The organism is Kordia sp. (assembly GCF_022447245.1).
Taxonomy (GTDB): Bacteria; Bacteroidota; Bacteroidia; order Flavobacteriales; family Flavobacteriaceae; genus Kordia.
Window position 1 is genome coordinate 1 of record NZ_JAKVBC010000027.1, and the last position, 57,671, is coordinate 57,671.

Sequence of the window (57,671 nt, forward strand, 5' to 3'; positions counted from 1 at the left end):
TACAGTTATACATTAAAACAAAATATTTTATCATGAAAAAAAGACAATTGGAAACGCTACGTTTGCGCAAAGAAGTAATTTCTAACTTAAGAGAAATTCAAATTAACGGAGGGAAGTTAGACCTTAAAACAGATGAAACACAAGGAGATTATTGTACAAGATCTTGTACAGGCGTAGGTTCTTGTAATCAGTAATGTAAACTTTTATAAGGGTAAAATAATGTGGAGCTTCTGGGCATTTACATAACTTTTGCCTTCATATAAAAAATGAAAAGCAGAAAATACCGAATGGTACTTTCTGCTTTTTTATATTTTTTAGAAAAGATGTGTGTTACTTGTATTACTCTTCGCGTTTTACACATGAAATTCTCCAAGAAGGAAAGTTTACTGTTTCTTTTGGATCTACCCATTCGCTAATCCATTTATAACCTTTGTCGCTAATGTCATAAAAGGTTAAACGAGAAAAACCATCCATGCCATTGGGCGCTTTTTGAGGTTTGTATAACACTATTTTTTTATCTTCTGTTTTCTTTCCTTTACAAGAACCTAAATTTGGAGATGGCGATGCGGAAGCGTAGTATTGCAGATACGAACTTAGACTGTCTTTGTTAAACTGTCGGATGCTTCCTGAGTGCTTTCCATCTGCTTTCAAAGTCTGATCCTGAATTGCCATTCCGTTCATAATATAGTTGAACTTCCACGTCATTTTTACTGCTTTTGCCCAACTTCCATCTGGGTTTCTACGTTCCGAATCGCAATCGCAAATACCGATCATAGGTTTGAAATCATCCAATTGTTTGGGTGCTTTTGGATTTTTATTACCGTACGGATCAAGAGCAGTAGGTTCATATTCACTTTGTGCAATGGTGAACGAGGTTACGCAAATAAATAGAAGCGTAGTTATTAATTTCATCAATAAAAGGTTTTAATATTTTGGAAGATAATGAATTCTTATTAGACAATTAAGATTTGAGTCTTTGGTTTTATGAGTTACCGATAAGAAGTATGATTTTGTCTGTAAAATGATGTAGAGAAGTCAAAAGAAAAGCGAACCAAAGTTCGCTTTTTAAAGTATTAACATATTCTAGGATGTGATGCACATATGACTCTACATTGTGTAAATTTAGTTTTTCGTTCAATAGGTTGTGCAGGTGGTTTCCCTGGAATTCCTCCAAGAATGTTTTGATGATCAATTTTTGAAATCACTTGTTTCTTTAATCGTAAGTTTTTTAAATTCTTTTTCTTCATGATGATATATTTTTAATGTATATATCTATATGAGTGAAAAAAGAAAAATCATTACCCAATACGGGAAGATTTTATTTAGAAGCTTATGTGATTCAAAGTACTTCTCGATACAAATTGGTTGCATATTGACTGCGCTCAATGTAACAGAAATTCACTTGAAGTAACGTTAGTGTTTCTAAGTAAGTTTAACAGCGAAGTTACTTCCTATGAATGCTACTCAAAATATCCATCACTTCCACTTTTTTACGAACAGAAACAGGAACCGTGCTTTTATCTTTTAATAATAAATAACCACCATCTGTTTTGATAAATGCTTTGATAAATTGCAGATTGACTAAGTGGCTTTGATGTACACGCAAAAACTGATAATTACTCAACATGTCGGAGAAGTATTTCAATGTTTTGGTTACAAAAATCTTCTGTCCGTCCTGTAAATAGAAAATGGTGTTGTTACTATCCGACTCGCAACGAATAATTTCATCCATACTTACAATAATAATCTTGTCTAACGTATGTAATGATATTTTAGTAGGTTTTTCGTTAGGCGCGGCTAAGGTGTCTTTTAAAATATCCAAACGCTCTTTATTTGGGTGAATCTGTCCTTTTGCCTTTTTAATAGCATTAGAAAGTTCTTCTTCAGAATAAGGTTTCAATACATAATCAATAGCAGCAAATTTAAATGCGCGAATGGCAAACTCATCACTGGCGGTCACAAAGATGATTTTGGAAGTTAAATTCGGAAAGATTTCCAATACATCAAACCCTGATCCGTCACCTAACATAATGTCTAAAAATAAGATGTCTGGCTGCTCTTTACGTAATAGTTTTGCAGTTTCTACCACACTAGAAGCAGTTCCAATAATTTTCAATTCAGGATGCAAACGTTCAATGTCACCTTTGAGCATGTTTAACGCAGCAGGAATATCATCAACGATAACGGTTGTTAAGTTTTGGGTATTAGGCATTTAATGTTATATTTTATGTTTTCTCAAAGTCTACTATTCTTTTTTTGACATTTTGAAACGTCGTCATTGCAAGAATTTTAAAGAAATTCGTGGCAATCTCGTTCTTAAGATGCAGATTACTTCGTCATGCTTTCTCGTAATGACGATTCTAGAGATATTCAACATTTAATAATCTGTTTCTAAAGGAATCTTAAATGAAATCTTCGTTCCTGCTAAGGTAGCATCTTTTTCAGAAACATCTTCAATTTTTAAAGTATTACGTCCTGCAAGCGATTCAATTCGTTCTTTCGTGACTTGTAATGCCATTGATTGATGATCCGTTTTCGGTTTGTTCTTTTTTGACTGCTGAATCCCAATTCCGTTATCAGTTACCGTTGCATATAGGAAGTCATTGTCTGTTTTGAATATTATTTTTAAATCACCAGCACGTTGCAAAGGCATGATTCCATGACGAATGGCATTTTCTACAAATGGTTGAATCAACATTGGCGGGATAAGTACTTCTTCTGGATCTAAATCAGAGTTTAGTTCAATATCGTACGTAAAATCTCTGCTCGCCATCAAACGTTCAACTTCGATATAATTTTTTAAGGTTTTAATTTCTTGATCGAGAGAAATGGTGTCCTTTCTAGAATTTGTCAAGGTTTCACGAAGTAATACTGCAAAGGTATTGATGGTTTTGTCCATCTTATTGATGTCGTTTCTACTCATTCCTTTGATACCATTCAATACATTGAATATAAAGTGCGGATTCATCTGTAAACGCAACGCTTTTTGTTCTAATGAAAGCAAATGATTTTCCAATTGCAAACGTTCACGAATCGCTTGGTTTTTTGCTTTGACACGTTTGATGTAATTGAAAATATAATAGGCAATGATTACACCGAGAATGGTCCAAAGTAAGTTTTTAAACCATGTTTTTTTGAGTAATGGTTGAATGACATGAAATTTAAAGCTGATCGGATCACTTTCCAGCCAATCTTTATTGCGCGATTGAGCAAAGAAGGTATGATCGCCATAATCCAAATCGCCAAACGTAATTTTGCTCTCTTGATTCCACGGACTCCATTTGTTATCATCAAATTTGTAACGATATACAATGGCTTCAGGATTGTCCAAATCTACCGAACGGAACTGAAAAGCTAAATCATTTTCGTCTTCTGTAAGTTGTAATTGCTTGTCTGAATTTGTCCATTCAAGTAAGTCAATAGAGTCGAGACTTTGATAGGAAACTTCAATGTCTTCAAAGTGCAATAGTGGTTTTGAGGCTTGCTGCTCTGAAACAGAAGGTTTGTATTTTGTAAGTCCATAAATAGTTCCGAACCAAAGGTTTCCTTCTGTATCCTTAGTAGTTGCATTGTGGCAGGTTTCAATACCTAAGAAACCATCATTGCGACCGTAGTGAATGACATTTTGAATTTCATTTTTTTTATCGAGTGTAATTTGATCTACACCGCGCTCACTTCCTGCCCAAAGAACACCGTTATCGTCAAAAATTAGTTGGTAGATATTATCGGAATAGAGGTCTTTCTTGCCTTTTAATTGTTCAAATTTTAAATCTTTTGATAAGGTAGAAACCCAAATTCCTTTGCCAAATGTACCCAAATACATATCGTAATTGTGAAAGCGAATGGTTCCTATAGTAACTTCACTTCCAGTAACTTGTTTGTGTGTTAAGTGCGTGACTTCATCATTTTTGATATAGCCCAAATGTCCTTTACTTGTAGCATACCAAACACGTCCTGTTTCATCACGCGCTAAGTCGCGAATACCTAAATCTTTGATCCCTTCATCGCTGCCAAAAGACTTGAGATTGTATATTTTTTTCTTTTCATGATCGTATTGAAAACGCGCAATTCCATCAGCATACGTAGCAATCCAAACTTGTGAACCGTAAATTTTAATATTACTAATCCAATCGGAAGGCAAACCAATGTCTGAGGTAATCATTGCTTCGTATACATCTTCAACCTGTTCTGTTTTATAAACTTGCCCATCCACGGCTAAGCTATCATATACAATAGTATCACGTAACTTTTTTTGATAAATGTAGATTCCTTTTCCTTCGGTTCCTGCCCAAATTCTACCTTCGTTATCGTTGGTCAAAGTTTTTACTTTTTCATTCAGATAGACGCTGGTTTCTTTTTCTTGATGAATTCCCGTAGAATCAATTTTGGACAAGCCAGATTCTGCCGTAGAAATCCATAATGCTTTGTCTATATAATGCAGTGCATAAATTCTGTTAGCAACCAAACCGTTGTTTTTGGTAAAATGTCTGAAGTTATTTTTTTCATACTTAAACAATCCACCACCTGAAGAACCAATCCACACATTATTTTGGCGATCTTTAAAGGCAGTACGAATATTATACACAGACAATCCGTTACGTTTAGTAATGGACTTTTCTGCAATATTATCAGTTAGATTGATGCGTTTGATGCCTGCATTTGTCGTATTGATCCACAATTCGTCTGTATTGATCAAATCGATACTATTGATTTGACGAATTTCAGAAACTTCTTTAAAACCTTGCTCTCTATTGTTGAACGAATAAATGCCATCTACAAAACTAGCTGCAATAATTTGGTCTTTAAAACGCACGATGGATTTAAAGTCGCTGTCAAATACTTTTTGAAATTTTCCGTCTTTACTTAAACGATCCGTTTTCCATAAACCACGACGTGAGGCAATCCAGTAATGTGTTCCGTCAAATTGAATATCATTAATTTGTGTTGCATTTAGTGTAGCGTTGCATTCCAGCTTTTGAACGCCATCAATAACATTGTATTTATAAATTCCTTTTCGCGTTGATAAATATGCATCTTTACCAACAATTTCAATATCATAAACACGTGGCGCTTTAAACTTGTCAAAGCTATTTTTTACACGTACCGAAAGTCCTTGACGTGTTCCAACCAACAATACATTTTTGTGAAAAGCAAGTGCGTGAATATAGTTGGAACCCAATCCATTTTTTTCATTCCAAACGGTAAAAGTTTTTCCATCAAAACGAGCAATTCCACCACCTTGCGTTCCTATCCATAAATAGCCCATAGCATCTTGTGAAATAGCATTTACTTGTGATTGTGGCAAGTCATCTTTGAGAGTATATGCACGTAATTGGTCGTTTTGTGCTGTAGAAAACCAAGTTCCTACAATAAATAGTAAAAGGTATGGTATGCTGGAAGCAATTTTCATTAATTTGATTTTTCGGGTCTGTAAAACTTATTAGAGAATTCAGGTACTAATTTCGTGCCATCCCATGCAAACTCTCTAGTCATTCTCTTTGATTCTTGCCAATGCGTGTTATGGTCAATAATTTCTGTATCTTCTTGAGTGAAGATAATAATGGTGTGTCCGTTATCTTCATTAACCCCAAAAGTAAAGGTTTCTGATTCAGAAAAGCCGCCATCACCTATAGAACTTAAATCTGCAATATGAGCCACTTCATAATTGTCCTTCACAAAAAAATAGGTGATTCCGTTTTCAGCTCCGCAAGATTCTCCATGATACTGAATTTTTAGGATATATTGTACTTTTATTAGGTCATGATTACTTTCCGTGTCTATGCTAATTAAGGAACCTCTCAAATCTGAAAATGTTTCTTGATAGTTACTGTAGTCATTTCCGGCGAGAACTCGAATTGCCAGTCGATTTCCATATTTTTGAGAGATGTCTTTAGAAAAGAAAAGACTGTGTGTACTTGCGTGAATTGCTTTATGAGCGATAAATTTCCCTGGAATAAAACCTACATAATTTTTATATCGAACTTTATACCAATAGGTTTTAGCGTTGCCACTTCCAAAAGTATAATCGGTTTTAGCAAGTACTGTTACTTCAAAACCAATACGTAAACGTGTGAGTTCTTTAGAAGTTGTATTTGGCTTTTCTCTTAAGTTTACATTGTCGCCAAATAGAGCATAATTTTTTTTGATTTCTAAATTGTCATACAAAGAAACATAATCGTATTCCTGTGCGTTGAGTTGCGTTACACTTAAAAAAAGGATGAAAAACAAGGTTTGTATTGTGTGCGTTTTCATAAAACAAATATAAGTTAAAAATTAGTGGATTTTTTTAGATATTCAAAACATCAGATCGAGTGTTTTGAACTCGTTTTAAAATGTATGAGAGCTACTATGAAGTTTACGTTTTACAGGTACTTCTCAATACAATTTTTCATCAATTTATTATAAAAAATCACTCGAAGTGATGATTAGAACTTTGAAATACAGTCACATGCTTACTCCGTATTATAAACATGTAGACTGTATTTTATATGACATTTTGATGAATTGAAGTATGTTATGCGAGCGTGATATGATTCATCAAACTGTCTCTTAAAGTTGTGTGTAATATCGTTGATTGTCAAACTCCGTACGAACGTATGATAATGGATTGTTACGTTGCATCATTGGTTTTAATATACAAACCGCAGTTGTTTTTCCTTTGATGATTACTTTCTGTCCTGATTTATATGCTCTCCATCTAAAATATTGTTTTTTGATGCCCATATCTTTTAGGATATTACTGTACTCTTCGTTGTCATCAATCCAATCCATGATTTCGTATGCATCTGTTAAAGAAGGAACATCTTCATCATCTGAGAATTCAATTTCCCAAAGTACTGGAATGTTAAATTTGTATGAGAATGCTTCTCCTGGTTCTCCTTCTTCTTTAGTTCTGATAGCGTTTAACCAATGGATATCTTCTAATGGATACTTTCTAATAAACTGCTTAGATAAATCAATGTTTCCTGGCGATTGTGCTGTTGGATAATATCCGTAAAATACGTTTGCTAAGAAATGCTTTTGAAACTGTCCGTTAAAAAGTGTTGCGTGTGGCGTTGCAAATACTTTTGGCTGATGATTTGCCGTAAACGTTTGCTTTAATATTTGTAATAACTGCTTATTTTTTCCTAATTCAGATGTGTGAAATACCAATTTGCTATCTGCTGCTAATACGCTTTCAAGTTTTGGAAGTTTACTTTCTTTTAAACAGTTTAGTAATGATGTTTCAGATAATAATTCTCCGTGAATTGTGGTTTCTAGTGACAATCCTTTTTTAGAGTTTCCTTTGTTAACGATGTGAATTTCGCTGTAGTCTTGATCGTTGTGATTTTTATTTAACCAAGAAATGATTTCTTGTAATGAAAATGCGTCATCTACAATTTGATAGTGCATACCTTCAAAGTGTTTTTTGGCATCTTTATAATAGGTGCTTTCACCTTTGTCGTATCCTGCAATAAAAACTACTGCTTGTTTCTCCGCTACTGCTTCGCTTTCGTTTAATGCAGTTAAGTCGTCTGTGTTTACTTTTGGGGAACATGCAAAAACTAATGTTAAAACAAGTCCCATGAATGCTGTCATTTTAAATGTTCTTGTCTTCATAGTGTTGTTGTATTTATTATTATTTAATCGTTTTGTCTTTATATTTTTTAGTTAGCTTTTTTAAAAATCAGCTTGGATGATTACAATCTGCTTTCGGATTGAAACTACTATCTATATAGCCATTGAAAACCCACTCTTCAATACAATCAATGGATAGTACTTTTTGACAGCCATCAAAAAGATCCAAGCTGATTTTACCCAACTAACCAACCTAAATTATCTTTTTAGTGTGATGGATGCTTCTTGTCTTATTGGCAATGCGATGTGTTGTAAGCGCATTTGTTTTGCCAAGGTTGGACTCGAAATCCATCTGCCTTCTTGAAACAGTGCAACTGTGTTTACTTTTCCTTCGGTATCAAATTTCATATTGATTTGCGAATACATATTCAAGTATTTTTGAATCATTTTTGTTGTTGTTACATCGTACCACATTTGCTGTTTCTTTTAAAGTTTGTATCTTTTTTACTGGTGATTAAGACAACTTTGTTTCTTAATTACATTTCAAATGTAGCCCCAACTTGACGGTTTTTTGGAGTGCTTTTAGAATTCGTTAGCGTTAAACTAGAATTCGTAATGAATGAAGGAAATCTGTAGTTTATTTTATGGTAAGTGAATAGAAATAGCAAGTATTCGTCTAGACTAAAAAGAAGGTTTTTATTTTAAATTGAATCGGATTCTTTAAAGCAATCTATCAGAATCTAAATCAATTTTTGTGCGCCCGGGAAGTAGTAAATCGTTTCGAAAGAGAATCAAGTCTCCTTTTTTAGCTGAGTTTCAAATATGTTTTTTTCAAACATACGATTACCTGTACTTAGGTATTTTTTCTTAGTATTTTAAGAAGATCGAAATTAGTCTTTTTTTTGATTTACCTTATATGAGTTTCCCTAGTTCAATTATTGTATGAGTTTTGTTTTTTTAAGAGTAAAATCTAGGCAAGATTTTAGTTTCCATTTAGCTTTGTGATGAGTTCTTGTAAAATATGTTTTTATTTTTTTAGGAGAAAACAAACTCACAAGGACAAATTTTTAGTTATCCTCTCTATGAACCAAATCCATAGAAAAAGCTGGCAGACAAATCGCAATATATTCGCAATCCTCGTCAAATGGATTGGAATACTGAATGCGGGTGTTTTTTTCTATTTTGATCGATTGTCCAGCTTCCAATACAATGGTTTCTCCTTCAATAATAAATTGTTTTTTTCCTTTGATGATATAGGTGTATTCATCAAATTCTGGAGTTTGAAAAGGTTCGCTCCATTTTGGCGGTGCAATCATATGTGCAATACTAATTCCTGAGTTTCCATCAGTAGCATTGCCAAAATGTTCTTCTATCAGTTTGCCATCTGTTGTTGGAACGACAAAAGGACTTTTTTGAATATGATATTTTTTACTGCTCATCTTTTTCGTCGGTATCTGCGATTTCTTCGTGTTTCCAATTGATCATGAATTGTTTAATCTTTGCAGCTTCAGGAATTTGAAGTGCTTCTATATTTAAACTCATATCGTAGCGTAAATCTTCTGGTAACTCCTTTTTGTCAATAGTAAAATATTCATCCCCATTTACAGTAATGACAAGGGTTTTCATTGTATTGTAAATGTTTTTGATTTTGTAAGCATCGCGAATGTCTTTAAACGTACTTTTTAGCGAAATGCCTTTTTCTGTTTTGTAACGTGAATCGTGAACTTGGATCGTTTTTATCTTTTCATTTTCATCGTGCTGTTGTCTTGGCGTTAAGGTGAAAATATGTTTTCCTCTTTTTTCAAAAACTAGATATGTGTCATTTCCAGCTTGCATATAATCGCCTTCACCAATACGTTTTACTAGAGAATCTTTTGCAAAAATAGAATCCAATTGCTTTACAGTAATGTCTTTAGAGAGTTGTCCAATACGATCTTTTTGAATTAAAAAAGGATCTTCTTTTTTTGCACAGCTTGTCAAGCAAGCAATAATAAGTCCAAGGAATAAGGATTTTTTCACGGGGTTGTAATTTATGTATTTTATTATTTGATAACTTTTTTTAGAATTCCAAAGATGCTTCTGATAAAGGTTGCGCTTGTCAGTACTTTGATAATCGGATTTTGTCTCGTACTTCTTCTACTAGAACTGCGAGAAGATTTCTTTTCTTCTGTAGCTCTTTGCTCTCTTTCTTTTTCTTCAAGTGCTTCTGCTTTTTTGATTTTTTTATTTAGCATTTCATAAGCACTTTCTCTATCAATTTCTTCGTTGTACTTTCCAATGAGTCTAGAGTTGTCGATCACTTGTTTCAATTCTTTAGGTGTCAACACATCCATTCGACTCATAGGAGCACGAAGCATAGTGGCAGCGAGTGGAGTAGGACGTCCTTTTTCATCAAGAGCAGAAACTAAGGCTTCTCCAATTCCTAAAGAAGTTAATACTTCGGTTGTATCATAATATTCAGAATCAGGATAGTTTTCAGCGGTCAATTTGATTGCTTTTCTGTCTTTTGCTGTAAATGCACGTAGCGCATGCTGTATTTTTAGTCCTAATTGCCCTAAGACAGCTTCTGGAATATCGGTTGGATTTTGGGTTACAAAATACAATCCAATTCCTTTTGAACGAATTAATTTTACAATACTTTCTATCTGATCTAATAAAGCACTTGAAGCTTGCTTAAATATTAAATGTGCTTCGTCAATAAACAATACCAATTCTGGTTGCCCGCTATCACCTTGCTCAGGAAAAGTTTCATAGATTTCAGCTAACAAGCTCAACATGAAAGTTGAGAATAGCTTTGGTCTGTCTTGAATATCGGTCAAACGGATAATATTAATATATCCACGTCCGTTTTCATCAATGCGTGTTAAATCGTCTACTTCAAAAGAAGTTTCTCCAAAAAACAAATCAGCACCTTGTTGTTCTAACTCAATAATTTTACGCAAAATGGCACCTGTAGAAGCGGTAGAAATTCGTCCATATGCTTCTTGAAATTCTTTTTTTCCTTCGTTAGTGGCGTATTGTAATACTTTTTTAAAGTCTTTTAAGTCGAGCAATGGCATTTTGTTGTCATCACAATATTTAAAGATAACAGCAACAATTCCTGACTGAGTTTCACTTAAATCTAAAATTCGAGATAATAGAACAGGACCGAATTCAGAAACAGTAGCACGCAAGCGTACACCATCCTGATCGGACAGTGACAACACCTCAATAGGGAAACTTTTGGCTTCAAACGGAAATCCAATTTTGGCATGACGCTCGTCAATTTTTGGATGTCCAGGACTTGGTTGCGCCAATCCACTTAAGTCACCTTTTAAGTCCATTAATAAAACAGGAATTCCTTTATCAGAAAGATTTTCAGCAAGTACTTGCAAGGTTTTAGTTTTTCCTGTTCCTGTAGCTCCAGCAATTAAACCATGCCTGTTTAATGTTTTTAAGGGAATTTTCACATAAGCATCTGTAACTGTTTCTCCTTCATACATGGCAGCACCTATGGTAATGTATTCTCCTTTGGTTACGTATCCTTTTTCAATGTGTTCAAAAAAATTGTGCTTGCTACTCATTTGTTCGAAAATTTGGGATAAAAGTAAGTGATTTTAATGAAGTCTAAAAAAAATGCTTTCAGATTTGTGCGAAAGTTATTCACGAAGAAAGGTATAAAAGTAAAACATCCGCTTTTCAATTGAAAAACGGATGCTGTTGTAAATAAGGTAAGTTCAATTTCTAGTATCTAACAATCTTTTTTGTTGTACTAGTATTAGTTTCTAAATCTGTAATTCTTAGGAAATAAATTCCAGCAGCTTCACTGCGCATAGAGAGCGTATTGTTTCCTTGACTAAAAGAACCTGCTTGGATACGTTGTCCTGTTACACTACTAATTTCATATGTTAAGCTAGCATATTGCTTCACATTTACGGTGAAATCTGAAGCAGAAGGATTAGGATAAATACGTAAGTTACTTGCTAATGCATTTTCTCCAACGCTTAATGGTTCTGTAACTTTAAACAAGTTAGAAATGCTTGAACCAAATGATCCTGTTCCATTCACTATAATATTTCCTGCACCATCTTCTAAACGATAGGTCCCTGCACCATATGAGCAGCAGATTCCATCTCCATAAGAATCAAGTAATGTAAATGTGTAACACTCATTAAGTGTTGTAATGTTTACATCTTGGATCTCATCTGGTTGAGTTCCATTAACACCTGTTGTAGTGTATGGTCCACCGTTACCAATAACAATTCCATTCGAATCTGCTAATGTCCAAGTAGTTTCTCCTCCATAACGGTCTGGAGTAATGATAACTCTAACTGTAGTGATTTCAAAACCAGGAGGAATTGTAAAGTTTTTAGTATTTGAATCATTTGAAGGTGATTCATCCATTGTTCCATTAGGGTTTGACACTGATACAGTAAATGAATGTGCCCCTTCACCAGTAACACCAATAGCTGATAATGGAATATCGTCAAACTCACCATTTGCTAAACTTCCTGTCCAGTTCATTGAGCTTACTGCACCACTGTCTAATTGATACATGATAGTAGCACTTGTTAACTGAAGGTTTCCTGCATTTGTGATGCGTATTGTTGGTGTAATAGTATCTTCACATAAGTTTGTAGGAATATTTAACACAGAAATAGCTGCGTCATTGTCAAATGTTTGTAAAGGAGGGAATTGTCCAAGTGTTATAGGGTTTGTTCCTGCTGGATCTAACCAGAACTCTAATTGAGCATTGCTAGCAGCACTAAAATCCCAAGAAACTCCAAATCGTCCGTAAATATCAAAACCTCCATTGTCGTTTGTCCCTGCGCATGCTGCAGAACCTCCAGAAAGTTTTCCGATAATTAATCCGTCTTGATCAAATAAAGGAGAACCTGAAGAACCTGGTTCAGTAACTCCTAAATCCCAATCAGCAATTCGCCACATTTCTGCGTTTGGTTCACCATTAAAACCAGTGGTTGTTCTTGTTGCTCCTTGTAGGTCTACACATACTTTTTGAATATCTCCACTTGGATGGTGTACACCAACGTTTAAAGATGGTACAGCTGTTGTAGAACGATTCCATCCTGCCCATACTAAGTCAGCACTATTATTTGTAAAGAAAGTAGCATCAGTAATTTCTATTAATGCCATATCTGATTTTGCATTGGCAGCTCTTAAAATACCACCACTAGCCGTTTGTATAAAACCATTGTTTATACTTGGTGCGTTTGTAGCACAATCAGCTACAGATTCGTCACTTGCCCAATTGAAACGGAAAGCCCATCCAGCAACAGAACCGCCTAAACAGTGATTTGCTGTTAAGAAATATGGAGTTCCATCATTGTTAGTATTATTAACTAGGGCACCTGTACAGTTTCCACTACCACCAACAACGATCATTCCAACTGATCTTTTTACATCGTTTTTTATGTCGTGAGCTGTTGAGTTGAATGCACTGATATCACAGTTTACATCTACATTACATGGACCAGAGTCATTCAATGCTTTTGCATCAGTAGTTCCGTCAGGATACTTTAAAGATCTATATCCGTGAACAACATTACCAATATTTAAACGCCCTTGACCTCTTACTTTCTTTGGCTCAAAATATTCAATCCATAAATGTTCACCATCTACCATCCAAGTTCCTAGAATTTCTTCTGGACTATTGTGTAAATGTGTAAATTCATTTAAAATTTGTGAACGATCACCATTATATACATATACTTTTCCTCCTACAGGAATATGGTATGTATCAAAAATCAGATTCATCGTTAATGCTCCTGGAGAAATAAAGTTAATTCTCCAAATTCGATCTCCATTTGGTAATTCATGCCATTTACCAGCATTGGTTAAACCATAATCTACAAAATGGTCATATCCAAAACGCCAAGGAATTGATTTATCTAGATCATTTACAGCATCTTCAGCTTTTAAAGGTGCCAAATCTGGTTTTTGGAATTTAATTGGAGCCACTTTTTCTATCGATGGAACACTCCAACTTTCAGGTTGTGGTTTTTGTGGATTCTGCGCTGATACCTTTAGAATAAAGGCAAACAACAGAACAAGAGTAAAGTTTTTCATTGTAAATAGGATGTATTAATTTTACGATTGTGTTATTTTGTCGGGAAATTAACAAAAAAATAACATTTATTGCTCTTTTTTTTAAATTTGTGACAATTTATTTTGTTTGATTTTGAATAATTTAACACTAATACCACAAAAATACATTTTATATTTCTTTTTCGGAATACTATTTGAAAAACAATATCCTTGTAAACCTATCTGATATACTTTATTTAGTATGAAAAAATTACTGATTATTACTTTATTGTTTATCTGTGGTCAAACTTCTAAAGCTCAAACTGATCCTTACATAGATACAGTGAAACATTATTTGACCATTAATGGAACTTTAGAACAATATGAAGGTGCTATTGATGCGATGTTTGATATTTTGAAGAAACGTTTCAAAGAGTATAATATTCCTGAAGCTATTTGGAATGAGTTAGAAGGAAACAAGAAAAAACATGTAGATGATGTAAAATCTATCCTTGTTTCTGCGTTTAAAGCTTATTTTTCGCTCAATGATATTAAGAACATGATTGTGTTTTATGAATCTGGAGCTTTGAAGCAAATGCAGACAGACAAAACAAAACTCACAGATACACAACGTCAACAAATTTTGAACTTCTATGATTCAGAAACAGGTTTGAAAATGATTGCAAGTCGTGATGGTTTGGCAAAACTTGAAGGAGAAATTTCTCAGCAATGGAGTGGCGATTTGTATAAAAGCGTTCTTAGTAAACTTGCAGAAAAAGGCTATTGCTTGAATTGATCATTAGATAGGCTTTGCTTTAGACTAGCTTGACTCTTAGGCTGCCACGCTTTTAGATGTTAGAACGCTCCAATGTTAGAGCTTAATTTGTTAGGTTTTTTATTAGTGGCTTATTTTGTCAATCTAGCTAAATAGTCATAATGCTCACCTTCCAAAATTAATTCGCATTGCAAGCCGCAAGCATGTGCCGCATTTTGGAGAGTGTTGTAATCAATATACAGCCAATTAAAAGGTGCTTCATGTTCGCCTTTGTAGCTTACGTAGTATAACAATTCTCCGTAATAATCGGTTTCAGAAGGAATCCATTTGCCGCCATCTTTGTCTTCATCAAACATATAAATGATATCGGAAGAGTCGACTAAAATTTGTCCATCATTTGTCAATAATGATTTTAAATGCTGTAAAAAAAAAGCAATTTGATTCAGTTTTCCACACATGCCAGCACCATTCATTAATAATAAAATGGTATCAAACTGTCCAGAAAACTTCATCACATCTGCAATTTCAGCATGCGTAATACCTCTAAGTTTGCAGGCTTCAATTGCTGCTTCAGAAACATCGATCGCTGTCACATCTAACTTACGTTCGTTTTGTAAATACAAACTATGACTTCCAGCGCCACAACCAACATCTAATACTTTGCCTTTGGAAAGCTGCAAAGCAGTTTGTTCTAGTAAAGGCATTTCTGAGTATGAACGAAATAAATAGGGGATGGGTAACATATCTTCTTCTGAAATTGAAGTGGCTGTTACAATATCTTCCGTGTAATTTCCTTGCTGATAATCTAAAATTGCTTTTCCAAATAAATCTTTCATGGCATTCAATGCTTGTGGCAAAAGTACAGTAAGAAATTAAACTTTCATGCAAACACATAAAAAAAGCAACGACAACTAACTAATGTTTTTGTCGTTGCTTATTGTTAATTATAACCTAAATAATTAACAGAATTAGTCTAGACCCTAAAATCCCTCAATTTTACGATGCTAGTTTTCATCTTTTCATACATGAAAAATGACGCCTCATTTTAGGTATTCTTTACCTAAGTGTAGGTATGAAAATTTTGTTACCCCATAAATCCAAAAAATGTTGTGTATTTTTGTTTTCTAAGACAAATTCAGATGCAGGATATTATTGATGGATTGCCAAAAAAGGCAAAAGAAGTAGAAAAAGAGAATCAAAAATTCTTCCAAAAATTAAAAAAGAAAACGCCAAAAAACCTCGATTATATTATGCAAGAACTGCATGAGGAAGAATTTGAAACAACGGATTGTCTTGCCTGTGCCAATTGTTGTAAGACAACGAGTCCTATATTTACAAATGCTGACATTGCTCGAATCTCAAAGCATTTTCGAATGAAAGAACATCAGTTTATAAGTCAGTTTTTATACTTTGATGAAGACAATCATTATGTATTGCAAAATGCACCGTGTCATTTTTTAGGGGCTGATAATGAATGTATGATTTATGATGTGCGTCCAAAAGCCTGTAGAGAATATCCACATACCGATCGGAAAAAATTCCACAAGATTTCTGAGATAACGATGAATAACATCGTCATTTGCCCAGCCACGTATAATATTGTTGAAAAATTGAAGTCTGTTATTGAAGCAAAAGGAAAACGTTAGTTTGGACTAATTTTTAGAAAAACGTATCTTTATGATCTCACAAAACCTAAATTATCTTGGACACTATCTTATCTTATTTTGAATCGATTCCTTCTTCGCATCGAAGTGCAATTTTAGTTGGTGGGATCGCTTTTTTTTGGTTGATTGAATATATAATTCCTTTATTTCGATTCAATTACAAAAAAGTTAACCACGCAGGTATCAATATCTTTTTTACCTTAACAACGATTGCAGTCAATTTCTTTTTGGCATTTTTATTACTCAAAGTTTCCGATTGGACAATAGCCAATAAATTTGGAGTGTTGCAATGGATTGATATTCAATTGCCAGAGTTATCTGCTTGGTGGTATGTGTTAATTGGTGTTGCTTTGTTAGATTTAATAGGTGCTTGGTTGGCACATTATGTAGAGCATAGAGTTCCTGTTTTATGGCGTTTTCACTTAGTGCATCATACCGATACGCATGTGGATACTACAACAGCAAACCGACATCATCCTGGTGAAAGCGTAATTCGTTTTGTTTTTACCTTATTAGGTGTATTCATCGTTGGAGCGCCCGTAGCAATCATTATGTTGTACCAATCCATATCAGTAGTTTTGTCGCAATTCAATCATGCCAATATTAGCATTCCTAAAAAGTTAGATAAGTGGATTAGTTATATCATTGTTTCACCAAACATGCACAAAGTTCACCATCATCATGTATTGCCGTATACTGATAAAAATTATGGGAATATCTTTTCTGTTTGGGATCATATCTTTAGAACTTTTGCGGTAAAAGATCCAGATACGTTGGTATACGGAGTAGATACCTATCCAGATGCTTCTGAAAATGCAGACTTAAAGAGTTTACTCAAAATTCCATTCAATAAATATCGTCCGCCAACAACTTTAAACTCGGACGAATAATCACATAAGTATGAAATTCTTTCTTCGTATTTTGGTCTTAAGTTGTACTATTTGCTTGTGGAGTTGTACAGAAGATCCATCTAAGCTATCACACAGAAAAATGGTTGATATTCAAGGACACCGAGGTTGTAGAGGCTTGTTGCCAGAAAACTCAATAATTGGATTTGAAAAAGCTATTGATCTTGAGGTGCATACCTTAGAGTTGGATGTAGTGATTTCCAAAGATCATAAAGTAGTGGTGTCTCATGAACCTTTTATGAATCATGAAATTGTATTTGACTTACAAGGAAATCCAATTCCTGAGACTGAAGAAAAACAATACAATCTCTATCAAATGAGTTATGATAGCATTCGTCAGTACGATTGTGGAACAAAAAAACATCCAAGATTTCTAACACAAAAAAAAGCCAAAGTAGCAAAGCCTTTATTAGAGGATGTCATTAAAATCGCAGAAGCAAAAACAAAAAATGATATCAAATACAATATTGAAATCAAAAGAAAACCTTCGTATGATGAGGTGTATGCGCCAAAATTAAGTGAATTTGTGCGTTTGGTGATTGAAGTTGTTCAAAAACATAAGCTAGCGAATCGTGTAAATTTGCAAGCATTTGATTTGGAAACGTTGGAAGAAATCAAAAAACAAGCTCCAAAAATGGACGTAGCTTTGTTAGTTGATGAAAATGAAGATATGAAGACAAAGCTAGAACAACTTAGCTTTAAACCGGAAATCATGAGTCCATATTACAAGTTATTAACGAAAGAAAATATCAAGGAATATCAACGTCGTTATGGAATGAAGGTAATTCCGTGGACCGTTAATAACTCCAAAGAGATGGAACAACTCATTAATTGGGATGTAGATGGTATCATTACTGATTATCCAAATATCTTAAGAAATTTATATAAAAATTAATGCAGCAGGTTTTAGTCATCGGTTACGTTTGGCCAGAGCCAAATTCTTCTGCAGCAGGAACGCGAATGTTGCAATTATTAAAACTTTTTCGATCGCAAGATTGGAAAGTGACTTTTGCATGTCCAGCAGTAAAAGGAGAATTTTGTTATGACTTACGTCAGATGGATATTGCATCAAAAACCATTCAGATTAACGATCCTAGCTTTGACGAATTCATAAAAAAAATGAAGCCAACTATTGTACTGTTTGATCGTTTTATGATGGAAGAACAGTTTGGTTGGCGTGTCACTGAACACTGTCCAAATGCATTGCGAATTCTAGATACAGAAGATTTACACAGTTTACGAAAAGCAAGACATCAAGCACTAAAAGATGGAAACGATTTTCATATAGATCAACTAAAAAGATATAACCTTGCTCAGCGAGAAATTGCCAGTATTTTACGTTGTGATATTTCATTATTGATTTCAGAAATAGAACACGATATTTTAATTAATGACTTTAAGATTGATGCTTCCTTGTTGGTATACATTCCATTTATGGTGGAAAAATTATCAGAAGAACATATAGCCACGTTGCCAAGGTTTGAAGAACGACAACATTTCGTCACTATTGGAAACTTTTTGCATGCGCCAAACCGCGATTTGGTAGAATATCTAAAAAAAGATGTATGGCCAATCTTACGGAAAAAATTGCCCAAAGCAGAAATGCATGTCTATGGTTCCTATGCCAAAGAGCATAACTTACAATTGAATCAGCCAAAAGAACGCTTTTATGTAAAAGGAAGAGCAGATAGCGCAGCCGAAGTCATTTCGAAAGCAAGAATAGTATTAGCGCCATTGCGTTTTGGTGCTGGACTCAAAGGAAAGTTTATTGATGGAATGCAAAACGGAACACCTTGTGTAACTTCTTCCATTGGCGCAGAAGGTATGCATGGAGATTTCCCTTGGAACGGAATTATTTCGGACGATATAGAAACCTTAGTGACCGAAACTGTAACATTATATACGGACAAAAATCGTTGGTTGCAAGCGCAGCAAGATGGTTTTGTAATTTTAGAAAACCGCTATCAAAAAGAGCAGTTTCAGCAACAACTTTTAGGTAAAATAAAAAATACGCAAACGCATTTAGAAACACATAGAATACAAAACTTTTTTGGAAATCTATTACAATTGCACAATACAAAAAGTACAAAATATATGTCGCTTTGGATCGAACAAAAAAATAAAAACAGCGAACAATAAGTTTAAAAGTATTTATGGAAATATTAATCATTACAGCACCACCATACTCAGGAAAAGGAACACAATGTCAAATCATAAAAGATACACTACAGTTTGAACACATTTCCACTGGAGATCGATGTCGTTTGGAAAAAGAAAAAGAAACTGAAATAGGCAAGATATTGTCTGAATATGAAAGAAAAGGAGATTTGGTGCCTGATGCAATTATGAAAGAGTTGTTTGGTAATATTTTGGATGAAAATTGAGAACGTAAAGGCATCATACTCGATGGATATCCAAGAACAGTTCCACAAGTAAATTTGTTGGAATTAGTAACTTCTAAGAGCCTAGAAATAGGTAAAGTATTAAATATTGAAGTCCCAAAAACTGAATTATTAGTAAGAGCTCAAAAACGAGCAGAAACTTCAACTAGAGAAGATGATAAGGATGTTGCAACACATAAAAAACGTATTAATGTTTTTGAGACTTCTACGAAACCTGCTATTGAACATATGAAATCGAAAATTAGTGTAGAAACTTTTGATGGTTTAGGGACAATTGAGGAAATTACACAAAGAATTCAAACGAGTATTTCAAAGTAGTTCTCAATACAATTTTCTATTGAAAATCACTCGGGCTGATATTTTTAATTTGATAATGTGAAGATATAGCAATGTTTTTATTATTCAATTACTTTTCATTTACAAATTGTCACACCAAGCCTAGTCAAGATGAACATCTAAAACCTGAAACCTATTACCTAATCAATCATACATCAAATATTTAGCTCTGGTTTTTTTATAAGTCTCTAAACCTTCTTTCCAAGTTGCTTTAATTTCAGCTTCAGACATGCCTGCTTCAATTTGTGCTTGCAGTTTGTTGGTTCCTGCAAGTTTAGAGAAGAACTTATTTTTATTAAAAAACAATGTCTTTGGCGCGTATTCTTTATGTGTTTTGTAGAATTCTAACAACCATTTTAAATTGAGTTCTGACAAACGTGCTTCTTGTGTCAAATTATATCCATGACATTCTTTGCCATCGTGTTTTGGGTATTTTGCTCCAAAGTTTGGTTTTGGTGTAAAACTAAATCGGTGTCGTTTCAATATATATTCTGGCGTTCCAACAATTTGAAATTGCTTTTCAGTTCCGCGTCCTATACTAATGGGTGTTCCTTCAAACAAACACAAACTCGGATATAAATTAATTGATTGATCATTTGGTAAGTTTGGCGATGGTTTTATAGGCAAACTATATATTGTTTCATGCGTATAATTATCCATCGGAATCACCGTTAAATCACATTGTATTTTATTCTTTAACCAGCTTTCACCGTTGATCATTTTTGCATACTCACCAATAGTCATTCCGTGTACAATCGGAATTGGATGCATTCCTATAAAACTCTTAAATTCTTTCTCTAAAATTGGACCATCCACATAATGTCCGTTCGGATTGGGTCTGTCGAGTACAATGACAGGAATATTAGCTTCTGCACAGGCTTCCATGACATAATGAAGTGTAGAAATATAGGTGTAAAAACGCACACCAACATCCTGTACATCAAAAATGACAACTTCTAAATTTTCAAGCTGTTTAGGAAAAGGTTTTTTATTCTTTCCATACAGCGAAATAATAGGTAATCCAGTTTTTAAATCTTTTCCATCTTTTACAATTTCGCCAGCATCTGCTTTTCCACGAAACCCATGTTCAGGAGAAAAAACAGTTTTTACATCAACTTGTAATGCAACTAACGAATCTACCAAATGTGTATAGGTTTTATCCGGTTTAAAAATAACACTTGTCTGATTGGCAACAATTCCAACACGCCTATTTTTAAGCTTAGTAAGTAGTTCGTTTGTTTTATTTGCACCAACGATAATTTCTTTCTGAGACAATTCTGCGGAAGCGTTATCATCTTTTACCATAGAAGAAGTACTAGCATCTGCAATATTTTGCACTTTTTGTTGTTCTTTAGCGCCACATCTTGTGAAAAATCCAATCAATAACAACAATAAAAATGTATTTTTGAAAAATCTATAAACCATTCTTTAATTTGAATTACGAGTTTTTTATTGCCAAACGTATTATTAAGGCAAAACAATATAAAAGTAGTGTATCGGCAACAATAATAAAAATCGCCATCGCAGCTATTGCTATTGGCATTGTTATGATGATGGTTGCGATTGCTACAGGAATGGGACTGCAAAAAACGATCCAAGAAAAAGTAGCCACCTTTAACGGACATATTCAAATCTCACATTTTGATAATAATAATTCGGAAGTTTCCTTGATGCCATTGGCTGTAGAAGACGACTTTTACAAAAACGTTACAGATGTTGAAGGTGTTAATCATTTGCAAGCGGTTGCGATTAAAGCAGGAATTATTAGAACAGAAAAAACGTTTGAAGGCGTATTGGCAAAAGGAGTTGGTGCAGATTATAATTGGAAGGCTTTTGAGGATTTTTTAACTGAAGGGCGATTTCCAAATGTTTCTGAAAAACGAGAAAATAGAGAAGTGCTAATTTCTGCTTACATGGCAAGACGTTTAGAACTGAAGTTAGGAGATACGTTTAAAACCTTGTTTTTAAAGGAAAATACTAGTGAAATTCCGAACGAACGAACTTTTGAAATTGTTGGAATTTACGATTCAGGATTCCAGAAATTTGATGCCAACGTACTCTTGGTTGATATTCGTCACATACAACGTATGAATAAATGGAAAAATGGCGAAGTAGGAAACTATGAAGTTTTTATAGATGATTTTGGAAGTATAGAAGAAAAAACAAACGAAGTATATCATGCTATTGCTTCTACTTTGGATACACAAAATGTTATCACGAAGTTTCCGTTTATTTTTGAGTGGATTTCACTGTTTGATGTCAATATATTTCTCATTATAGGTATCATTATTATTGTGGGAGGAATCAACATGATTACGGCACTTTTAGTATTGATTTTGGATAGAACTCCTATGATTGGAATCTTAAAATCTCTAGGGAGTAGCGATTGGGACATTCGTAAAATCTTCTTGTATAATGCAGCATATTTGATAGGAATAGGATTGCTTTGGGGAAATGTTATTGGAATTGGACTTATATGGTTGCAAGATGCTTTTGGTTTTTTGACTTTTCCAAATCCGGAGCAATATCACACAACCACTATTCCGATACATATTGAAATATGGCATATTGTAGCACTCAACATAGGAACATTGGTTTTGTGTGTATTGATGTTGTTACTTCCATCATATATCATTACAAAAATTTCTCCTGTAAAGGCAATTAAGTTTCAGTAAAATCCAGCTTTTGAAGTAGAATATGTTATGGCTAATATCCTTAGAATTTGTAAAAAAGGAATAGTAAAAGGCGTTGGAATATTAAAAGTCTATTAAATTAATAGACTTTTAAATTTTATTATGAAAATATCTACAGAGACTTTGTATCTTTGTCCACTCAACACATAAGAATGGAATACGCAAATAACATATTAGAAACTATTGGAAATACACCTTTAGTTAAAATGAATGCCTTAGTAGAAGGCGTTGATGCTTTAGTATTGGCAAAATATGAAACATTCAACCCTGGAAATTCTGTAAAGGATAGAATGGCTTTAAAAATGATTGAAGATGCTGAAGCAGATGGGCGCTTACAACCAGGCGGAACCATTATTGAAGGAACTTCAGGAAACACAGGAATGGGCTTGGCCTTAGCTGCTATTGTAAAAGGGTATAAGTTAATCTGTGTGATGGCAGACAAACAATCGAAAGAAAAAATGGACATTTTACGTGCCGTTGGAGCTGAGGTTATTGTGTGTCCAACTGCAGTTGAACCAGAAGATCCACGTTCGTATTATTCAGTATCAAAACGTTTGGGAGAAGAAACACCAAACTCATGGTATGTAAATCAGTATGACAATCCAAGTAACACCAAAGCGCATTATGAAAGTACAGGTCCTGAAATTTGGAAACAAACCGAAGGAAGGGTAACACATTTTATCGTAGGTGTTGGAACTGGTGGAACCATTTCGGGTGTTGGTAAATACTTAAAAGAACAAAATCCGAATGTAAAAGTTTGGGGAGTTGATACGTATGGTTCTGTATTTAAAAAATATCATGAAACGGGTATTTTTGATGAAAATGAAATTTACTCTTATGTTACGGAAGGAATTGGTGAAGATATTTTACCTAAAAATGTAGACTTTAGTATCATTGATGGTTTTACAAAAGTAACAGACAAAGATGCTGCTGTATATACACAACGATTGGCCAAAGAAGAAGGAATGTTTTTAGGAAATTCTGCTGGAGCTGCGATCAAAGGTGTATTACAACTCAAAGAACACTTTGGTAAAGATGATGTGGTTGTGGTTTTGTTTCACGATCATGGAAGTAGATATGTTGGAAAAATGTTTAATGACGATTGGATGCGTGAACGCGGTTTCTTAGAAGAAGAAATCTCTACGGCTGCTGATTTAATCAGAGGACATGCTGATAAGCCATTGGTCACTGTAAAAACAGGAGAATTAGTATCACATGCTATTGAGCGTATGCGTAAGTTTAAAATATCGCAAATTCCTGTAGTTGATACAGAAGGTATCGTAGGTTCTGTTGACGAAACATCACTTTTTACAAAATACATGGAAAACAAAGATATTGCAGATACATCCATTGCTGATGTAATGCAAAAATCATTTCCGGTAGTACATAAAAATACACCGATAGATGAAATTTCAAAATTGATTACCAAAGATAATCAGGCTGTATTGGTAGATTTAGGTGAAAATAAGCATCACATTATTACCAAATATGATGTAATCAAAGGAATAGCATAGTTTTTATATATAAAAGAATGCGTAAAAAAAAGTCGAATAATTATATATTCGACTTTTTCATTTTTATAATATTATACTGTGGTATCTTTGGTTTTAAAATCTGCTGCGAGTTTCTTATAGCGCTTTTCGAGGTTTCTATTATCAATCAATATAATTATTAATACTGAAAAGAAAATTAGAATAAAATAACCCAATACAGAATCTAATATTTCATCCTCGCTACTAATACCGCCGCCTATGATGCTATTATCGTCCGCGGCAATTCCAGGAGCAGTCATTATAACTTCATTTCCCGGTTCTAGCATTGTATTGAAATTAATTGCATTCGTGTAAGTGTGTTCGGTATTTGCTACCAACAAATTGAAAGTACATAAGAGAACCAATACTATGGTATATTTTAGTTTCACGATTTAAATTTATAAAAAAAAACTCACAAAATTAATTTTAATGCCTGATTTTTAATCTCTTAAAAAAAACAGATGTCTTGTCATCTTATTCTGTAAAACATATTGACGGGCATTATACTTTACTTAGTATATGCTCATACCAATGACAAGATATTCACACTTTTGTTTAAAAAAACAAAAGTCAATGTATCTAAAAGAAAACAATCAAATCCTTTAAAATTAGACTTTACGAAGTCTTTTTTAGTTTTTTGTTAAGTTCATTTACTATTTAGGACTAAAAAATCACAACGTGTTTTTAATAAAATATATTACGACAGAAACAGTGGCTTAGGGGAAAGATTTTTTCTGTGTACCACATATATTTTATTGAAATTGGAATTAAAAAATTCCGCTCTTTGTTAAAACTCCTACAAAATAACAATTTTTTTTCGAGATTATTGTAAAAAAATCTTGGATTAACTGCAAAGAAAGGAAGATTAATTGCATTTTTTAAGAAATTCTTTGTAAGAATCATGGATTTATCAATGATTGTTTGTGATAAGGCATTTTGAAAGAACAAAGTAAGTAGTACTTTTATATATGTTTAAAATTTGTTCGTATGAAAATGTACATCTTACTCAAAGCATCTGTACCTGATGGTTTTGCACCTGTGATAGCGGCACATGCTTCCTTGGCTTGCTATAAAAAATATGAAGATGATGCAGACATGCAGCAATGGATGCAAGGTATTTTTAAAAAAGTAGTCTGCAAAGTAAACGACAAAGAGTTTGAAAATGCCAAAAAAGAAGTCAAGCATGTTGTTTTGACCGAATCAGCATTGGACAACCAAGAAGTATGTATTGCTTTTTCCCCACGTACTGAATATTCTAAGCAGTTTCGATTTTTTAAAATGTGGTCGCCTTCATCAGAAGTATAACATAAACATCCCGAAAGTAAACTTCCAGGATGTTTATGTAAAGTATGAATTAGTATTTTATAATTTTCTTTACTTCGTAGTTGTCTAGCTTTAAAAAGTATACACCATTTGCTACAGTACTTAAATCTAGCTTATCTATACTTGCCAATTTTCCTTTCTTTATTTCTCTCCCATGCTGATCTGTTAAAGTAAAAGGAGTGTTTGTTTCCAATCCTGCAATTTGTATATAATCTTTGGTAGGATTTGGGTAATAGGTAAACTTTCTTGCGGAAGCTTCATCAACTCCTAATGTATTTAAGTCAAATCGTACGACTCTTCCTCCAGTTTGTTCAGTAATATATAAGTTATTACCGTCCAAAACCATTCCCCATGGTGTTTGCGGTAAGGTTAAAAAAGGAAAAGGTACAGGTGTGCTTTGCGAAGTATCTACTCTCGATACAGTATTATCTCCAGTTTGAGAAACATACATAATATCTCCGTCAAAAACGATGTGCAAAGCGCCAACGTCCATCAATACTTCTTCAATAGTTGGTATCGGGTCTGTAACATTTATTTTAGAGACAGAACCGCTGTGTGTAAAGTACAATTCATCACCTTTAAAAGCGACTGCGTCAACAAGAGATCCTGAAATTTGTGTAACCACATCTACAGGTGTTGGATTACTTTGTGTAAGATCAACTTTAACAATTTTTAATTGATTACGAGAAGTAATATACATTTCATTATTTCTAAAGGCAATACCAACAGGCTGCACAACATTGACAACAACATCTGTTAAAACAGCAGACGGATCGGTAACATCTATCTTAACTACTTTGTTGTTTGCTAGCATCGGAATGTATAAGTCATTTCCTCTCATTGCTAGATATACACCAAAACTTAAGTTGGGTAAATATTCCGTAGTAGCCGTAGTGGAAGTCTCTGAAAGGTCTTTTTTTCGGATAGACATATTCCCCACAGAACTAATAAATAAGTCGTTGTCTTTGATCGCAACTCCTACAGGATTTAGAAGTCCCGTAGTGGCAACATTTTCGACTTCTTGTGCTGATAGCATTAACGACATCAATAAGCATACTGCAATGTAGATGCATGTGTAATTTTTTTTCATGGTAATGGTTTTAATGTTTGCTACCCACAAGGTAATCGGAATATGGAGGAAAATAGAAAAGTAGTATGTTGAATTTATAAATATTGAATACTCAATGCTGATCTAATATCTTGATAATTAATTGTCTAAATTCAGGATACGGAATTCTTTAAGATATAAAAAAGCGAACTGAAGTTCGCTATTAAGGTTACATTAACTGTTAATCATAATATCCTCCACTCTCATGCCATTTTGTTTTTAAAATAATAGGATGTTTATAATCAGAGCAAAAGAATGCGTTCATGCATTCACTATAGTCATCAGCGTTAGAGCACATATAATGAAAACTTTCACAAGGATCATCACTACCACCATTTATATCTAATTGGTCTTCTTTTTTAGCTCATTAACGCCATCAATTTTTAAAACAGATTTTAACATAACAAATATTTTAAATTAATAATGATTCAAATGAATAGAAAAATACAAGTAACCACAACAAACATAGGTCGGTTTTTACAAATCCGACATCTAAAAAACTGTAATCAAAACAGTAATAACCATTTGAAAAAAGCGAACCGAAGTTCGCTTGTAATAACCGTTTTTTATTGTACAATACGTTTTTCTAATCTATCAAATGGACTGTCTTGATATATTATAGTGAAATTGTACTCAACATAGTTTCGTTTTGGATGTCGTTCGGATCCAAAGCATATTGATACACACCTTGCTCGCCAACCAAAATCAGTAAGTCATTTTGAATAATAACATCAAAGCTTTCCGTATCAATGGCATGTACTAAGTTCATGTTTTCAGGATCCGAGATATCAAATATCTTTACTTCATCATCACACACAAATAAATAATCGCCATAAAAACCCATTCCTACAGGTCCAGCCAAATTGCGTTGCGATATCAATATCGGATTCGTTATATCAGTTACATCATACACTTCTAAAACATTCAAATTTGCACCACATAAATTGCCTCCTTTTAAAGTTACAAAAGCATGTGTTGGTGTCGCAATCACAGGATCGCAAGCTGTAAAATGTTGTACAGACGACAGCAGTTGTGGCGTTTCAAAGTTATTGGCATCATAAATAAACATGCCGTTTCTTGAACCAATATACAAGTACGATTTGTAAGAAAACAACGTTTCTATATCAAACCCAACATTTACAGAGTTTACCTGTACGGGATTTTCTCTATCATTAATATCAAATACATTTAAATTTTGGTTATCAACCGTGTACAAATGGTTGTCTAAAATTGTGAATCGCGCTAACGATCCCGATTGTCCTGTTTCGCTTGCAAAATTTGCACTATCAGTACTATCGCTATTACAACTTACTAGTAATGTGATAAGGCTTCCTAAAAATATATATACAATTTTTCTCATTAGTTTCCATTTAAAGTCCAGTTTACAACAATTTCATCAGTGCCAGTAGTATGATAAAAACCATCTGGCGAAAGCATTTGAGGAAAAGTATTTTCTATGCGTTTCGTTTCTGTAACACTTGTCAAAGCATCATTAAACTTCAGCGCTACCAAATCTACGGCTTGGTTAATGTAGAAAGACTCTCCTTTAAAAATTATATCGGTAACACCGGGCGTCGTTAAAAACTTTTCCACCACTGGGTTTGCCGGATCGGCGTTATTAATAATATGAAAACCAACATGCGGTTCATTCACAAATAGGTAATTACCAATTACATAAATTTTACCAGTTTTGGTAATGGAGCGTGCTTCTTGTAGTGTAATAGAACTTTCCAATTCTGTTCGCGAAAGTATCGTAGGTGTATAAGCTGTACTGGAAATAGTATCGCCTCCATCATCTGAGTACCAACAGGAAACCAGACTCAGGCAGAGCATGAGGATAAAAAGTTTATTTTTCATAAAAGGTTGTTGTTTAGTAGTTAGATACAAAAGAATGTATATGGTTGCGTGGTGATAGTGTTAAAGAAGCAAGAAGCTGTCTGAAAAATCTAATTTATCGTTAAACCAAACTTGATTCGGTTTCTCATGATTATTTCAAATCAATACAATGAGATTATGAATCAAGTTCTAAATGACTTTTTTTAATAATTTTTCAGACAGCTTCTTTTTTATGTAGAACCGCTCTGTAAGTAAGCGTAGTTTCTCTTTAACAACCACTGCAATGACAAATAGAATCTCTTGTTCCAAGATCGCAGTAAATTCTTGTTGCATGTTGTATTGGCGTTCCGCCTGTAATGCTAAAATTAGAAATAGCAGTTTTTTAAGTGTTAATGCTTCAATCGTTTTTTTGATTTTTCATGATATATAGTTTTAAATTCGGTTACAAAACTATAAAAGCGACTGTGGCTACTTTCAGGAAAAAACCTATTTTTAGTAAATTAAATTAGCTGAGTTTAGTACAGTGCAAAAAACGTGTTTTTAAAATATAAACAAGCCCAACAATAAACTTGTTGGGCTTGTTATGATTTTCACTAAACTAACAACAAATCCTTACCTTTTTGAACCAATACAAGGACCGTTATTTGGAACACAATACGCATAAATTACTGCAACAGGTACTGAAGGGGTACAAGCAGCAGGTGACATACAATTGGTTGCATCACTTTGTACACCTCCAACAATTTCTCGTGTTTGGTTTAGGGCAGAAACTTGTTTTTTGTTAAGTCGTAATGAGTTCACATTTCATTTTTTCATGGTTTTAATGTTTTAGATTACTTTGTAGCCAAAGTACCATGAATACTAGGAAATATAAAGTAAAGCTATTCATCATTTACAAATTATACACTGCAAAATGAAGTATAATAAATTGAAACACAGAAGCGCATAGTGTCATTTGTCTAAAAACACAACAAAGTAAAAAATTGACATAAAATAAGCCCAACTAAACTAAGTAGCTGTGCTTTATTCATGGTAAAGTATATAACTGTTATTATATTATTGATGTCCTAGTTTAATAAACGCACTTTGGTTAGGGATAAAGTGAGTATAAATTGATGGTGGCGTTGGTAAACAAATGGCTGGTACCATACAATTAGTAGCTTCACTTACAGCTCCTCCTTTTACAGCTTCTACATTATTTAATGAAGAAACTAAGTTCTTGTTTAACTTTAAATTCTTTTTTTCATTGACATATATCTTAAGATGAATGTATGTTCATTCGTTAAACAGTGGTTTAGAAGTATTTCAAAAATTTGCTAGCAAAAAGAGAAGCAAGTCGTGATTTATAAATTATATATCTGTAGTAGTAGTGATATATAAAACACGAGTTTGTTTTTGTAAAAAAGTCTTCAAAAAGCGCAAAAAACCATCAAAATTTAACGCTTACAAAAAAAATTCAACGCTTATCAAATAATTTCGGGGTTCAATTAATTTTTTTTCAGAGCTTCATACTATCAAGCAGCAATGTTTCGTGCTGTTGAGAGTAAAATGCTTGTTGCAGCACTGCGAGACGCTTTTGTTTTTGTTGGAAAGTTTCATGCAGATCTGCGAGATCAATTTCAACACGTTGGAAAGCTTCATGCAGGTTTGCGAGAACGTTTCAAACGTGTCGGAAAGCTTCCTGCAAGCATGCGAGATGGGTTCAAATGCGTTGGAAAGCTTGTTGCATTGCTGCGAGATGGTTTCAAACGGCTTTTTGTTGCGAATAATGCAAAAAATCGTTGAAAAACAGTAAAATATTTATGAATCTTTTAAAATTAGCGTATTATGGAAATACCTGTTTTCTCTCGCTACAGAAATAGCGAATTTTTACAATACATGAAAGATGTATTAGAACTTGTCAACGCCAATGATGTGGACGTATTGCAAGTAACTACCCAACGCGATGCCCTTGCGGTCTTTGTTACACAAATGGACAATTTGTTTCAGCAAGAGCAGAGTAGTGGAATTACACAAGAACTAATTGAATTGGATACCCGACGCGATAAGGCGTTTATGGGAATCAAAGCCAACCTAGAAGCTTACAATCATCATTTTGATGAGCGTATGCAATCGGCAGCACGTAGTTTATTATTTAATATGAATAACTACGGTAGCAACATACCACGAATGAACTACCAAGCCGAAACCGCCGTTATTGATAGCATGCTATCCGATTGGGAAACCGAAACCGATTTGGCGAACGCCATTACGACAACGGCACTTACCGATTGGATTGCGGAACTTAAAACTGCAAACGAAGCTTTTAACGACCGATACTTAGCACGTATCTCAGAATCGGCAGCCAACCCTGCAACGAGTTTTACCTCCTTACGTGAGGACACGACCGATGCCTACAAAACCTTAACGGCACATATAGAAGCACATGCCACATTGGGCAGCAATGCCACACATCAAGAATTGGTAAATGAGTTTAGTGTATTGGCAAAGCAGTACAACCAAACCGTAGGGCTTAGATTAGGTTCGGGAAGTACGGAGTCTTCGAGTTCTTCAGACTCCTTAAATACTGGGCAAAATCAAAATACCGATACCAACGAGGGCTGAGCGGAGTTGAAATGTAATTAAATATGCCAAAAGGATATATGTACATATTAGAATGTAGTGACGGTAGTTACTATACAGGAAGCACCAAAGATTTAGCTAGGCGTTTTATGCAACATGCCACTGGAAATGGTGCCAACCATACCAAAAAGCGCTTACCTGTTAAGTTGGTATATGTAGAAAGCTATAACCGAATTGATACTGCATTTTACAGAGAAAAGCAAGTACAAGGCTGGAGTAGAAAAAAGAAAGAAGCATTGATCGCGGGGAAGTATGAAAAACTTCCCGAATTATCCATAGCGTATCGGGATAAGTAGCCTTCGAGTGCCTCAGGCTACATCGAGTGCTGAATTCGAGGGCTAAGGTTCTCGAAGCCCGAAGCATGTTGCTGAGTTTATCGAAGCACGACCCATTTAGTTTTTTAGGAAGCTGTTTGGGTGGTTTTTTATATAATTTCAAAATGTTCCTTTAATTTTGTTTCTAAATTATGATCATTATCACTTGACTCACATATTAGAATTTGAATCTTCTTTTCGCGTTTTATTATATCTAATACTTCATTGGAAACATTTTTATTTGTGGTTAAGATTAGATTATTAAAATCTTTATTTCTTCTAATAGCTGTATTTATAACCTTTTCAGAAATCGGAAAGTCTTCTGCGCAATGAATAATGTAATAGCTGCTTTCATTGAGGATAAACCTATTGCCTTGTTGTTCCCAATCTATTTTTTTGAAGTTTTTCTGAAAAACGAAATCTTTTAAAAACTTATTTGTCACTTGCATTTTTTTTAGGACATCTAAAAATCTAATAAAGTCTTTCTCATGATCAATTTAAAACCTAATAAAGATTGAAGCGAAAAAATATAAAAGAGTTAAGTGAATCACTATTGTAATTAATAATATGCTTATAAATAATGATTCATATTTTTCGAATAGGAAAAAATATTCTAAAGTAAATAATACTATTAAAGGATATATTTGTAAAATAACTTAAATCTCCTTAAGTAGTTAAACAAACAACCTATCTCTTATTTTCTTCAACTTCCAACTGCTCCCTACAAACCTTATCCAACCACAAGCCATCTACTATTACTAATAATAAAAGTATGCTTGTCAAATAATCTGGAACTCTAGTTTGTTTCATATAAGCAATATCATGATGATCAATAGCATCCTTCCAACCCACACTATAAAAAACGATCAATCCTATAACAACGAAAATTAGACCTTTTGCACCTGTATACCATTTGGGCTTTTTGTATGCTAATATGATCATGATAATCAAACATACCACAGTAATAATTGCTGTATGTGTTAAAGTTATTTTTGATAAAAATTCTCCAATCATGTATATATAAATAGTAAAATGGTATTGTGCTTATTAAGGCAAATGTGGGCTGAGGTTATACTCGTAACCCGAAGTACGGTAAACTGAATTTGAGCAATGAGCGTTTAGAAGTGCGGGTAGCAGAGCATAGTCGAAGTTACGCTTGCTTAATATCCCGAATATACAAACCTGTCAACTCTTTAATAGTTTGGTTGTCATAACCTTTCTCTTTCATTCTGCGCGCTGTTTTCATCAACTCTTCTTTTACAGCTTTCTGTTTTTCAAACTTTAACTGCATTTCTTTCATAGTTTCGCTTTCGCGTTGTTTGAGTTCGTACAAACCACTCTTTTTAAGTTCGGCAATAATACCTTTACTTTCAAAGCTCGTAAAGCCACTTTCGGTAATAATGAGAAGGTCTACAATTTCAATAATGATCAATTTTCCAACCTTTAGCATTCGCTCGGTCAACTCTTTATCATTTTGTGACGTTTTCAAATTCCCACTCGGATGGTTATGCACCAATATCATCTTTACGGCAAGTTTGTAAATCCCCATTCGGAAAACATCGGGTGGCGATACATTCACATAATTTTGTGCCCCAATAGAAATTAACTCTACAAATAGTATGGTATTATCCGTTTTGAGTCCTACAACCCAAAAATGCTCCTGCGCACGTCGTATTTTGTTTTGTCTTAGTAGTATTTGTTGCATCACGCTGTATACGTCGTGTGCGTTAAGTATTTGTATTTTTTGTGCTTGAGTCAGTCGTACGTTCATATTTCAAATATAGGAAAATTAGTATGGAGATGTTGGATTTTTTGGTGTTGGGTTTTGGGGATTAGAGATTAGACATTGGAGGTGTTTCAAAGTACGAATCAAGAAAGCACTAGTAATGAGTGGAGTTGAAATGAAGCTAACACTTCAACTTCGCTCAGTGTAAAAAAAAAGCGACCTCCAAAAAGAAGATCGCTTTGTACTATATAATTGTAACAGACTACTATCCTCTCTCTGCACAAAGAGACGCAGGACTTGTATCGTCATTCTTAAACTGTGTTTTTTTAATCGTTGGAGGACACGCCGCCATAGAATCGCACATCATAAACTTAGAACAGGTTGTGGCACTCACATTAACATCGATGGTACGAATAATTTCTGTAATAACTTCGGTACCTCCTTTAATGGTTTGTAAGTTTAAATGAGAAATGGTCGATTTTGTAAGACGTAATGTTTTTAAATTCTTTTTTTTCATAATTGGGAAGTTTTTAAAATGGTTAGTACGAGTTTTCTTTTTAAGCAAAAATTAGGAAGAAAACTTAATTCCTAAGTACGGTTTTACCGTAAATGCATTATTAGTGTTTGTAAATGAGTTTATTATATTTTTTAAAAAGTGGTAAATAAAAAAAAGATGCTCATAAATAATGAACACCTTTCCTGCGAATTATTAAATAAACCAATGTATGAATTTACTCTTGCGAGTGTAACAAGAATAAATTATTTGAGTGTAAATGCGTCCTTAAGAACAGTGTTGGAACTTCCTCCAACAAATACTTCAAAATCACCAGCTTCTACAATATACTTTCCTTGGTTGTTAAAGAAACCAAGCTCTTTATTAGTAAGTGTAAATTCGATGGTTTTGGTTTCCCCTTTCTTAAAATGAACCAATTCAAATCCTTTTAACTCTTTTACTGGACGCGTAATGCTTCCAAATAAGTCTCTTATGTATAATTGTACAACTTCCTTTCCGTCATAATTTCCTGTATTGGTGACATCAACCGTTACTTTAATAGCATCTCCAACAGTAAAATCTTTCCCGTGGATTTTGAAGTTTTTATAGTCAAATGTAGTGTAGCTCAATCCGTGACCAAAAGGATATAATGGTGTGTTTTCTACATCAATATAGTGTGACCAAAATACATTATCATTTGTGTTTTCAGGTCTTCCTGTACTTTTATGATTGTAATAAATAGGAATTTGCCCTACATTTCTTGGAAACGTCATTGGTAGCTTTCCGCTAGGGTTGTAATCTCCATAGAGTACTTGTGCAATAGCATTTCCTGATTGGGTACCTAGTTGCCAACCTTCTACAATCGCAGGAATATGTTTAGCAGCCCATTCAATGGCCAATGGTCGCCCATTATTTAATACCAGTACAATATTTTTGTTTACTGCATACACAGCTTCAAGCAATTCTTGTTGTAAGCCAGGTAAGTCCAAACTGGTTCTACTTCTACCTTCACCACTTTGAAAACCATGCTCACCCAACACCATGACAACAACATCTGCTGTTTTTGCCGTTTCCACAGCTTCGTCAATGCCATTTCGATTTGTAGTATTTATCACAACTTCTTCTATGAATGCTGTGTGCCCTAATACTAAATCTACCCCTTTTTTATGTGTTAAAGAATTGCTTGTGTATTTTTCCATTCCTTCTAAAACAGAAACTGCTGTGTTGTCATCGGAAGCAATTCTCCAGCTTCCTAATGGACTGTTTTTATCGGCAGCAAGCGGTCCGATTAATGCTATTTTTTGTCCTTCTTTCTTAAGTGGAAGTAAGTTTCCTTCATTTTTTAATAACACTATAGATTTTTTAGCAACATCTAATACCGCTTCATGATGTTTTGCATTACCGATAACTTCTTTTTCGTTAGCAGGGTCGCAATACTTATATGGATCGTCAAACAATCCGAGTTCAAATTTTACTTTTAATATTCTACGCACAGCATCATCTACAATGCTTTCTTTTACTATGCCATCTTCTACAAGTTTTACAAGTTCACGAACATATACGTATCCTTCCATATCTAAGTCAGAGCCAGCACGCGAAGCAATAATAGCTGCTTGTCGTTTGTCTTTGGCGTGTCCCCAAAATATAAGCTCATTGATAGAAGCCCAATCTGAAACCACAAAGCCTTCAAAATTCCATGCTTCTTTTAAAATGTCTCTTTGTAAAAATTCACTTCCTGTTACCGGAATACCATTTAACTCATTAAAAGAGTTCATAAAGGTTTTTACACCACTATCTGCCGCAGCTTTAAATGGAGGAAGTACTGTATTGTATAAGGTAGATGTTCCAATGTCTACGCTATTGTATTCTTTTCCAGACTCTGAAAATCCATACGCAGCAAAGTGTTTTGCACAAGCAGCAATAGAATTTTTGTCAGCTAAGTCGTCTCCTTGAAATCCTTGTACTCTGGCACTGGCAATTTTACTTCCTAAATACGGATCTTCTCCTCCGCCTTCCATCACTCTTCCCCAGCGAGGATCTCTAGAAATATCAACCATAGGCGCAAATGTCCAATTGATTCCTGCAGCTGAAGCTTCTGTTGCAGCTACGCGTGCTGAATTTTCAATAGCTTGTAAATCCCAACTAGCAGATTCTGCTAGCGGAATAGGACTTAAGGTTTTATATCCGTGAATAACGTCGAATCCTATTAATAAAGGAATTCCTAAACGTGTTTCTTCTACAGCAATACGTTGTACTTCTTTAACATTTCTGGTGCCTCGCACACTTAACATAGCGCCAACCCATCCTTTTCGTAGGTGTTCGTATTTTAATTTTGCTGAACCTGCTTCTGGGGTAGGTCCTGTTACATCCCAAAAACCATTATATAAATTCATTTGACCTACTTTTTCATCTAAGGTCATCTTTTGCATCAAAGAATCTACTCTTTGATCAATAGATAATATCTTAACCACTTCCATTTCTGAACCACTTTTTTTGTTTACTTGAAATCCAAAAAAACTAAACATAATAGCAGCAGCAATTATTATTTTATAGTGTCGTCTAATCATTGTTGTTTTTTTCGTTGGATTGTATTTGTAAAAGTATAATATTATTGTGTTCAGAATTGTACATAAATAATCAAAACCTGATATTTTTTTTTACAAAAGTGATAAATTTGACTTAAAAATGACAAAATAGTATCAGAGAACTTTTTGAATTCCGTTAAACTCTGCTCGAAATTCACTTGGTGTTGCATTCTTTATTTTTTTGAACATTCTGTTGAAATGTGCTAGATTATTAAAGCCACATTTATAAGCTATTTCTCCTACACTTAAGTCTGTTTCTAAAAGAAAACGGGTTGCATAACTAACGCGCGTACTGTTGGTAAAAGAAATAAACGTTTTACCTGTTCTGCTTTTAATAAATCTATTAAATGAAACAGGAGTCATGTTAATTAAAGCCGATATTTCATCCAGGGTAATCTTGCGATGGAAGTTGTTTTGAATATACTCGTAAATCTTTTTAATCTTATCACTATTTTCAAATTCATTGTAATTTGAAAAGGAAGTTGATAATAGTTTTTGGTTTCTTGAGTTAGATAGATCTTGTAGAATTGAGATGAACTCCAAAAAGTAGTCAATTCCTGATGTTTTAGGGAGTTCCAAAAGACGTGGCATGATTTCTTTTGTGATTTTTTCAGAAAATAAAATACCGTGAATAGATCTGTTTAACATATCTTTAATAGACTTAAACACTCTTCTAGATAAAAGTTTTTCATCAAGCAAATCATTGTGAATATGTATGGTAACTTCATGGATTTCTTTGTTTTTACAGTTGTGTAGTTCCCAGCAATGAGGTAGATTAGGTCCAACAAGAACTAATTCGTATGTGCCAATTTCTTCCATGTGATCACCAATTACTCTACGAACACCATTCCCTTTGTAAATAAAGTTTAATTCGTATTCTGGATGAAAGTGCAAGGGGAAATCAAATTCGTCTTTTACTCTATAATATACGAGGAAACTATCTGATTGTGATAGCTGTGTAATTTCTCTGTGAATATTTTTTTGCATAACTTATTGAGCTTGTTTTAACACATTTTTAAAAAAAATATACTGATATTTGATAAAATTGTATTAAATAATTGTTAAAATTGAGTATACATTTGTGCAAATAAAATGATTTTTTGGTTAAAAAAATGAAAATAACGTCAAGTGTTAGTTCTTTTTTTGACAATAATTGTCTTTAAAAATGCTTTTTTACCTAAAAAATAGCCTAATTAATTAACGAATATGAAAAACAATTTTTTAAAGAACTTTTTCCTAGTAATGTTGCTATCATCATTCAGTATATTGTATGCGCAAGACATAACAGGAACTGTTTCTGATGCCACTGGTCCAGTTCCAGGTGTAAATGTTACTGTAAAAGGAACAAGTAATGGAACCGCTACAGATTTTGATGGTAATTATACTATCAAAAATGTAAAACCAACCGATGTTTTAGTATACAGCTATGTCGGTTACAAATCTCAAGAGATTCTTGTTGGAGACAAGAAGACCATTAATGTTACGCTTGAAGAAGACCAAAATTCATTAGATGAGGTTGTCGTTGTGGGATATGGAGCTAAAAAGAAAAGTTTAGTGACTGGAGCTATATCAAGTGTAAACAGTGAAGACATTAAAAGTGTGTCTAACCAAAGAGTAGAGCAAGTTTTACAAGGACGAACTTCGGGGGTTACCGTTTCGTCGTCTTCTGGTTCACCAGGTTCTGGTGCACGTATTAGAATAAGAGGTACAGGATCAAGTGGAAATTCAGAGCCTCTGTTTATCGTTGATGGTATGAAAGTTTCTAATATTGATAACATTCCTCCGTCAGATATTGAAAATCTTGAAGTATTAAAGGATGCGGCATCTGCAGCAATCTATGGTACGGAAGGTGCTAATGGTGTAATTATCATTACTACCAAAAGAGGAAAAGGTAAAAATGTGAAAGTAAATTTTAATTCTCAACTTGGGTTTCAATTCCTAAATAGTGATATAGAATTAATGGATGCTTCTCAGTTTGTAACGTATATGAATGAAGCTGGTCTTACTTCTGTTGTCAATAATGGATATGATACAAACTGGATTGAAGAAGTGTTTGATACAGCTTTTATGCAGCGTTATGACGTAAGTTTGTCAGGTGAAGCAGCAGGAATTTCATATTATGCATCTATTGCACATACGGATCAAGATGGTATTGTGGCAAAAGAAAATTCGTCATTCAAAAGAACTGCACTACGTTTAAACCTCAAGAGTGATATCACTAAATGGTTAGAAGTTGGCGTAAGTGCAACTACTTCATTTATTAAAAGAAGAGGAGTTCAGGAAAATAATGATACAAGAGGTGTTATTCAAAATGCTTTGGTATTAGATCCATTAACACCAGTGGTGTATCCAGCAGGACAAGTGCCACAAGAAGTATTGGATAGAGCAGCAGATAATGGATTTCCTGATGTACCTGTGCTAAGAGATCGTAATGGAAGTGTATATGGATATCCAGCATACTCAACAGGAGAAACGTTAAATCCAGTTGCTTTTGCTGATGTAAACAGAACTTTAAATAGTAACAATCAATTCTTATCTACAATCTATGGAAAATTTACCATTTTAGAAGGGTTAAACTTTACCTCTAGATTTGGATATGAGTATGGAGATTTCTTGAATGAAAATACAGTAACTCCTTATTTTGTAGCTTCAGAGGCGCAAAATACAGCATACACAATGTCAGAATCGAGAGTTCGTACAAGACGTTGGTTGTGGGAAAACTTTGCTTCGTATACAAAATCGTTTGATAATCACAACTTCTCAGTGTTAGCAGGATATTCTGCGGAAGACTTTGAAGTGCCTACGGTTTCATCAAGAACTGGTTCGGCTGCAATTGGTGACTTTACAGGTTTTGATTTAGATTCACCAGGATTCATGGTTGATGATAGAACTGATAATATTGTTACTTTCAGAGATAACTTAGTATCAATGTATGGTAGATTATCGTATGATTATGCAGGAAAGTATTTATTTGAAGCTTCTTTCAGACGTGATCGTTCCGATAAATTCCCAACGGGGAACAAAGCAGGTAATTTCCCAGCATTCTCAGCTGGTTGGGTTGCTTCTAAAGAAGATTTTTGGAGTGATGATTCTTTTGTAGACTACTTTAAAATAAGAGGAAGTTGGGGACAAAATGGTAATAAAGCGAACTTAGCTGGAAACTCAGATATTATCAGTATTACAAGAAATATTAATGGATTGCCAATTGATTACTTAGGGCAAGGTGGAGCGCAAATTACTGGATTTGCAAACACGAACTTAGTTTGGGAAACATCTACGCAAACAAACTTTGGTATTGACTTAAGAGCGTTAGATAATAAACTACGTTTCTCTGTAGATTATTTTAAGAAAACGACAGAAGACTTAATTGTATCTGACGGTAGTTTAATAACGCCTGGTTCTGCTGGATTTACATCTAACGAATTTAATGCAGGTACGATTGTAAATAAAGGTCTTGAATTTGAGATCGGATATGCTAACAATGATAGAGAATTCAAATATCAAATCAACGCTAACTTATCTACTTTAGATAACGAAGTAACAGAAATCTTATTCTTGCCACAAGGAACATCAATTAGAGGAGCAGGAGCACCACAAAATGATGACGGAATTACAAGGTTTACAGAAGGATTGCCAGCATGGTATTTCTTCGGATATCAAACAAATGGTGTAGATCCAGCAACTGGAGAATTACGTAGAGTAGATACAGATGGTGATGGAAACATTACAAACGCTGATAAAACATTTATCGGTTCGCCACATCCAGATGTATTATTTGGAGGAAACATATCTTTCCAATACAAAGCGTTCGATTTTAACTTACAATACCAAGGAAGTCTTGGAAACGATATTTTTACATCGTACAACCAACCTTCTAGACCTATCACTAATAAACCAGTACATTATTTCGATGAAAGATGGTCAAACCCTGGTGATAATGCAACCTTCCCATCAGCAGCGACAATTACAGATGCGTATGATACTGACTTAATGGTAGAAGATGGTTCGTACATGAGAATTAAGCAAATTCAGCTAGGATATACATTGCCTCAACGCCTGTCTGAAAAATTGCATGTAAATAATCTAAGATTATACGTATCTTTAGATGACTACTTTACCTTTACTAAATTTAGAGGATTAGACCCTGAAATTGGAAACTTTGGATTTAATGATATCGGAGTAGATAGAGGATATTACCCAACCGCTGCAAGAATGATCTTTGGGTTGGCTTTAGACTTTTAATCAAAAAAACTTTTTGAAAATGAAAAAAAACATTTTTTTAACAGCCTTAGTAGTATTTTTAGGATTCATGGCATGTAGTGATGATTTCACAACAAACCCACCTGAAAATGTAGAAGACCTTGAAACGTTCTTCCAAGATGAAGATAACGTAGAAGCTGCAGTCATTGGAATATATGACTTATTACATTTAAACTACAGTAGAGACTGGCATAGTGCTTTTCTAGTAAAATTATTGCCAGGAGACGATGCAAATGCAGCTGGTGGTAACTCAAGCGACCAGCCACAGTTACAAGATATTGATGATTATACTAATATTTCAACGGCAAATGGATCCATTGAAAGTGTTTGGAATAATTTTTATTCAACAATTGCACTTGCAAATCTAGTCATTGAAAGTTTAAATGAAAGTACTTTAAGTAATAAAGATAGAGCTACAGCTGAAGCTAAATTTATTAGAGCATGGTGCTATTTCGAACTTACAACCATGTTTGGAGATGTTCCATTACGTTTAACGCTTCCTCAAGGAGCAGCAGATTTTGGATTAGCTAAATCGTCAAGAGCAGATATTTATGTGCAAGTAGAGGCAGACTTGACAGATGCAATTGCAAACTTACCAGAAAAAACAGCATTAGCTGACGAGTTTAGATTCTCTAAAGGAGCAGCAGAAGCATTAATGGGTAAGGTATTAGTTTTTCAAGAAAAATATTCTGAGTCAATCCCTTACTTTGAGTCTGTTATTGGAAATGCGGCGCACGACCTAGAGCCAGATGTAGCAGATGTTTGGTCAATTAATTCAGAATTTGGAGTAGAATCATTAGTAGAGCTAGGATTTGTGTCAACTTCTGGAAGAGATTGGGGTAATGTTGCCTGGGGAGGAAGAAACGAAAGTAACTTACACATTCAGTTAATGGGACCTAGAGGTGACGGAATTTTTGACGTAACTGGAACAGGTTTATTAAACGGATGGGGATTCAACTTACCAACAGCAAAACTAGTAAATGCATTTGACGCAGCCGGAGATACACAACGTAAATCAGCTACCTTACTTACAGAAGCAGAATTAATTGCTGCTGGAGGAGGAGTTGATCCAACGAGTGCTACTGGTGGTGTTATTTGGGATTACGAAGGCGCTATCAGAATGAAGTATGCTACCAGATCGGAAGATACGAGTGATGGCGGTGTACGTGAATTAAACTACAGTACAAACTTTAGAGTGTTCCGTTATGCAGAAGTATTGTTATTAGCTGCTGAAGCGTATAACAAAGTAGGACAAGATGGAAGTGCTCGTACAGAATTGAATAAAATTAGAAGCAGATCAGGATTGGCTGATGTAAGTACATCGCTTTCTGGAACAGATTTATTTGAAGCTATTGTGCAAGAAAAGTTTTTAGAATTAGCGCATGAAGGACAACGTTTCTGGGATTTAGTACGTTGGGGAAGAGCTGCTACAGAATTAGCAGGTACAGGATACGCTCCTAAGAATGATTTATTCCCAATTCCTATCACAGAAATTGACAAAAACGGAGAGTTAACAGTAGCTGATCAAAATCCTGGATACTAATTCAAGGACGAAGATAACGTTATTTTATATTCAAAATTACTATTTGAATTGCTTGTAACAAAGCAGTATGTAACCATGCTGCTTTGTTATTTTAATGAAAACTCAATTTTAAAAAGTGCATTCTTGAATTCCATTCTCGTTTCACTTTTTAAATTATACAACAAACCAACATACCTCACTAATGAAAAGACTGAGCAGCGCTTTTATCGTTATTCTTCTCATATTTGGTTGTGCAAAAAAGGACAACGACATAGTTGTTAATGAAGTACTTTTTACAAAGTTAGAAGCACAAAACACAAAGGTCTTTTTTAATAATACACTAGTAGAAACCGATTCACTCAACTATTTTAAATACACATCTATTTACATGGGCGGCGGTATTTCTGTAGGTGATATCAATAATGACGGCTTGGTAGATCTTTTCTTTACAGGAAATCAAGTTGAAAACAAATTATACCTAAACAAAGGCAATATAACCTTTGAAGATATTTCTTCACAAAGTAATACACAAGGAGACAGTCGTTGGTACACAGGAACTACTATGGTAGATGTCAATAATGATGGATATTTAGATATTTACTGTTCGGTAGCTGGTAAAAGTGGCAACAAAAAGAATCAACTATTTCTAAACAACAAAGACAACACATTCACAGAAGCAGCCGAAAAATACGGTATTGCAGATGAGGGAAACTCTATTCAAGCTACTTTTTTTGATTATGACAATGATGGCGATTTGGATATGTATTTAGCAAACTATCCAATATCACATCCTTCTACTCCCAATATGATTTATAAAAATCGCATGGACAATGTCAATGACCTTGAATCTGATAAACTATACAGAAACGATGGCGATATTTTTACCGATGTGTCGGAAGAAGCTGGCGTAAAAAACTATAGTTTCTCTATTGGTATTGCTGCTGCAGATATAAACAACGATGGTTGGCTCGATTTGTATGTTTCAAACGATTATAGTATTCCTGACTTTATGTACATCAACAATCAGGATGGAACGTTTAAAGAAGTCATCAAAGAAGCTACGAATCAAACAGCATTTTACGGAATGGGCGTTGATATAGCGGATATTAACAATGATGGTTTCTTAGACATCTTTCAAGCAGATATGGATGCTGATAGTAATCGCCGATCAAAAGCAAACATGGCAAGCATGAATCCGCGTTTGTTTTATGAAACAGTATTATACGGATTTCATTATCAATACATGCACAATTGTTTGCAACTTAACTCCGGATACATGGAGAATGGTGTGCCAAAATTCTCTAACATTTCTCGCCTAACAGGAACTTCTTCTACCGATTGGAGTTGGGCGCCATTATTTGCAGACTTCGATAACGATTCACACAAAGACTTGTTTGTAAGCAATGGAACACGAAAAGAAATCAATAACAAAGATTTCTTCAAAAAAATAGGCAAAAAGGAATACGACAAACTCTCACTGGTTGAAAAAAGTAAACAAATTCCGAGTGAAAAAATAGACAACTTCATGTTCAAAAATTTGGGCGGACTGGAATTTAAAAAAGTCAATCAAGATTGGGGAATTCAACACAAAGGGTTTTCAAATGGTGCAGTTTATGCAGATTTAGACAATGATGGCGATTTAGAAATCATTCTCAACAATATTGATGAAGAAGCAGTTATTTTTCAAAACAATACTTCCAATAATTACTTAAAAATACAGTTCAAGGGAACCATTACAAATCAGCACGGACTAGGTTCACGAGCTATTGTATATGCAGATGGAAAACAACAAATACAAGAGCTAACCTTAACACGCGGTTTTCAATCATCAGTAGCGCCAGAATTGCATTTTGGACTAGATCAAACAACTAAAATAGACAGTGTGCAGATCATCTGGAACGATGGAAAAACTAGTACACAAAAAGACATTACAGCCAATCAAACGTTAGTTGTAAAATATGATGAGGCTGCCCCTAAAACCCAACACCCAATACCTGCTACAGCAAGCGGAGTCGAGATGCAAACACTATTCACAACCAATACAACACTATCCAAAAGCATCAAACATCGCGAAAACGATTATGACGATTTTGCTACACAAGTATTATTGCCACACAAAATGTCTACACTCGGACCAGCCGCTGCTAAGGCAGATGTTAACAAAGACGGCTTAGAAGATATCTTTGTAGGTGGTTCGTTTGGATTGGTTTCTTCCTTGTATTTACAAACTGAAGATGGCTTTGAACCACAAAAAACAACCGCTTTTGATGCTGATAAAATCTCAGAAGATACAGGTGCTTTATTCTATGATTTTGATCAAGATGGCGATCAAGATTTATATGTGGTAAGTGGTGGATATGAATTTGCTGAAAATTCTATTTTTCTCAAAGATCGTTTATACATTAATGACGGAACGGGACAGTTTCAAAAAGACGAAAAAGCAATTCCTGCAAATGCTATCAGTGGTTCACGTGCATACGCTTTGGACTACAACAAAGATGGAAAGCAAGATATTTTAGTGTTAGGAAGGCAAACGCCAGGAAAATATCCATATCCAACCTCTAGTTACATTTTAGAAAATATTTCGAATTCAGAGAAGCTGAAATTTGAAGATAATACTGAAAATTTTGCACCTTCTTTACAAGGAATCGGAATGGCAACAAGCGCTATTATTAGTGATTTTAATAATGACTCTTGGGAAGATATTATTTTGGTGGGAGAATGGATGCCTGTGACAATCTTACAAAACAATCAAGGTGTTTTTGAAAATGTTACTGAAAAGATGCAACTTCAAGAAACCACAGGTTGGTGGTGGAGCATCAATCAAGGTGATTTTGATAACGATGGTGATCTAGATTATTTGATTGGAAACAATGGTTTAAACTATAAATATAAAGCTACCGAAGACGAAACTTTTGATATTTATATGGAAGATTTTGATAAAAATCAAAAAGAAGATATTGTCTTAAGTTACTATGATGATGGAGAACAATATCCTCTGCGTGGACGTCAATGTTCTTCACAGCAAGTCCCAGGAATCAAACAAAAATTTAAAAACTACGACGAATTTTCAACAGCAACGCTTATCGATGTATATGGAAAGAAAAATTTGGAAAATGCGTTGCACTATCAAATAAAATCATTTGCAAGTATCTATCTGGAAAATACAGGCAATGGATTTAAAATTCATGAGTTGCCGATGCAAACGCAGTTATCTAGCATTAATCAAATTCTGATTGACGATTATGACAAAGATGGATATTTAGATGCGCTAATTGCAGGAAACTTATACAATTCGGAAGTAGAAACACCAAGAAACGATGCGAGTTATGGAGCATTCTTAAAAGGAGATGGAAAAGGAAATTTTCAACCAATGCCAGCTACACAAAGTGGATTTTATACCACAGGAGATGTGAAAGATTTACAACAAATAACCATCGGAAATCAATCATACATTCTTTCAATAAAGAATAATGACTTTATACAATTTATCAAACATAATAACTAAAATACATATGTTGAAGTACTACTAAAAGGAGTACACAAAACACATTTTTACACCTAACATGTATATGAAAAAAATAACTTTATTTGTGCTGCTCATCGCACTCATGAGTTGCAAAACAAATGACACTACACCAACCAAAGAACTCATCGCAGAATTAGAATACAAAATACCAGCCAAACTAGGCGAAGGTGCTTTTTGGGATTATAAAAATGATGTCTTGTATTGGATAGATATTATTGGAGAATCATTGCATATATATTCTCCTAAAGACAAAACCGATAAGGAAATAAAAATGCCAGCTCCAATAGGGACTGTCGTGCCTTCTGAAGAAGAAAACAAAGTCATTGTGGCGTTGAATGATGGAGTATATGTGGTAGATATAACAACAGAAGACATTACAAAACTAACGGATGTAGAAGCAGAAAATAAAGGAACACGATTAAACGATGGAAAATGTGATCCAAATGGAAACTTGTGGATAGGTTCTATGGATTACTCTCAAACAAATCCTGGAGGAGGTTTATACAAAGTTGACGCGAGTGGAAAAACGGATAAAATGCTTGGAAATATTACCATTTCTAATGGAATTGTTTGGTCTAAAGACAATAAAACGATGTACTATATTGACACGCCAACAACAAATATCAGAGCTTATGATTTTGATGAAACAACCAACACGATTTCTAATGAAAGAGTGGTGGTTACTATTCCAAAAGAAGAAGGTTTTCCGGATGGAATGGCAATAGATGAAAACGATATGCTTTGGGTTGGTTTATGGAATGGAAACTGTATTGCTAACTACAACCCGCAAACAGGAAAACTCATCCAAAAAATAAAAGTACCAGCACACAATGTAACTTCTTGTGCGTTTGGAGGGGAAGACTTGGACATTCTCTACATCACTACAGCGAGTTTAGACATGACCGATGCCGAAAAAAAACAATATCCTATGGCAGGTTCATTATTCAAGATAAAATTAAAAACTAAAGGTGTACACAGTGCTTTTTTTAAAAAGCCAGTCATAAATACAATTCCAAAAGATGAAGAATAAACACAACACAAGCATGAAAAAAATATATGTATTCATCTGTATGCTTGTATGTGTACTAATGGCTTGTAAAAAAGAGCAACAGCCAACAAATGAGCTTGAAACGGAGGTGTCAGAACTACTTTCTAAAATGACACTAGATGAAAAAATTGGACAACTAAACTTACGTGGAACATCAAGTAGGGTAAAAGGGCAATTGCCAGATTCTTTAAAACAAGCCGTTCGCGATGGAAAAATTGGCGCTTTTTTAAATGTTACCAACACGGAACATGTAGACGAACTACAGCGTATTGCCGTAGAAGAAAGTCCAAACAAAATTCCATTAATCTTTGCTCGCGATGTAATTCATGGATACAAAACCATATTTCCAATTCCGTTAGGAATGGCAGCAAGTTGGGATGCACAAGTTGCCAAAAACTCATCTCGAGTAGCAGCCATAGAAGCTTCTTCTTTTGGAATACGTTGGACGTTTGCACCAATGTTAGACATTGCTAGAGACAGTCGTTGGGGACGAATTGCAGAATCGCCAGGAGAAGATCCATTTTTAGCTTCCAACCTAACAAAAGCCTATGTAGAAGGTTTTCAAGGAGATAGTTTAAACGATCCTACCAGTATGATTGCCTGTGCAAAGCACTTCATTGGATATGGAGCTGCTATCGGAGGACGCGATTACAATACAGCAATCATTAGTGATGCACAATTACACAATATTTACTTACCACCATTCAAATCTGCAGTAGATGCAGGTTCGCAGACATTAATGACTTCTTTTAATGAAATGAACGGAATTCCTGCTTCAGGAGATCGAAGAATGTTAACAACAGTATTGCGTGAAGAATTTGGTTTCGATGGTTTTGTAGTATCTGATTGGGAATCTGTTGAAGAAATGATTCCACACGGATTCGCAACTGACTTAAAACATGCTGCAGAACTTTCTTTAAACGCAGGATTAAACATGGAAATGACCAGTAAAGCCTTTGAAAAGTATACCAAAAATTTATTAAAAGAAGGAAAAATAACGGAAACACAAATCAATAGTCTAGTTGCCGATATTTTACGAGTGAAACTAAGAATGGGTTTGTTTGAAAAACCGTATCGTGTAGACAAAAGCGATAATTTATATGCAGATGCGCATTTACAAATGGCAAAAGAAGCTGCTATTGAAAGTTCTGTATTATTAAAAAATAAAAACAATGTATTGCCAATAACTACAAGAAAGAAAATTGCGGTTATCGGACCTTTGGCAGACAAACCAAGAGAGCAACTCGGTACATGGACGTTTGATGGTGATGGAACATATACCAAAACACCAATCAACGCATTTCAAAGCAATAATGTAAACTACAACTTTGTAGAAGGTTTATCATACAGTAGAGACAAATCTACTAAAGATTTTTCAAAAGCTGTTGCCGCTGCTAAAAACTCAGATGTGATTGTATTTATTGGAGGAGAAGAAGCCATTCTCTCTGGAGAGGCACACAGCAGAGCAAATATCAATCTGCCTGGAGCACAAGAACAACTGATCAAAGAATTGGCAAAAACTGGAAAGCCAATTGTGTTAATCATCATGGCAGGAAGACCCATTACGCTGGGAAATATTTTAAAGGATGTAGATGCTGTTTTAATGACATGGCATCCCGGAACCATGGGAGGACCAGCCATTCACGATATGATTTTTGGTATTGCAGAACCCAAAGGAAGATTGCCCGTAACATGGCCAAAAGTAGCTGGGCAATTGCCACTATTCTATAATCATAAAAACACAGGAAGACCTGTAATTCCAGAAGAATTTGTGCAAATGGACAGCATTCCAATTGGCGCATGGCAAAGTTCTTTAGGGAATACAACACACTATTTAGATGTTGGATACTTACCACAATATCCGTTTGGCTACGGTTTGGGATATACCAAATTTGTATACAGTAAAACGGCTGTATCAAGCAGTACAATTACTAAAAATAATGATATTATGGTAAAAGTAATAGTGACAAATGTAGGAGAGCGAAAAGGAACAGATATTGTGCAACTGTATGTGCAAGATGTAGTTGGACGGATTACCAGACCTGTAAGAGAATTAAAAGGATACCAAAAAGTAACACTTGAGCCAAATGAGCAAAAAGAGGTCACATTTACATTGTCATTAGACGATTTAAAATACTATGACAATCAAGAAAAACTGAATGTAGAAAAAGGAGAGTTCAAGGTGTGGATTGGTCAAAATTCAGCAGTAGGAATAAGCGCAAAATTCAGCTATGAATAAACTATTTGTCATCATGGGTGTAAGCGGTTGCGGAAAAACCACTGTTGGAAAACTACTTGCTTCCAAAGCAGGAATTCCATTTGTAGATGCAGATGCGTTTCATCCTAAAGAAAACATACAAAAGATGACAAATGGTATTGCATTAACGGATATTGATAGAAAACCTTGGCTAGAAAATTTGAATAGAGAACTTCAACAAAAATCCCAAACAACAGGAGCAGTATTGGCGTGTTCAGCATTAAAAGAAACTTACAGAACAATGTTGTCAAAAGACATCGAAAGTCTACAATGGATTTACCTAAAAGGTGATTATGAATTGATTCAAAAACGCATGCAGCAACGCGTACAACACTTTATGGATGTCAATTTATTGCAATCGCAGTTTGATACTTTAGAAGAACCAACTTACGGAATACATTTGTCAATCAATAATTCACCAATAAAAATAGTAACACAAATACTAAACAAAACAGCACAACCATCATGAAAGCTTCTTTTGGAATCGTAGGGTTAGGCGTCATGGGAAAAAGTATTGCGATCAATGCTTTGAATCATGATATTTCTGTTGCTGTCTTCAATAGAGAAACACAACATGAAGTTAATGTCGCTGGACAATTTGCGGAAGCACATGCAGATAAGAAAGTACAAGGGTTCTCAAAAATGCGTGAATTTGTCAAAGCCTTAGAAACGCCTCGCAAAATTTTATTGATTGTCAATGCAGGAAATCCAGTAGATCATGTCATTCATGCTTTACTTCCATATCTCTCAGCAGAAGATATCATTTTAGATGGCGGAAACTCTCATTATGAAGATACAAATAGAAGAATTTCTTTCTTACAGACTAAAAACATACACTTTTTAGGAGTTGGAATTTCAGGAGGAGAAGAAGGCGCTTTAAAAGGTCCGTCACTAATGCCCGGAGGCGATCGTGAAAGCTATAAAAGGGTAGCCAATGTGTTGGAAACAATTGCAGCAAAAGATGCCAATGGAAATCCGTGCTGTGGCTATATTGGAGCGCAAGGCGCAGGGCATTTTGTAAAAATGGTACACAATGGTATCGAATATGGAGATATGCAATTGTTGGCAGAATTCTATGAAATTTTATCCAGAAGCAAAACGTATGAAGAAATTACTGCGATATTCAACAAGTGGAATCAAACAGAATTGTCGAGTTACTTATTGGAAATTACAGCGCAAATTCTAAATACAAAAGATAGTGGTGAATATGTACTTGATACTATTTTGGACAAAGCAGGAAACAAAGGAACAGGTTCTTGGTCTAGCAAGACTGCGTTAGAATTAGGAATTCCAACAACAATTAAAACAGCTGCTGTATATGCACGATACATATCATCCTTTAAACAAAAAAGACAACAACTAGCCATCAGTACAACTAAAGATACAATTGATGCTGTAGATGTGGAAACACTAAAAGAAGCTTACTGTTTTGCCAGAATGCTCAACTTACATCAAGGATTTGATTTATTAAAAGCAGCTTCGGAACACTACGAATGGCAATTAGATTTTGCTGATATCTGTAGAATTTGGTCCAATGGCTGTATCATCAAATCAGCACTTTTACAGCAAAGTATAGAAGTTTTTAAGCAACACGATTCGTTATTAGATGCAATCACAATCACACAAAAACTGGCACAACAAGAAACAAAAACTAAAGAACTCTTGAAGTATGCGTTGGATCATCGTTTGAATGTTCCATGCATTTCTGAAGCCTATTCGTATTGGATTATGATGACTACCGAACGTACATCTGCCAATATGATACAGGCACAACGCGATTTCTTTGGAGCGCATACTTTTCAAAAAGTAGGCGATGCTTCAGGACAAAAGTTTCACTATAACTGGAAAACACTATGATGGAATTAGCCAAAGAAAATATAATACTTGACATTCCAGTATTGCTATCCGTTTTAGGAGGAATTGCCGTATTGTTAGTGCTTATATTACGATTCAAAATACAAGCTTTTATTGCGTTATTGATTGCTAGCATTACAGTTGGAATTCTTGCGGGAATATCACCAATGGCAATCATCACTACCATAAAAATGGGAATGGCAGATACGCTTGGTTTTGTAGCCTTAGTTATAGGTTTGGGCGCTATATTTGGTTCCGTTCTTGAATATTCTGGAGGAGCAGAAGCCTTGGCCAGATTTATGCTAAAAAAGTTTGGAGAAAAACAAGCCTCTTGGGCACTCATGATTACTGGATTTTTAGTAGCAATTCCTGTGTTTTTTGATGTAGCCTTTATCATTTTAGTGCCAATTATTTATTCGCTTCAACGCAGCACAAAAAAATCATTACTACTGTATGCAATTCCGCTTTTAGCAGGATTGGCCATTACACATTCGTTTATTCCACCAACACCAGGACCCATTGCCGTTTCAGATATTTTAGGAGCAGATTTAGGCTGGGTAATTTTGTTTGGATTTATTGTGGGAGTTCCAACAGCTGTAGTTTGTGGACCAATATTTGCCAAATACATTGCGCAAAAAATACACGTAGATGCACCAGAAACAACAACAGAAACCATAAAGAATCACGATTATCCTGCAATTGGATTAATTCTAGCAATTATTGGAATTCCAATTTTTTTGATTGTGTGCAATACTATTATCAACAGTCCTTTGGTTAGTAATGATCTTATTTCGGAAGATGTAAAAGAATGGATTGGTTTGATTGGAAATCCAATTGTAGCTCTAATCATTGCAAATTTAATTGCTTGGTATGTATTGGGAATTCGACGAAAAGTGACGAAGAAAAAACTACTTGATATTACGTCTGCTTCTATGGGACCCACAGGAATTATTATTTTACTAACTGGAGCAGGAGGTGTTTTTAAGCAAATGCTTGTGGCTACTGAAACAGGTAAAATGTTAGCCGTATATTTTGCAGAAATGGGCATTCCAATTATTATCTTCGGGTTTTTTATTGCAGTATTGGTTCGAATTTTACAAGGCTCGGCAACAGTAGCCATGATTACCGCAGCAGGAATCACAGCACCATTAGTTATGGCACAAGTTGATATTACTGCTATTGATAAGGCTTTACTTGTAATTGCAATCGCCTCTGGCGCTTCGATCATGTCACACGTAAATGATAGTGGATTTTGGTTGGTGAGTAAATATTTGGGAATTACCGAAAAACAAACCTTTCAAAGCTGGACAGTGATGACCACAATTTTAGCTTTAACAAGTTTTATACTAGTGACCATATTATCAATCATATTATAAAAAATAAAAAGACTTTATATGTCAACACAAACTAAATTAACCGTTAAAGAAAAAATAGGATACGCATTAGGTGATACGGCAGCAAATATTGCATGGCGAACTATCGGTCCTTTTTTACCAATCTTCTATACAGATGTTTTTGGTTTAGAAGCGGCTGTAGCTGCGACACTTTTATTTGTAATTCGTTTGGGAGATGGTGTAACGGACTTGATCATGGGAAACATTGCAGATCGTACCAAAAGTAAATATGGAAAGTTTCGCCCGTGGTTGTTGTGGACAGCTTTACCGTTTGGAGTTGCACTCGTATTGCAATTTACTACACCCGATTTAGGTTTGACAGGAAAGATTATTTGGGCGTATGGAACTTCTATATTTTATACACTCACATATACCGCTAATAATGTTCCATACTCAGCGTTAATGGGCGTTATGACAAGTGATGTAAAAGAACGTACTGAACTTTCTTCCTATCGTTTCTTTGGTGCATATTTTGGTGGAGTTATTGCGACGATTGGTGTTATTGCTTTGGTAGATTATTTAGGAAATGGCAATGAAGATTTAGGCTATCAATATACGATGTATGTATTGGCTTTTATTTTAGCGGGATTTTCATTAATTACATTTTATACAACACGCGAACGTATACCAGCCTTAGTAACAAACGATATAAAGGAAGATTATAAAGACTTGATAAAAAACAAAGCATGGTTCATTTTATTATTTATCGGTTTTGTATTTGTAACCTACAATGTGATTAAGCAAAGTGCGACCATGTATTATTTTTCACATTATGTAAATGATGAAGGAAATTTATTTGGAAGTCTGACTGCTTGGGGCGGAAAAAATGGCCTGGCAGGATTGTATTTGTTATCATTACTCGTTATCTCAATGATCTCTACCATATTTGCTCCCGCACTAACACAAAAATTTGGAAAAGTAAAGCTGTTTATTTTGAGTATTTTGTTTTCTGCAATTACAGCAGGCGCTATGTATTGGCTAGAACCAAATCAGGTTGGAACAATTTTTATTTTGGGAATTATCTCTGAATTTGGAGCAGGTTTGATGCCTGTATTGTTCTTTGCTATGTTAGGCGATGCTGCCGATTACTCGGAATACAAAAACGGACGTCGTGCAACAGGATTGGTATTTTCTGCAGGAACTTTTGCGATGAAATTTGGAGGTGGAATGGCAGGATTCCTCACATTAATGATTCTAAATTGGTATAATTACGATGGAGAAGCAGCAGTGAAAACTTCAGAAATGTTAGAAGGGATCAAGCTAAACATGAGTATTGTACCAGCTGTATTTGTCCTTGTAGGAGTAGTTGCTTTGTGGTTTTATCCGTTAACATCAAAAAAGATGAAAGAGATTGAAGCTATTTTAGCAGAAAGTCGTGCAGTTAAGAATGCTATAAAGTAAACTACTTTAGTTTTTAGTTTTTTGAAAGCGCCAGCAAACCTAGTATTGGTCCTAAAACTAACATTGCAAAGATTGTTGCTGAGTTTGTAGTTGTTCTTAAGGTATCAATCAGTAGAATGCTAATTATGGAAATAAAGTAACCAATACAGTTGACAATAGTCAATGCTGTGCCTTTTAGTTCTACCGGAGCGTTTTTGGCAACTAAGGTTGAAAAAAGTGGCGAATCTGCAATGACGACCATTCCCCAAAAAAGTAAAAAGAAAATAAATACACTAGGAGAATTGACCATAAATAGTATCGGAGAAATCAAACAGCAGATACAAGACAATAACAAGGCTATAAAAGCGACTCGTTTTACGCCTATTTTTTGTGCAATATAACCGCTAAATACACAGGCAAAGCCACCAATTCCTATAATTGTGAATGACAATATGGGAACATTAAACGAAGTTTCAGGATGTAATTTACCGTACATTTGAAGTATTAGTGGAACAAATGCCCAGAACGCATACAACTCCCACATGTGTCCAAAATAACCAAAAGCAGCTGTTCTAAAATTTTGTTGTTTAAAAATAGTAGGAATCGCAGCAAGATTTATCTTTTGTGAAGGCTTTCTAAACGGACCATTTGGAACAAAACAAAGCATTAAAATTCCTCCTAAAGTAGCTAAAGAAGAAGTAGCAATCAATACAAATTCCCAAGAAAGATTTCCTTTAATTTCTTTGAGTAAATGTGGAAAAGCAGTTCCAATGACCAAAGCACCAACTAAGAAACCAAGTGATTTCCCAAGACCTTTCTCATAATAATCAGCAGCTATTTTCATTCCCACTGGGTAAATTCCTGCTAAGAAAAAACCTGTAAAAAAGCGAAATACAAGAATACTTACATAGTTGTTTCCTTCCCAAATAAGTAATATGTTGAACAGCGCACCAAACAATGCACACATAAAGAAAACTTTGGAGGGCGAAAAACGATCTGCCACTGATAAAATGGCAAAAATGAGTGTTCCTGTAATAAAGCCAAATTGAAGTATGGAAGTTAGTTGTCCTAACGCACTTTCTTGCAATAAAAAATGTAGTTTCAATTCATGCATAACACCATTTCCTGCAAACCATAATGAGGTACAAAAGAACTGAGATAAGACGATAACGGGTAGTATAAATTTTGGAGGATTCATTAATAAGTCCGTTAGTTTTTCATCAAAGAAATTGCTTTCGAAACGCTTTCTGTGGGTAATTTACAAGCTCTATTTACACATACATAAATCAAAGTTTTGTCTTCATAAAAACGATTTTGAAGCAACGGCAATGTACTTTCTGTTGTACTTCCGCAAAGAATAATATTAGGTAAAAAGTTTTGATGTAATTCTTTAGCTTTCGCAATGGCGTCTTTCCCATTTATAACAACTTCGTAATAGGGTTTTGATATATTCAAGTATAATTGTAACCAGTTGGCATGTAAATATGGATACGTAATCGCATCGGGCAATACACGTTGTAACATTTTTTTACTTTTCGATAAGAAATCTTCGTTTCCAAAATAATGTCCTAGTTGAAATAAATTATGACTCATGACAGCGTTTCCAGAAGGCATGACACCATCTTCTACATCAATTTCCTTAAAGTTTAATGCTGTGTCTGAAGTTTCTGAAAAAGCAAAAAGTTCCTTTTCAGAATCGTAAAAATGAGCAAGTGTATATTCGGTTAATGACTTCGCATGGTGTAGCCATTGTTCATCAAATGTAATTTGGTATACCGCTAGATACGCATCTATTAAGTAGGCATAATCTTCTAAGTATCCTTTTAGATTTTCATTTTCTAAGCTTCGAAGCAAGTTCCAATCATTTTTGACTAACTTCTTTTTGATTGAATTTGCTGTATGAATAGCTTTTGTTTTAAGATTTTCATCTCCAAAAACCTTGTATGCATCTACATAGGCTTTTAACATCAAAGCATTCCAAGAAGTAATCACTTTGGTATCTGTTTCAGGAGCTACTCTATGTTTTCTTTCTTTTAAAAGAATCGTTTTCCATTGCGTTACTTTTTCATGTAATTCTGAAAGCGATAACTCATATTTCTTAATAAAATCAGCATCTACATGTTTCTTAATTAATACATGTTTTCCTTCTTCAGTAGTTTGAGTTTGATCAATTCCGAAATAATCAGCAAACAATGCAAAATCTTCTTTGATCAATTCTTTTAATTCTTCTTTCTCCCAAACATAATATGCACCTTCTTCCATTTCACCTTTTTCATTTCTACTATCTGCATTTAATGACGCATATAATAAATGATCTTTGCGAGTTAGTTGTTTTTCAACAAAATTGAGTGTTTGGTATACTGCATTTTTATAAGTGTCATTTTTGTGAATTTGATACGCAGATGAAAACAAAGAAATCAATTGCGCATTGTCGTACAGCATTTTTTCAAAATGCGGAATGTTCCAATCTTTATCTGTGGTATAACGTGCAAATCCGCCTTCTAAATGATCCGCTAGTCCACGATTAGCAATATTTTTAAGTGTTTTATTCACATGAAACATTAGCGCTTCACTTTTCTTAATTGTTGTATATCGAAGTAGAAAATTGTAATTGCTCGGTCTTGGGAATTTTTCGTTTTCTTTCAATCCACCAGCATCCATATCAAAATGTTTTTTCCAAGTATTGATAATACTATCTGTAGAAATTTTTGAAAGATTTACATCTGTATCAGAAGCAAAAGTTTGCAATGCGTTTATGCGTTGCACTTGTGCTTTAGCGAATTCGGCTGTTTTTTCAGGATTTTCTTTGTGAATTTTGACAATTTGTTTCAAAGAATTCATCCAGTTTTCTTTGGTAAAATACGTTCCGCCCCAAACAGGTTCGCCATTAGGAAGCGTAATGCAGTTTAATGGCCAGCCTGCATTTCCGGTCATTAATTGCACTGCTTTAATATAGGTTTTGTCAATATCAGGATGTTCTTCACGATCTACTTTTACATTGATAAAGTTTTCGTTCATGAATTTGGCGACCGTTTCATCTTTGAAGGTTTCTTTTTCCATGACATGGCACCAATGGCAAGAACCATAGCAAATAGAGAATAAGATAAGTTTATGTTCTTTTTCAGCTTTCGCTAGAATTTCCTCACTCCAAGGTTGCCAATCTACAGGATTGTGCGAATGTTGTAACAAATACGGGCTCGATTCATTGACAAGTGCATTGGTGTATTTGTGTGTTTCTTTTGTAGTTTTTGAACAAGAATTCAACACTAAAAAAATAAGGAGGAAAAATATTTGAAAAATGCGCATGAAAAGCTTTTTCTCAAATATAAATATAGTCGTGAATAGAAGCAAAAAATGTATGAGGAAAGTAATTTAGAATATAGCTAAATCATTTTTTGTAGCTTTTTTGCAAATACATTGCAGATTCAATACTAGCATTGGAATTTGCACTCAATCTACTATCATTATCTGCTTTAGGCAATGTTGAAGTAAAAAGAGCAATTCAATATATGTTGTTTCCGGAAGGAATTGAGTATGACTTTAAAAATCATCAATTTCGAACTTTTCGAATCAATTCTATATTTTTAACAATCTTAAGTATATCAAAGGATTTGATCGGAAATAAAAAAGAGAATTACCATAATTTCTATGATAATTCTCTCGAAGTGGAGTCGCCGAGAATCGAACTCGGGTCCAAACAAGCAATTCAAATGCTTTCTACACGCTTAGTTCTTGTTTTATTTTCGACTAATAGCTGACCAAAAACCGCCCACTACTAGCTTAGCTTCTTAATTGTAAAAACTGTAGCGAAGCTATACAGTTTCGATGTTGACTTTTATGGTATCTCAAAATCGGTCGCCATCAACAAGGGCTACTGGGAGATATTCAGCTTTTCCATCTTATGGAAACGTGGCTTATCTTACTATAATTCGGATTAGGCAGCTAAAGCGTAGTTATTTTCGCCATTTAAAAAGTGTGAAATATGAGATTTACGAGCTATGTCTCAGCGCTCGACGTGCTTACACTTCAATTCGACTCGCTGTCAAAACCAGTCGACCCCAAAATGTTTAAGAACTTTTACTTTTTAAATCGTAAAAGGACAGCAAAAATAACACAATTTTTAATAGTTTTGTGTTTTTTGTTCCAAATACTACTATTTTAGAACAAAAAATATACCAAACTAAATCGTGTCAGTCGTTAATATTACTGATTATTAAAAGAAAAACGCCTATGAAATTCGCTATCATCAAAGAACGTAAAAATCCACCAGACAGACGTGTTGTATTCTCACCAGAGAAACTTGCAGAAGCCAAAAGACAATTTCCAGAAGCAACATTTAAAGTAGAATCTTCTGATATTCGTGTGATTGCTGATAACGCTTACGATGAAAAAGGATTTGAAGTAACTGATGATATAGCTGATTGTGATGTGATGATTGGAGTAAAAGAAGTACCTATCGATCATTTGATACCCAATAAAAAATACTTTTACTTTTCACATACTATTAAAAAACAACCGTACAATCGCAA

At 34.5% G+C, this 57,671-nt stretch carries 47 protein-coding genes, 1 other RNA gene and 2 pseudogenes (1 of these 50 running past the window's edge); 23 read left to right on the forward strand and 27 right to left on the reverse strand.

What is annotated here, in order from left to right:
- Positions 1-194: pseudogene (locus MK119_RS16825) on the forward strand (hypothetical protein); the annotation flags it as partial.
- A gap of 145 nt (positions 195-339) precedes the next feature.
- On the opposite strand, the gene MK119_RS16830 reads toward MK119_RS16825, so the two are convergent.
- The 11 genes from MK119_RS16830 to MK119_RS16880 all read right to left on the reverse strand — a co-directional run bounded on the left by MK119_RS16830 (position 340) and on the right by MK119_RS16880 (position 13,623).
- Positions 340-912: a hypothetical protein gene (locus tag MK119_RS16830; RefSeq protein WP_290680976.1), complete on the reverse strand. Its 573-nt coding sequence runs from the start codon at positions 910-912 to the stop codon at positions 340-342.
- A gap of 161 nt (positions 913-1,073) precedes the next feature.
- A complete protein-coding gene (locus tag MK119_RS16835; RefSeq protein ID WP_290680979.1) occupies positions 1,074-1,247 on the reverse strand; it encodes a hypothetical protein in 174 nt (57 codons plus the stop codon).
- Between the two features lie 197 nt (positions 1,248-1,444).
- Positions 1,445-2,212 carry a LytTR family DNA-binding domain-containing protein gene (locus MK119_RS16840; protein WP_290680983.1) on the reverse strand — a complete coding sequence of 256 codons (768 nt, stop codon included), beginning with the start codon at positions 2,210-2,212 and terminating at the stop codon, positions 1,445-1,447.
- Positions 2,213-2,377: 165 nt separating this feature from the next.
- Positions 2,378-5,410, reverse strand: a complete 3,033-nt coding sequence (locus tag MK119_RS16845) for a two-component regulator propeller domain-containing protein (protein WP_290680986.1) — start codon at positions 5,408-5,410, stop codon at positions 2,378-2,380.
- Positions 5,410-6,252 carry an SH3 domain-containing protein gene (locus MK119_RS16850; protein ID WP_290680988.1) on the reverse strand — a complete coding sequence of 281 codons (843 nt, stop codon included), beginning with the start codon at positions 6,250-6,252 and terminating at the stop codon, positions 5,410-5,412. The genes MK119_RS16845 and MK119_RS16850 overlap by 1 nt, the downstream gene beginning before the upstream one ends.
- A gap of 297 nt (positions 6,253-6,549) precedes the next feature.
- Complete coding sequence (locus tag MK119_RS16855) at positions 6,550-7,599, reverse strand: hypothetical protein (RefSeq protein ID WP_290680991.1); 1,050 nt, start codon at positions 7,597-7,599, stop codon at positions 6,550-6,552.
- Positions 7,600-7,815: 216 nt separating this feature from the next.
- Positions 7,816-8,031, reverse strand: coding sequence for a hypothetical protein (locus tag MK119_RS16860; RefSeq protein ID WP_290680993.1), 216 nt, complete (start codon positions 8,029-8,031; stop codon positions 7,816-7,818).
- A gap of 593 nt (positions 8,032-8,624) precedes the next feature.
- Positions 8,625-8,996: a cupin domain-containing protein gene (locus MK119_RS16865; protein ID WP_290680998.1), complete on the reverse strand. Its 372-nt coding sequence runs from the start codon at positions 8,994-8,996 to the stop codon at positions 8,625-8,627.
- Positions 8,986-9,576, reverse strand: a complete 591-nt coding sequence (locus MK119_RS16870; protein ID WP_290681000.1) for a hypothetical protein — start codon at positions 9,574-9,576, stop codon at positions 8,986-8,988. The genes MK119_RS16865 and MK119_RS16870 overlap by 11 nt, the downstream gene beginning before the upstream one ends.
- Positions 9,577-9,599: 23 nt before the next feature.
- On the reverse strand, positions 9,600-11,120 hold the full coding sequence (locus MK119_RS16875) for a helicase HerA-like domain-containing protein (RefSeq protein ID WP_290681002.1): 1,521 nt from the start codon (positions 11,118-11,120) through the stop codon (positions 9,600-9,602).
- Positions 11,121-11,280: 160 nt separating this feature from the next.
- The gene (locus tag MK119_RS16880) at positions 11,281-13,623 is read right to left on the reverse strand and encodes a T9SS type A sorting domain-containing protein (RefSeq protein ID WP_290681005.1); all 2,343 of its coding nucleotides are present in this window, start codon (positions 13,621-13,623) and stop codon (positions 11,281-11,283) included.
- Positions 13,624-13,843: 220 nt separating this feature from the next.
- Between MK119_RS16880 and MK119_RS16885 the strand changes: the two genes are divergently transcribed.
- Entirely contained in the window at positions 13,844-14,377 is a 534-nt protein-coding gene (locus MK119_RS16885; RefSeq protein ID WP_290681008.1) for a hypothetical protein, read from the forward strand.
- A 110-nt stretch (positions 14,378-14,487) separates the two neighbouring features.
- Here MK119_RS16885 and MK119_RS16890 read toward each other — a convergent pair whose 3' ends face one another.
- The gene (locus MK119_RS16890) at positions 14,488-15,192 is read right to left on the reverse strand and encodes a class I SAM-dependent methyltransferase (RefSeq protein ID WP_290681011.1); all 705 of its coding nucleotides are present in this window, start codon (positions 15,190-15,192) and stop codon (positions 14,488-14,490) included.
- 303 nt (positions 15,193-15,495) lie between these two features.
- On the opposite strand from MK119_RS16890, the gene MK119_RS16895 reads away from it, so the two are divergent.
- From MK119_RS16895 to MK119_RS16915, 5 genes and pseudogenes are all read left to right on the forward strand, one after another.
- On the forward strand, positions 15,496-16,002 hold the full coding sequence (locus tag MK119_RS16895; protein WP_290681014.1) for a YkgJ family cysteine cluster protein: 507 nt from the start codon (positions 15,496-15,498) through the stop codon (positions 16,000-16,002).
- A gap of 56 nt (positions 16,003-16,058) precedes the next feature.
- Complete coding sequence (locus MK119_RS16900) at positions 16,059-16,910, forward strand: sterol desaturase family protein (RefSeq protein ID WP_290681016.1); 852 nt, start codon at positions 16,059-16,061, stop codon at positions 16,908-16,910.
- A gap of 10 nt (positions 16,911-16,920) precedes the next feature.
- On the forward strand, positions 16,921-17,823 hold the full coding sequence (locus MK119_RS16905; RefSeq protein ID WP_290681018.1) for a glycerophosphodiester phosphodiesterase family protein: 903 nt from the start codon (positions 16,921-16,923) through the stop codon (positions 17,821-17,823).
- Positions 17,823-19,067: a glycosyltransferase gene (locus MK119_RS16910; protein WP_290681020.1), complete on the forward strand. Its 1,245-nt coding sequence runs from the start codon at positions 17,823-17,825 to the stop codon at positions 19,065-19,067. The genes MK119_RS16905 and MK119_RS16910 overlap by 1 nt, the downstream gene beginning before the upstream one ends.
- 14 nt (positions 19,068-19,081) lie before the next feature.
- Positions 19,082-19,648: pseudogene (locus MK119_RS16915) on the forward strand (nucleoside monophosphate kinase).
- A gap of 162 nt (positions 19,649-19,810) precedes the next feature.
- On the opposite strand, the gene MK119_RS16920 reads toward MK119_RS16915, so the two are convergent.
- Entirely contained in the window at positions 19,811-21,091 is a 1,281-nt protein-coding gene (locus MK119_RS16920) for a DUF1343 domain-containing protein (RefSeq protein ID WP_290681023.1), read from the reverse strand.
- 8 nt (positions 21,092-21,099) lie between these two features.
- On the opposite strand from MK119_RS16920, the gene MK119_RS16925 reads away from it, so the two are divergent.
- On the forward strand, positions 21,100-22,341 hold the full coding sequence (locus MK119_RS16925) for an FtsX-like permease family protein (RefSeq protein ID WP_290681025.1): 1,242 nt from the start codon (positions 21,100-21,102) through the stop codon (positions 22,339-22,341).
- Positions 22,342-22,511: 170 nt separating this feature from the next.
- Positions 22,512-23,873 (forward strand): pyridoxal-phosphate dependent enzyme, encoded by a 1,362-nt coding sequence (locus tag MK119_RS16930; RefSeq protein ID WP_290681028.1) that lies wholly within the window; start codon positions 22,512-22,514, stop codon positions 23,871-23,873.
- A 71-nt stretch (positions 23,874-23,944) separates the two neighbouring features.
- Here MK119_RS16930 and MK119_RS16935 read toward each other — a convergent pair whose 3' ends face one another.
- The gene (locus MK119_RS16935; RefSeq protein ID WP_290681030.1) at positions 23,945-24,280 is read right to left on the reverse strand and encodes a hypothetical protein; all 336 of its coding nucleotides are present in this window, start codon (positions 24,278-24,280) and stop codon (positions 23,945-23,947) included.
- Positions 24,281-24,878: 598 nt separating this feature from the next.
- Here MK119_RS16935 and MK119_RS16940 point away from each other — a divergent pair.
- Positions 24,879-25,196: a peptidyl-tRNA hydrolase gene (locus tag MK119_RS16940; protein ID WP_290681033.1), complete on the forward strand. Its 318-nt coding sequence runs from the start codon at positions 24,879-24,881 to the stop codon at positions 25,194-25,196.
- Positions 25,197-25,245: 49 nt separating this feature from the next.
- On the opposite strand, the gene MK119_RS16945 is transcribed toward MK119_RS16940, so the two are convergent.
- The 4 genes from MK119_RS16945 to MK119_RS16960 all read right to left on the reverse strand — a co-directional run bounded on the left by MK119_RS16945 (position 25,246) and on the right by MK119_RS16960 (position 28,959).
- Positions 25,246-26,304, reverse strand: coding sequence for a T9SS type A sorting domain-containing protein (locus MK119_RS16945; protein ID WP_290681035.1), 1,059 nt, complete (start codon positions 26,302-26,304; stop codon positions 25,246-25,248).
- A gap of 634 nt (positions 26,305-26,938) precedes the next feature.
- Positions 26,939-27,682 carry a hypothetical protein gene (locus tag MK119_RS16950; protein WP_290681038.1) on the reverse strand — a complete coding sequence of 248 codons (744 nt, stop codon included), beginning with the start codon at positions 27,680-27,682 and terminating at the stop codon, positions 26,939-26,941.
- Entirely contained in the window at positions 27,682-28,179 is a 498-nt protein-coding gene (locus MK119_RS16955; RefSeq protein ID WP_290681041.1) for a hypothetical protein, read from the reverse strand. The genes MK119_RS16950 and MK119_RS16955 overlap by 1 nt, the downstream gene beginning before the upstream one ends.
- Positions 28,180-28,770: 591 nt before the next feature.
- Positions 28,771-28,959, reverse strand: coding sequence for a hypothetical protein (locus tag MK119_RS16960; RefSeq protein WP_290681044.1), 189 nt, complete (start codon positions 28,957-28,959; stop codon positions 28,771-28,773).
- Between the two features lie 723 nt (positions 28,960-29,682).
- Here MK119_RS16960 and MK119_RS16965 point away from each other — a divergent pair.
- Genes MK119_RS16965 through MK119_RS16975 form a run of 3 tightly spaced genes read left to right on the forward strand, consistent with a single transcriptional unit; the run spans position 29,683 to position 31,076 of the window.
- Entirely contained in the window at positions 29,683-29,943 is a 261-nt protein-coding gene (locus MK119_RS16965; RefSeq protein ID WP_290681046.1) for a hypothetical protein, read from the forward strand.
- A 42-nt stretch (positions 29,944-29,985) separates the two neighbouring features.
- Positions 29,986-30,762: a DUF6261 family protein gene (locus MK119_RS16970; protein WP_290681049.1), complete on the forward strand. Its 777-nt coding sequence runs from the start codon at positions 29,986-29,988 to the stop codon at positions 30,760-30,762.
- Between the two features lie 38 nt (positions 30,763-30,800).
- Entirely contained in the window at positions 30,801-31,076 is a 276-nt protein-coding gene (locus MK119_RS16975; RefSeq protein ID WP_290681051.1) for a GIY-YIG nuclease family protein, read from the forward strand.
- Between the two features lie 128 nt (positions 31,077-31,204).
- On the opposite strand, the gene MK119_RS16980 is transcribed toward MK119_RS16975, so the two are convergent.
- The 6 genes from MK119_RS16980 to MK119_RS17005 form a co-directional block, all read right to left on the reverse strand.
- Positions 31,205-31,543, reverse strand: a complete 339-nt coding sequence (locus tag MK119_RS16980) for a hypothetical protein (protein WP_290681054.1) — start codon at positions 31,541-31,543, stop codon at positions 31,205-31,207.
- A 238-nt stretch (positions 31,544-31,781) separates the two neighbouring features.
- Positions 31,782-32,108 (reverse strand): hypothetical protein, encoded by a 327-nt coding sequence (locus tag MK119_RS16985; protein WP_290681056.1) that lies wholly within the window; start codon positions 32,106-32,108, stop codon positions 31,782-31,784.
- A 136-nt stretch (positions 32,109-32,244) separates the two neighbouring features.
- Positions 32,245-32,865, reverse strand: a complete 621-nt coding sequence (locus MK119_RS16990; RefSeq protein WP_290681059.1) for a JAB domain-containing protein — start codon at positions 32,863-32,865, stop codon at positions 32,245-32,247.
- A 220-nt stretch (positions 32,866-33,085) separates the two neighbouring features.
- The gene (locus tag MK119_RS16995) at positions 33,086-33,337 is read right to left on the reverse strand and encodes a hypothetical protein (RefSeq protein WP_290681062.1); all 252 of its coding nucleotides are present in this window, start codon (positions 33,335-33,337) and stop codon (positions 33,086-33,088) included.
- A 242-nt stretch (positions 33,338-33,579) separates the two neighbouring features.
- Positions 33,580-35,790, reverse strand: a complete 2,211-nt coding sequence (gene bglX, locus MK119_RS17000; RefSeq protein WP_290681164.1) for a beta-glucosidase BglX — start codon at positions 35,788-35,790, stop codon at positions 33,580-33,582.
- Between the two features lie 222 nt (positions 35,791-36,012).
- Entirely contained in the window at positions 36,013-36,885 is an 873-nt protein-coding gene (locus MK119_RS17005) for an AraC family transcriptional regulator (RefSeq protein WP_290681065.1), read from the reverse strand.
- 219 nt (positions 36,886-37,104) lie between these two features.
- On the opposite strand from MK119_RS17005, the gene MK119_RS17010 reads away from it, so the two are divergent.
- The 9 genes from MK119_RS17010 to MK119_RS17050 all read left to right on the forward strand — a co-directional run bounded on the left by MK119_RS17010 (position 37,105) and on the right by MK119_RS17050 (position 53,163).
- On the forward strand, positions 37,105-40,140 hold the full coding sequence (locus MK119_RS17010; RefSeq protein WP_290681068.1) for a TonB-dependent receptor: 3,036 nt from the start codon (positions 37,105-37,107) through the stop codon (positions 40,138-40,140).
- 19 nt (positions 40,141-40,159) lie between these two features.
- A complete protein-coding gene (locus MK119_RS17015) occupies positions 40,160-41,701 on the forward strand; it encodes a RagB/SusD family nutrient uptake outer membrane protein (protein WP_290681071.1) in 1,542 nt (513 codons plus the stop codon).
- A 181-nt stretch (positions 41,702-41,882) separates the two neighbouring features.
- On the forward strand, positions 41,883-45,188 hold the full coding sequence (locus MK119_RS17020; RefSeq protein WP_290681074.1) for a VCBS repeat-containing protein: 3,306 nt from the start codon (positions 41,883-41,885) through the stop codon (positions 45,186-45,188).
- Between the two features lie 64 nt (positions 45,189-45,252).
- Positions 45,253-46,239, forward strand: a complete 987-nt coding sequence (locus MK119_RS17025; protein WP_290681099.1) for an SMP-30/gluconolactonase/LRE family protein — start codon at positions 45,253-45,255, stop codon at positions 46,237-46,239.
- Between the two features lie 13 nt (positions 46,240-46,252).
- Entirely contained in the window at positions 46,253-48,496 is a 2,244-nt protein-coding gene (locus tag MK119_RS17030) for a glycoside hydrolase family 3 N-terminal domain-containing protein (protein WP_290681102.1), read from the forward strand.
- On the forward strand, positions 48,489-48,983 hold the full coding sequence (locus tag MK119_RS17035; protein WP_290681104.1) for a gluconokinase: 495 nt from the start codon (positions 48,489-48,491) through the stop codon (positions 48,981-48,983). Before MK119_RS17030 ends, MK119_RS17035 begins: the two co-directional genes overlap by 8 nt.
- A complete protein-coding gene (gene gndA, locus MK119_RS17040; RefSeq protein ID WP_290681107.1) occupies positions 48,980-50,371 on the forward strand; it encodes an NADP-dependent phosphogluconate dehydrogenase in 1,392 nt (463 codons plus the stop codon). The genes MK119_RS17035 and gndA overlap by 4 nt, the downstream gene beginning before the upstream one ends.
- Positions 50,368-51,744 carry a gluconate:H+ symporter gene (locus MK119_RS17045; protein ID WP_290681110.1) on the forward strand — a complete coding sequence of 459 codons (1,377 nt, stop codon included), beginning with the start codon at positions 50,368-50,370 and terminating at the stop codon, positions 51,742-51,744. The genes gndA and MK119_RS17045 overlap by 4 nt, the downstream gene beginning before the upstream one ends.
- 18 nt (positions 51,745-51,762) lie before the next feature.
- Positions 51,763-53,163 carry an MFS transporter gene (locus MK119_RS17050; RefSeq protein WP_290681113.1) on the forward strand — a complete coding sequence of 467 codons (1,401 nt, stop codon included), beginning with the start codon at positions 51,763-51,765 and terminating at the stop codon, positions 53,161-53,163.
- Between the two features lie 13 nt (positions 53,164-53,176).
- Here the strand turns inward: MK119_RS17050 and MK119_RS17055 are convergent, their stop codons facing one another.
- The 3 genes from MK119_RS17055 to ssrA form a co-directional block, all read right to left on the reverse strand.
- Positions 53,177-54,340, reverse strand: coding sequence for an MFS transporter (locus MK119_RS17055; protein ID WP_290681116.1), 1,164 nt, complete (start codon positions 54,338-54,340; stop codon positions 53,177-53,179).
- A gap of 11 nt (positions 54,341-54,351) precedes the next feature.
- Positions 54,352-56,448 (reverse strand): thioredoxin domain-containing protein, encoded by a 2,097-nt coding sequence (locus MK119_RS17060; RefSeq protein WP_290681119.1) that lies wholly within the window; start codon positions 56,446-56,448, stop codon positions 54,352-54,354.
- A gap of 357 nt (positions 56,449-56,805) precedes the next feature.
- Positions 56,806-57,202, reverse strand: a transfer-messenger RNA (tmRNA) gene (ssrA, locus tag MK119_RS17065).
- A gap of 170 nt (positions 57,203-57,372) precedes the next feature.
- Here ssrA and MK119_RS17070 point away from each other — a divergent pair.
- A protein-coding gene (locus tag MK119_RS17070) for an NAD(P)-dependent oxidoreductase (protein ID WP_290681122.1) crosses the window boundary here: on the forward strand, positions 57,373-57,671 show its start. 907 nt of this gene lie beyond the right edge of the window; only the first 299 of its 1,206 coding nucleotides appear in the window; its start codon is at positions 57,373-57,375; the stop codon falls past the right edge of the window.

Bases quoted from the DNA above. Each gene is read 5' to 3' on its own strand.
- MK119_RS16845 (WP_290680986.1), bottom strand. From the start codon at position 5,410: ATGAAAATTGCTTCCAGCATACCATACCTTTTACTATTTATTGTAGGA.
- MK119_RS16920 (WP_290681023.1), bottom strand. From the start codon at position 21,091: ATGGTTTATAGATTTTTCAAAAATACATTTTTATTGTTGTTATTGATT.
- MK119_RS16830 (WP_290680976.1), bottom strand. From the start codon at position 912: ATGAAATTAATAACTACGCTTCTATTTATTTGCGTAACCTCGTTCACC.
- MK119_RS17020 (WP_290681074.1), top strand. From the start codon at position 41,883: ATGAAAAGACTGAGCAGCGCTTTTATCGTTATTCTTCTCATATTTGGT.
- MK119_RS17010 (WP_290681068.1), top strand. From the start codon at position 37,105: ATGAAAAACAATTTTTTAAAGAACTTTTTCCTAGTAATGTTGCTATCA.
- MK119_RS16990 (WP_290681059.1), bottom strand. From the start codon at position 32,865: ATGAACGTACGACTGACTCAAGCACAAAAAATACAAATACTTAACGCA.
- MK119_RS17060 (WP_290681119.1), bottom strand. From the start codon at position 56,448: ATGCGCATTTTTCAAATATTTTTCCTCCTTATTTTTTTAGTGTTGAAT.
- MK119_RS16895 (WP_290681014.1), top strand. From the start codon at position 15,496: ATGCAGGATATTATTGATGGATTGCCAAAAAAGGCAAAAGAAGTAGAA.
- gndA (WP_290681107.1), top strand. From the start codon at position 48,980: ATGAAAGCTTCTTTTGGAATCGTAGGGTTAGGCGTCATGGGAAAAAGT.
- MK119_RS16890 (WP_290681011.1), bottom strand. From the start codon at position 15,192: ATGAAAGATTTATTTGGAAAAGCAATTTTAGATTATCAGCAAGGAAAT.
- MK119_RS16975 (WP_290681051.1), top strand. From the start codon at position 30,801: ATGTACATATTAGAATGTAGTGACGGTAGTTACTATACAGGAAGCACC.
- MK119_RS16950 (WP_290681038.1), bottom strand. From the start codon at position 27,682: ATGAGAAAAATTGTATATATATTTTTAGGAAGCCTTATCACATTACTA.
- MK119_RS16930 (WP_290681028.1), top strand. From the start codon at position 22,512: ATGGAATACGCAAATAACATATTAGAAACTATTGGAAATACACCTTTA.
- MK119_RS16910 (WP_290681020.1), top strand. From the start codon at position 17,823: ATGCAGCAGGTTTTAGTCATCGGTTACGTTTGGCCAGAGCCAAATTCT.
- MK119_RS16965 (WP_290681046.1), top strand. From the start codon at position 29,683: ATGTTTCGTGCTGTTGAGAGTAAAATGCTTGTTGCAGCACTGCGAGAC.
- MK119_RS17055 (WP_290681116.1), bottom strand. From the start codon at position 54,340: ATGAATCCTCCAAAATTTATACTACCCGTTATCGTCTTATCTCAGTTC.
- bglX (WP_290681164.1), bottom strand. From the start codon at position 35,790: ATGGAAGTGGTTAAGATATTATCTATTGATCAAAGAGTAGATTCTTTG.
- MK119_RS16875 (WP_290681002.1), bottom strand. From the start codon at position 11,120: ATGAGTAGCAAGCACAATTTTTTTGAACACATTGAAAAAGGATACGTA.
- MK119_RS16855 (WP_290680991.1), bottom strand. From the start codon at position 7,599: ATGAAGACAAGAACATTTAAAATGACAGCATTCATGGGACTTGTTTTA.
- MK119_RS17015 (WP_290681071.1), top strand. From the start codon at position 40,160: ATGAAAAAAAACATTTTTTTAACAGCCTTAGTAGTATTTTTAGGATTC.
- MK119_RS16985 (WP_290681056.1), bottom strand. From the start codon at position 32,108: ATGATTGGAGAATTTTTATCAAAAATAACTTTAACACATACAGCAATT.
- MK119_RS16865 (WP_290680998.1), bottom strand. From the start codon at position 8,996: ATGAGCAGTAAAAAATATCATATTCAAAAAAGTCCTTTTGTCGTTCCA.
- MK119_RS17025 (WP_290681099.1), top strand. From the start codon at position 45,253: ATGAAAAAAATAACTTTATTTGTGCTGCTCATCGCACTCATGAGTTGC.
- MK119_RS16905 (WP_290681018.1), top strand. From the start codon at position 16,921: ATGAAATTCTTTCTTCGTATTTTGGTCTTAAGTTGTACTATTTGCTTG.
- MK119_RS17005 (WP_290681065.1), bottom strand. From the start codon at position 36,885: ATGCAAAAAAATATTCACAGAGAAATTACACAGCTATCACAATCAGAT.
- MK119_RS16850 (WP_290680988.1), bottom strand. From the start codon at position 6,252: ATGAAAACGCACACAATACAAACCTTGTTTTTCATCCTTTTTTTAAGT.
- MK119_RS16945 (WP_290681035.1), bottom strand. From the start codon at position 26,304: ATGAAAAAAAATTACACATGCATCTACATTGCAGTATGCTTATTGATG.
- MK119_RS16880 (WP_290681005.1), bottom strand. From the start codon at position 13,623: ATGAAAAACTTTACTCTTGTTCTGTTGTTTGCCTTTATTCTAAAGGTA.
- MK119_RS16995 (WP_290681062.1), bottom strand. From the start codon at position 33,337: ATGAAAAAAAAGAATTTAAAAACATTACGTCTTACAAAATCGACCATT.
- MK119_RS16970 (WP_290681049.1), top strand. From the start codon at position 29,986: ATGGAAATACCTGTTTTCTCTCGCTACAGAAATAGCGAATTTTTACAA.
- MK119_RS16980 (WP_290681054.1), bottom strand. From the start codon at position 31,543: ATGCAAGTGACAAATAAGTTTTTAAAAGATTTCGTTTTTCAGAAAAAC.
- MK119_RS16940 (WP_290681033.1), top strand. From the start codon at position 24,879: ATGAAAATGTACATCTTACTCAAAGCATCTGTACCTGATGGTTTTGCA.
- MK119_RS16955 (WP_290681041.1), bottom strand. From the start codon at position 28,179: ATGAAAAATAAACTTTTTATCCTCATGCTCTGCCTGAGTCTGGTTTCC.
- MK119_RS17045 (WP_290681110.1), top strand. From the start codon at position 50,368: ATGATGGAATTAGCCAAAGAAAATATAATACTTGACATTCCAGTATTG.
- MK119_RS16860 (WP_290680993.1), bottom strand. From the start codon at position 8,031: ATGTGGTACGATGTAACAACAACAAAAATGATTCAAAAATACTTGAAT.
- MK119_RS17030 (WP_290681102.1), top strand. From the start codon at position 46,253: ATGAAAAAAATATATGTATTCATCTGTATGCTTGTATGTGTACTAATG.
- MK119_RS16840 (WP_290680983.1), bottom strand. From the start codon at position 2,212: ATGCCTAATACCCAAAACTTAACAACCGTTATCGTTGATGATATTCCT.
- MK119_RS16885 (WP_290681008.1), top strand. From the start codon at position 13,844: ATGAAAAAATTACTGATTATTACTTTATTGTTTATCTGTGGTCAAACT.
- MK119_RS16835 (WP_290680979.1), bottom strand. From the start codon at position 1,247: ATGAAGAAAAAGAATTTAAAAAACTTACGATTAAAGAAACAAGTGATT.
- MK119_RS17050 (WP_290681113.1), top strand. From the start codon at position 51,763: ATGTCAACACAAACTAAATTAACCGTTAAAGAAAAAATAGGATACGCA.
- MK119_RS17035 (WP_290681104.1), top strand. From the start codon at position 48,489: ATGAATAAACTATTTGTCATCATGGGTGTAAGCGGTTGCGGAAAAACC.